This is a genomic window from Rhizobium leguminosarum bv. trifolii WSM2297, from assembly GCF_000271845.1.
This window is the reverse complement of record NZ_JH719392.1, coordinates 295,468-351,438: the sequence shown is the minus strand read 5'-3', so window position 1 is coordinate 351,438 and position 55,971 is coordinate 295,468. Positions and strand designations below refer to the sequence as shown.

The 55,971-nt window shown below is 61.4% G+C and carries 53 protein-coding genes, 1 pseudogene and 1 riboswitch (2 of these 55 cut by a window edge); of the genes and pseudogenes, 25 read left to right on the top strand and 29 right to left on the bottom strand.

Going from position 1 to position 55,971, the window contains the following annotated elements; genetic code table 11:
* A protein-coding gene (locus RLEG4DRAFT_RS01580; protein WP_003574858.1) for a GAF domain-containing sensor histidine kinase crosses the window boundary here: on the top strand, positions 1 to 1,064 show its 3' portion. Its footprint begins 175 nt before the window's first position; 1,064 of the gene's 1,239 nt are visible here — the last part of the coding sequence; the start codon falls outside the window, past its left edge; the stop codon is at positions 1,062 to 1,064.
* Between the two features lie 12 nt (positions 1,065 to 1,076).
* Positions 1,077 to 1,799 carry a response regulator transcription factor gene (locus tag RLEG4DRAFT_RS01575; protein WP_003574857.1) on the top strand — a complete coding sequence of 241 codons (723 nt, stop codon included), beginning with the start codon at positions 1,077 to 1,079 and terminating at the stop codon, positions 1,797 to 1,799.
* Between the two features lie 37 nt (positions 1,800 to 1,836).
* On the opposite strand, the gene RLEG4DRAFT_RS01570 is transcribed toward RLEG4DRAFT_RS01575, so the two are convergent.
* From RLEG4DRAFT_RS01570 to RLEG4DRAFT_RS01560, 3 genes are all read right to left on the bottom strand, one after another.
* The gene (locus RLEG4DRAFT_RS01570; protein WP_037093071.1) at positions 1,837 to 2,184 is read right to left on the bottom strand and encodes an EAL domain-containing protein; all 348 of its coding nucleotides are present in this window, start codon (positions 2,182 to 2,184) and stop codon (positions 1,837 to 1,839) included.
* A gap of 145 nt (positions 2,185 to 2,329) precedes the next feature.
* Positions 2,330 to 3,151 (bottom strand): DUF1206 domain-containing protein, encoded by an 822-nt coding sequence (locus tag RLEG4DRAFT_RS01565; RefSeq protein ID WP_037093138.1) that lies wholly within the window; start codon positions 3,149 to 3,151, stop codon positions 2,330 to 2,332.
* Between the two features lie 268 nt (positions 3,152 to 3,419).
* A complete protein-coding gene (locus RLEG4DRAFT_RS01560) occupies positions 3,420 to 3,827 on the bottom strand; it encodes a carboxymuconolactone decarboxylase family protein (RefSeq protein ID WP_003574853.1) in 408 nt (135 codons plus the stop codon).
* A gap of 320 nt (positions 3,828 to 4,147) precedes the next feature.
* On the opposite strand from RLEG4DRAFT_RS01560, the gene RLEG4DRAFT_RS01555 reads away from it, so the two are divergent.
* Positions 4,148 to 5,077: a TauD/TfdA dioxygenase family protein gene (locus tag RLEG4DRAFT_RS01555; RefSeq protein WP_003574851.1), complete on the top strand. Its 930-nt coding sequence runs from the start codon at positions 4,148 to 4,150 to the stop codon at positions 5,075 to 5,077.
* 61 nt (positions 5,078 to 5,138) lie between these two features.
* On the opposite strand, the gene aspA is transcribed toward RLEG4DRAFT_RS01555, so the two are convergent.
* The 12 genes from aspA to RLEG4DRAFT_RS01495 all read right to left on the bottom strand — a co-directional run bounded on the left by aspA (position 5,139) and on the right by RLEG4DRAFT_RS01495 (position 19,222).
* Positions 5,139 to 6,566: an aspartate ammonia-lyase gene (gene aspA / locus RLEG4DRAFT_RS01550; RefSeq protein ID WP_003574850.1), complete on the bottom strand. Its 1,428-nt coding sequence runs from the start codon at positions 6,564 to 6,566 to the stop codon at positions 5,139 to 5,141.
* Between the two features lie 97 nt (positions 6,567 to 6,663).
* Positions 6,664 to 7,767 carry an asparaginase gene (locus RLEG4DRAFT_RS01545; RefSeq protein WP_003574847.1) on the bottom strand — a complete coding sequence of 368 codons (1,104 nt, stop codon included), beginning with the start codon at positions 7,765 to 7,767 and terminating at the stop codon, positions 6,664 to 6,666.
* 67 nt (positions 7,768 to 7,834) lie between these two features.
* Positions 7,835 to 9,307 (bottom strand): amino acid permease, encoded by a 1,473-nt coding sequence (locus RLEG4DRAFT_RS01540; protein WP_003574846.1) that lies wholly within the window; start codon positions 9,305 to 9,307, stop codon positions 7,835 to 7,837.
* Positions 9,308 to 9,536: 229 nt separating this feature from the next.
* Positions 9,537 to 10,244: a FadR/GntR family transcriptional regulator gene (locus RLEG4DRAFT_RS01535; RefSeq protein WP_003574844.1), complete on the bottom strand. Its 708-nt coding sequence runs from the start codon at positions 10,242 to 10,244 to the stop codon at positions 9,537 to 9,539.
* Positions 10,245 to 10,297: 53 nt separating this feature from the next.
* Positions 10,298 to 11,017, bottom strand: a complete 720-nt coding sequence (locus tag RLEG4DRAFT_RS01530; protein ID WP_003574842.1) for a FadR/GntR family transcriptional regulator — start codon at positions 11,015 to 11,017, stop codon at positions 10,298 to 10,300.
* Positions 11,018 to 11,112: 95 nt separating this feature from the next.
* A complete protein-coding gene (locus RLEG4DRAFT_RS01525; protein ID WP_003574841.1) occupies positions 11,113 to 11,934 on the bottom strand; it encodes a bifunctional allantoicase/(S)-ureidoglycine aminohydrolase in 822 nt (273 codons plus the stop codon).
* A gap of 186 nt (positions 11,935 to 12,120) precedes the next feature.
* Positions 12,121 to 13,956, bottom strand: coding sequence for an ABC transporter ATP-binding protein (locus RLEG4DRAFT_RS01520; RefSeq protein WP_003574839.1), 1,836 nt, complete (start codon positions 13,954 to 13,956; stop codon positions 12,121 to 12,123).
* Between the two features lie 17 nt (positions 13,957 to 13,973).
* On the bottom strand, positions 13,974 to 15,170 hold the full coding sequence (locus tag RLEG4DRAFT_RS01515; RefSeq protein WP_003574837.1) for an aminotransferase class V-fold PLP-dependent enzyme: 1,197 nt from the start codon (positions 15,168 to 15,170) through the stop codon (positions 13,974 to 13,976).
* A 70-nt stretch (positions 15,171 to 15,240) separates the two neighbouring features.
* Positions 15,241 to 15,753, bottom strand: coding sequence for a RidA family protein (locus tag RLEG4DRAFT_RS01510; RefSeq protein ID WP_085061871.1), 513 nt, complete (start codon positions 15,751 to 15,753; stop codon positions 15,241 to 15,243).
* Between the two features lie 48 nt (positions 15,754 to 15,801).
* Positions 15,802 to 16,671, bottom strand: a complete 870-nt coding sequence (locus tag RLEG4DRAFT_RS01505; protein ID WP_003574833.1) for an ABC transporter permease — start codon at positions 16,669 to 16,671, stop codon at positions 15,802 to 15,804.
* A complete protein-coding gene (locus RLEG4DRAFT_RS01500; RefSeq protein ID WP_003574831.1) occupies positions 16,671 to 17,612 on the bottom strand; it encodes an ABC transporter permease in 942 nt (313 codons plus the stop codon). Before RLEG4DRAFT_RS01500 ends, RLEG4DRAFT_RS01505 begins: the two co-directional genes overlap by 1 nt.
* A gap of 83 nt (positions 17,613 to 17,695) precedes the next feature.
* Positions 17,696 to 19,222: an ABC transporter substrate-binding protein gene (locus tag RLEG4DRAFT_RS01495; RefSeq protein WP_003574829.1), complete on the bottom strand. Its 1,527-nt coding sequence runs from the start codon at positions 19,220 to 19,222 to the stop codon at positions 17,696 to 17,698.
* A 229-nt stretch (positions 19,223 to 19,451) separates the two neighbouring features.
* Between RLEG4DRAFT_RS01495 and RLEG4DRAFT_RS01490 the strand changes: the two genes are divergently transcribed.
* Positions 19,452 to 20,036, top strand: a complete 585-nt coding sequence (locus RLEG4DRAFT_RS01490) for a DUF1349 domain-containing protein (protein ID WP_003574828.1) — start codon at positions 19,452 to 19,454, stop codon at positions 20,034 to 20,036.
* 101 nt (positions 20,037 to 20,137) lie between these two features.
* A protein-coding gene (locus RLEG4DRAFT_RS01480; protein WP_088941441.1) for an IS3 family transposase occupies positions 20,138 to 21,327 on the top strand; the annotation gives its coding sequence in 2 pieces (ribosomal slippage) (positions 20,138 to 20,390 and positions 20,390 to 21,327; 1,191 coding nt in all).
* 316 nt (positions 21,328 to 21,643) lie between these two features.
* Here the strand turns inward: RLEG4DRAFT_RS01480 and RLEG4DRAFT_RS01475 are convergent.
* The 3 genes and pseudogenes from RLEG4DRAFT_RS01475 to RLEG4DRAFT_RS41215 all read right to left on the bottom strand — a co-directional run bounded on the left by RLEG4DRAFT_RS01475 (position 21,644) and on the right by RLEG4DRAFT_RS41215 (position 28,603).
* Entirely contained in the window at positions 21,644 to 21,880 is a 237-nt protein-coding gene (locus RLEG4DRAFT_RS01475) for a hypothetical protein (RefSeq protein WP_003574822.1), read from the bottom strand.
* 449 nt (positions 21,881 to 22,329) lie between these two features.
* Positions 22,330 to 27,695 (bottom strand): annotated as a pseudogene (locus RLEG4DRAFT_RS01470) (hemagglutinin repeat-containing protein); the annotation flags it as partial.
* Between the two features lie 167 nt (positions 27,696 to 27,862).
* Entirely contained in the window at positions 27,863 to 28,603 is a 741-nt protein-coding gene (locus RLEG4DRAFT_RS41215) for an SMI1/KNR4 family protein (protein WP_003574819.1), read from the bottom strand.
* A gap of 683 nt (positions 28,604 to 29,286) precedes the next feature.
* A riboswitch (TPP riboswitch) is annotated at positions 29,287 to 29,383 on the top strand.
* A gap of 50 nt (positions 29,384 to 29,433) precedes the next feature.
* On the opposite strand from RLEG4DRAFT_RS41215, the gene thiM reads away from it, so the two are divergent.
* The 10 genes from thiM to RLEG4DRAFT_RS01415 all read left to right on the top strand — a co-directional run bounded on the left by thiM (position 29,434) and on the right by RLEG4DRAFT_RS01415 (position 39,043).
* Positions 29,434 to 30,237 carry a hydroxyethylthiazole kinase gene (gene thiM / locus RLEG4DRAFT_RS01460; RefSeq protein WP_003574817.1) on the top strand — a complete coding sequence of 268 codons (804 nt, stop codon included), beginning with the start codon at positions 29,434 to 29,436 and terminating at the stop codon, positions 30,235 to 30,237.
* Positions 30,234 to 30,869: a thiamine phosphate synthase gene (thiE, locus tag RLEG4DRAFT_RS01455; protein ID WP_003574816.1), complete on the top strand. Its 636-nt coding sequence runs from the start codon at positions 30,234 to 30,236 to the stop codon at positions 30,867 to 30,869. Before thiM ends, thiE begins: the two co-directional genes overlap by 4 nt.
* Entirely contained in the window at positions 30,866 to 31,687 is an 822-nt protein-coding gene (gene thiD / locus RLEG4DRAFT_RS01450; protein ID WP_003574815.1) for a bifunctional hydroxymethylpyrimidine kinase/phosphomethylpyrimidine kinase, read from the top strand. Before thiE ends, thiD begins: the two co-directional genes overlap by 4 nt.
* 498 nt (positions 31,688 to 32,185) lie before the next feature.
* A complete protein-coding gene (locus RLEG4DRAFT_RS01445) occupies positions 32,186 to 32,665 on the top strand; it encodes a GNAT family N-acetyltransferase (RefSeq protein WP_003574814.1) in 480 nt (159 codons plus the stop codon).
* A gap of 18 nt (positions 32,666 to 32,683) precedes the next feature.
* Positions 32,684 to 33,715, top strand: a complete 1,032-nt coding sequence (locus tag RLEG4DRAFT_RS01440) for a glycoside hydrolase family 3 N-terminal domain-containing protein (RefSeq protein WP_003574813.1) — start codon at positions 32,684 to 32,686, stop codon at positions 33,713 to 33,715.
* A gap of 17 nt (positions 33,716 to 33,732) precedes the next feature.
* Positions 33,733 to 35,379 (top strand): ABC transporter substrate-binding protein, encoded by a 1,647-nt coding sequence (locus RLEG4DRAFT_RS01435; protein ID WP_003574811.1) that lies wholly within the window; start codon positions 33,733 to 33,735, stop codon positions 35,377 to 35,379.
* Between the two features lie 110 nt (positions 35,380 to 35,489).
* Entirely contained in the window at positions 35,490 to 36,467 is a 978-nt protein-coding gene (locus RLEG4DRAFT_RS01430; RefSeq protein WP_003574810.1) for an ABC transporter permease, read from the top strand.
* Between the two features lies 1 nt (position 36,468).
* Entirely contained in the window at positions 36,469 to 37,347 is an 879-nt protein-coding gene (locus RLEG4DRAFT_RS01425) for an ABC transporter permease (RefSeq protein WP_003574809.1), read from the top strand.
* On the top strand, positions 37,344 to 38,147 hold the full coding sequence (locus RLEG4DRAFT_RS01420; RefSeq protein ID WP_003574807.1) for an ABC transporter ATP-binding protein: 804 nt from the start codon (positions 37,344 to 37,346) through the stop codon (positions 38,145 to 38,147). Before RLEG4DRAFT_RS01425 ends, RLEG4DRAFT_RS01420 begins: the two co-directional genes overlap by 4 nt.
* Positions 38,144 to 39,043 carry an ABC transporter ATP-binding protein gene (locus RLEG4DRAFT_RS01415; protein ID WP_003574806.1) on the top strand — a complete coding sequence of 300 codons (900 nt, stop codon included), beginning with the start codon at positions 38,144 to 38,146 and terminating at the stop codon, positions 39,041 to 39,043. The genes RLEG4DRAFT_RS01420 and RLEG4DRAFT_RS01415 overlap by 4 nt, the downstream gene beginning before the upstream one ends.
* An 18-nt stretch (positions 39,044 to 39,061) precedes the next feature.
* On the opposite strand, the gene RLEG4DRAFT_RS01410 is transcribed toward RLEG4DRAFT_RS01415, so the two are convergent.
* The gene (locus RLEG4DRAFT_RS01410) at positions 39,062 to 39,499 is read right to left on the bottom strand and encodes a VOC family protein (RefSeq protein WP_003574804.1); all 438 of its coding nucleotides are present in this window, start codon (positions 39,497 to 39,499) and stop codon (positions 39,062 to 39,064) included.
* Between the two features lie 233 nt (positions 39,500 to 39,732).
* Between RLEG4DRAFT_RS01410 and RLEG4DRAFT_RS01405 the strand changes: the two genes are divergently transcribed.
* Complete coding sequence (locus RLEG4DRAFT_RS01405) at positions 39,733 to 40,413, top strand: spermidine synthase (RefSeq protein ID WP_003574802.1); 681 nt, start codon at positions 39,733 to 39,735, stop codon at positions 40,411 to 40,413.
* Positions 40,414 to 40,425: 12 nt separating this feature from the next.
* Here RLEG4DRAFT_RS01405 and RLEG4DRAFT_RS01400 read toward each other — a convergent pair whose 3' ends face one another.
* Together RLEG4DRAFT_RS01400 and RLEG4DRAFT_RS01395 are read right to left on the bottom strand one after the other, a co-directional pair.
* Positions 40,426 to 41,220, bottom strand: a complete 795-nt coding sequence (locus RLEG4DRAFT_RS01400; RefSeq protein WP_003574799.1) for an HpcH/HpaI aldolase family protein — start codon at positions 41,218 to 41,220, stop codon at positions 40,426 to 40,428.
* Between the two features lie 73 nt (positions 41,221 to 41,293).
* A complete protein-coding gene (locus RLEG4DRAFT_RS01395) occupies positions 41,294 to 41,494 on the bottom strand; it encodes a hypothetical protein (protein WP_003574797.1) in 201 nt (66 codons plus the stop codon).
* Positions 41,495 to 42,075: 581 nt separating this feature from the next.
* On the opposite strand from RLEG4DRAFT_RS01395, the gene RLEG4DRAFT_RS01390 reads away from it, so the two are divergent.
* Positions 42,076 to 43,008, top strand: coding sequence for a hypothetical protein (locus RLEG4DRAFT_RS01390; RefSeq protein ID WP_003574795.1), 933 nt, complete (start codon positions 42,076 to 42,078; stop codon positions 43,006 to 43,008).
* A 113-nt stretch (positions 43,009 to 43,121) separates the two neighbouring features.
* Here RLEG4DRAFT_RS01390 and RLEG4DRAFT_RS01385 read toward each other — a convergent pair whose 3' ends face one another.
* Positions 43,122 to 44,027, bottom strand: coding sequence for a choline sulfate utilization transcriptional regulator (locus tag RLEG4DRAFT_RS01385; protein WP_003574793.1), 906 nt, complete (start codon positions 44,025 to 44,027; stop codon positions 43,122 to 43,124).
* Positions 44,028 to 44,121: 94 nt separating this feature from the next.
* On the opposite strand from RLEG4DRAFT_RS01385, the gene betC reads away from it, so the two are divergent.
* Positions 44,122 to 45,636, top strand: coding sequence for a choline-sulfatase (gene betC / locus RLEG4DRAFT_RS01380; protein ID WP_003574791.1), 1,515 nt, complete (start codon positions 44,122 to 44,124; stop codon positions 45,634 to 45,636).
* A 17-nt stretch (positions 45,637 to 45,653) separates the two neighbouring features.
* Here betC and RLEG4DRAFT_RS01375 read toward each other — a convergent pair whose 3' ends face one another.
* Together RLEG4DRAFT_RS01375 and RLEG4DRAFT_RS01370 are read right to left on the bottom strand one after the other, a co-directional pair.
* Positions 45,654 to 46,514, bottom strand: a complete 861-nt coding sequence (locus tag RLEG4DRAFT_RS01375) for a sugar phosphate isomerase/epimerase family protein (RefSeq protein ID WP_003574789.1) — start codon at positions 46,512 to 46,514, stop codon at positions 45,654 to 45,656.
* A 64-nt stretch (positions 46,515 to 46,578) separates the two neighbouring features.
* Positions 46,579 to 47,949, bottom strand: a complete 1,371-nt coding sequence (locus tag RLEG4DRAFT_RS01370; RefSeq protein WP_003574787.1) for an amidase — start codon at positions 47,947 to 47,949, stop codon at positions 46,579 to 46,581.
* Positions 47,950 to 48,188: 239 nt separating this feature from the next.
* On the opposite strand from RLEG4DRAFT_RS01370, the gene RLEG4DRAFT_RS01365 reads away from it, so the two are divergent.
* Both RLEG4DRAFT_RS01365 and RLEG4DRAFT_RS01360 read left to right on the top strand, forming a co-directional pair.
* A complete protein-coding gene (locus tag RLEG4DRAFT_RS01365) occupies positions 48,189 to 48,503 on the top strand; it encodes a hypothetical protein (protein ID WP_003574785.1) in 315 nt (104 codons plus the stop codon).
* Positions 48,504 to 48,602: 99 nt separating this feature from the next.
* The gene (locus RLEG4DRAFT_RS01360) at positions 48,603 to 49,049 is read left to right on the top strand and encodes a DUF1810 domain-containing protein (RefSeq protein ID WP_003574783.1); all 447 of its coding nucleotides are present in this window, start codon (positions 48,603 to 48,605) and stop codon (positions 49,047 to 49,049) included.
* Here RLEG4DRAFT_RS01360 and RLEG4DRAFT_RS01355 read toward each other — a convergent pair.
* Positions 49,027 to 49,233 (bottom strand): hypothetical protein, encoded by a 207-nt coding sequence (locus tag RLEG4DRAFT_RS01355; protein ID WP_003574781.1) that lies wholly within the window; start codon positions 49,231 to 49,233, stop codon positions 49,027 to 49,029. The genes RLEG4DRAFT_RS01360 and RLEG4DRAFT_RS01355 overlap by 23 nt on opposite strands.
* A gap of 106 nt (positions 49,234 to 49,339) precedes the next feature.
* Positions 49,340 to 49,963, bottom strand: coding sequence for a TetR/AcrR family transcriptional regulator (locus tag RLEG4DRAFT_RS01350; RefSeq protein ID WP_003574779.1), 624 nt, complete (start codon positions 49,961 to 49,963; stop codon positions 49,340 to 49,342).
* A 124-nt stretch (positions 49,964 to 50,087) separates the two neighbouring features.
* Here RLEG4DRAFT_RS01350 and RLEG4DRAFT_RS01345 point away from each other — a divergent pair, with 124 nt between their 5' ends.
* The gene (locus tag RLEG4DRAFT_RS01345) at positions 50,088 to 50,303 is read left to right on the top strand and encodes a hypothetical protein (protein ID WP_003574777.1); all 216 of its coding nucleotides are present in this window, start codon (positions 50,088 to 50,090) and stop codon (positions 50,301 to 50,303) included.
* A gap of 146 nt (positions 50,304 to 50,449) precedes the next feature.
* Here the strand turns inward: RLEG4DRAFT_RS01345 and RLEG4DRAFT_RS01340 are convergent, their stop codons facing one another.
* On the bottom strand, positions 50,450 to 51,307 hold the full coding sequence (locus tag RLEG4DRAFT_RS01340) for an SDR family oxidoreductase (RefSeq protein WP_003574775.1): 858 nt from the start codon (positions 51,305 to 51,307) through the stop codon (positions 50,450 to 50,452).
* Positions 51,308 to 51,418: 111 nt separating this feature from the next.
* Here RLEG4DRAFT_RS01340 and RLEG4DRAFT_RS01335 point away from each other — a divergent pair, with 111 nt between their 5' ends.
* The 3 genes from RLEG4DRAFT_RS01335 (at position 51,419) to RLEG4DRAFT_RS38280 (ending at position 53,089) form a co-directional block, all read left to right on the top strand.
* Entirely contained in the window at positions 51,419 to 51,667 is a 249-nt protein-coding gene (locus RLEG4DRAFT_RS01335; protein ID WP_003574773.1) for a type II toxin-antitoxin system Phd/YefM family antitoxin, read from the top strand.
* A 274-nt stretch (positions 51,668 to 51,941) separates the two neighbouring features.
* Positions 51,942 to 52,775: an IclR family transcriptional regulator gene (locus tag RLEG4DRAFT_RS01330; protein ID WP_003574771.1), complete on the top strand. Its 834-nt coding sequence runs from the start codon at positions 51,942 to 51,944 to the stop codon at positions 52,773 to 52,775.
* A gap of 68 nt (positions 52,776 to 52,843) precedes the next feature.
* Positions 52,844 to 53,089: a FitA-like ribbon-helix-helix domain-containing protein gene (locus RLEG4DRAFT_RS38280; RefSeq protein WP_085061867.1), complete on the top strand. Its 246-nt coding sequence runs from the start codon at positions 52,844 to 52,846 to the stop codon at positions 53,087 to 53,089.
* 70 nt (positions 53,090 to 53,159) lie between these two features.
* Here the strand turns inward: RLEG4DRAFT_RS38280 and RLEG4DRAFT_RS01320 are convergent, their stop codons facing one another.
* On the bottom strand, positions 53,160 to 54,368 hold the full coding sequence (locus RLEG4DRAFT_RS01320) for an amidohydrolase/deacetylase family metallohydrolase (RefSeq protein WP_003574767.1): 1,209 nt from the start codon (positions 54,366 to 54,368) through the stop codon (positions 53,160 to 53,162).
* A gap of 257 nt (positions 54,369 to 54,625) precedes the next feature.
* Entirely contained in the window at positions 54,626 to 55,495 is an 870-nt protein-coding gene (locus RLEG4DRAFT_RS01315; protein ID WP_003574765.1) for a sigma-70 family RNA polymerase sigma factor, read from the bottom strand.
* Positions 55,496 to 55,603: 108 nt separating this feature from the next.
* Between RLEG4DRAFT_RS01315 and RLEG4DRAFT_RS01310 the strand changes: the two genes are divergently transcribed.
* A protein-coding gene (locus tag RLEG4DRAFT_RS01310; RefSeq protein ID WP_003574763.1) for a carboxymuconolactone decarboxylase family protein crosses the window boundary here: on the top strand, positions 55,604 to 55,971 show its 5' portion. The gene runs 91 nt beyond the window's last position; only the first 368 of its 459 coding nucleotides appear in the window; it begins with the start codon at positions 55,604 to 55,606; the stop codon falls past the right edge of the window.

Here is a 55,971-nt window from a genome sequence, read left to right as displayed (position 1 = left end):
CGGCCTACGAGACCGGCATCGAGACCGCCTGGGGCGATCTTGCCGGCGCGCCTGTGGTCAACAGCCCGATCCGCTCGCTGCTCCGCGGCGAGGTGGATTTTCTGCTCACCGACGACGCCATGACGGACCAGCGTTTCCACTTCGAGGGCGCGTTCAAACGGCCGATCGTCGAAGAGTCGCTGAGGAGCCGCCTGCATGTGCCGATGAAGGTGCAGGGCACGATCATCGCCGCACTTTCCTGTTCGTCGCGAACGGCGGGCGTCTATACGATGGAGGATATCGAACGCGCCCGCATCATCGCCGACCTGCTCACGCCTTATTTCTTCGCACTGCAGGCGGCCGAGCAGGCGCAACGCTCGGCCATCGTCGAGGCGGAGGCCCGTGCCCGCGAGGAGGGGCTGCGGCAAGGCGCGCTGAAGCTGACCGAGGCGCTGGAGCAGGAACGCCAGCGGATCGGCATGGACCTGCACGACCAGACACTTGCCGACCTCACGCGGCTTGCCCGCCGGATCGATCGGCTGTCGCGCAACGGCGAGGTGACGCCCGAAGCGCTGGAGCCGGTCTCCCGTTCGCTGCAGCATTGCATGCAGGATCTGCGGCAGATCATCGAACAGGCAAAACCCTCCGTGCTCCAGCTCTTCGGACTTGCTCAGGCGATCGAGCATCATCTCGACCGGTCGACGCGCGACACCGGATCGGCCATCGAATGGGGCCTTGTCGACGAGACGCACGGCGCACTGGAGCGTCTGGAACCGACCGTCAGCGTCGCGCTGTTCCGGATCGCCCAGGAGGCGATCAACAATGCGGTGCGCCACGCCGCGCCGCTTGCCGTCACGGTGCGGCTCGAGGCCGACGAGGAGCGGCTTTCGATCGAAATTTCCGACGACGGGACCGGGCTCGCCAAGGCGCGGGGACGGATCGGCGGAGGCATCGACAATATGAAGACCCGTGCGCGGCTGATCTCGGCGCGCTTTGCGACCGGGCCCGGCCACAACAATCGCGGAACCGCGGTGCGCGTCGTGCTGCCGCTTGGTCCGCACGACCCGGCGAGCGGGCCGAACTGAGGAGAAATACGCATGAAGGTTCTGATCGTCGAAGACGACCCGCTGCACCGCTCCTATCTGCATGAGGCGGTCAATGCGGCCCTGCCGGAATGCGATACGGTGATCGAGGCGGAAAACGGAACCGTCGGCGAGAAGCTCGCCCGCGACCACAAGTCGGCGCATATCGTCATGGACCTGCAGATGGCGAGCCGCAACGGCATCGAGGCGGCGCGCACCATCTGGAAGGAGCGGCCGGAGACCCGTATCCTCTTCTGGTCGAATTATTCCGACGAGGCCTATGTGCGCGGCGTCTCGCGCATCGTGCCGGATGGCGCCGCCTATGGCTATGTGCTGAAGTCCGCCTCCGACGAGCGGCTGAAGCTGGCGCTACGCTCGATCTTCATCGAGAGCCAGTGCGTCATCGACCGCGAGGTGCGAGGCCTGCAGCAGAAAAGCCTCGGCCAGACCAACGGCTTTACCGATTCCGAATACGAAATTCTCGTCGATATCGCGCTCGGTCTCACCGATCGGGCGATCGCCAAACGTCGGGGCCTGTCGCTGCGCAGCGTGCAGAACCGCCTGCAGCAGCTCTACGACAAGCTCGACGTCTACCAGAGCGCCGGCGACGAGCACGAAGACGGCCGCTTCAATCTGCGCGCCCGCGCCATAACGGTCGCTTTCCTGCGCAAGCTGCTGAACTACAGCGCTCTGGAGCGGGCCGAGGCCGAGCTGCAGGACTGGCTCGACGGAAAGTAGTCGGGAGCTCCTGAAGCCACAATTCAGTCCACGCGGGTCAGGCGATGGCTTTCAACGGAGCCCGGCTGCTCGGGGCCGCCTCGGGCTTATCGAACAGGAAACCCTGCATTTGCGCCGGATGGCTTGCATGAAGGATCGCAAGCTGCTCCCTGGTTTCGACGCCCTCGGCAATCACCGGCAGGTTGAGCGTCGAAGCCATCTCGATGACATTCTCAAACAGCGCCCTGATGGTTGGATCGGCGCCGATGCCGGCAAGGAAACGTCTATCGATCTTCAGCTTGTCGAACGGAAAATCCCGGAGGTTGGCGAGCGAGGAATAACCGGTCGCGAAATCGTCCAGGACGACGCGGATCCCTATCGCGCGCTGACCGAGTGTGGAAAGCACGGTCGCCCGATCGTGAACAGCGCTGTCTCGCTGATCTCAAGCTCCAAACGGCAACGACTCTCGCTTGCAAAGATCGTCGAGACGGGTGGCCGCAACGGCTGCTCCGCGGTTTTGGCCGAAGAAAGTCGACCTCCGACAACCGCTATCAGGCACCCGTCAGCGGAATTGAACGCTTGGCGGCTGCCAAGGACGGGCCTGATATGACGCGATATCGGGCCTCGACAAGATTGTATAGTCCGAAGGCTGCCAATCCAGCGGCAACGGCGATGTAGAGGAAGGCTCCAAACGGAAGCTGGCGGACCCATTGCAAGGCGTCTCCCATGCTGCCGGCTTGTTGGGGATCCACCCGGAAACCTGCATAGGCAAAAAGCACCCCGGTGATCGCGAACACCACGCCGCGGGCGATGAGACCGTAAACGCATATCAATGTCACGATACCCTTGCTGTCCGGTATCTTGACGTAGCGCTCGAACTTCCGGGTGATGCCCTTCGCGACCGTCACGATGCCGCCGATGACAAAGCCGGCGCCAACGGCGATCGCAAGGTAGGACCCGAACGGCTGCGACATGATCCATCCCGCCAGACCCTTCTCCCCGGAACCTTCGCTGCCGCCGCCGAGGAAGAGGGCACGGCTGAGTGCATATCCGGCAAGCCCGAGATAGGTGATGGCGCTGCCGAGGAGTGCTGACCGGATCGCCAATGCCTTTGCGTCTTTCCCGTGGCCATCGCTATCTGCCAGGGACTGGGCGAGCCTCCATGCGACAAAGCCGAGAAGTGCAAGACCAATCATTCCGACCCAGATCCGGCCGAAGGGCTGCGCAAGCAGCGTCGAGAGCGCGGACTTCGTTTCCGGCCGGCCGCCAGCGATGCCGGAGAAGAGCGCCAGTCCCGCTATCAGCAGAAAAACGATACCGCGCGCCGTGTAGCCGCCCTTGGCGAGCAGATCAAATCGAAGGCCCTTGGTCATCAGCATTTCCAACTCCGTCGCCAGTGCGCGAGATTAACGCGCCAGCCTGCCGAAAGTTTGCTGAAGGAACTCACAACCGGGCGACGCCGTGGGTTGAGGTTAGAGATGGCTATGCCAACGAGGAGTTCCATAAGACAGATTACGCCACTTTTGCATCTTAAAGTTGAATACTAATTCTTCTATAAGTTGCGCATCATTTAGGCGGGAGATTGCAGATGGGAGTGATTGCAGTGGCGGCTGCGGCATGCGCGCACCAGTCCGTTGTTTCTTATCGCACCTCAAACTCCGGATCGGGCGAAACCTGCATGGCGAGAGCGAGATGATTTGTCTGCGCGGCAAGGCCGATGATCGTCAGCAGTTCGCCGTGTTGGGCATCGCTCATGCCTCGCGCACGGGCGGCGGCGGTGTGAGATTGAACGCAGTACTGGCAAGCATTGGCCGTTGACACTGCGATGTAGATCATCTCGCGCGTCAACGGATCGATCGTGCCCTCGACCGCCATGACCGATTTGAGCGTTTCCCAGACCCGCTTGCGATTTGCCGGATCGTTTGCAAGAGCCCGCCAGAAATTGTTGATGAAATCGGTCTTGCGTGTCGCCCCGATGTCATCGAACACCGCCTGCACGGCTGGAATGGCTGCGGCCTGTTGATCCGACAGAAGTTTGACTGTTGCCATCGATCTTTCCTTTCCGGTGTGCCGATGCACGGCTTCAAGCATGATCTTTTCTTCACCCGCGGAAATTGCTCGGCGATCCGACACTGCCGGCGGAAGATACGAAGAAACGACATTGGCCACCAGCCTCCCCGCCAGCGAGGAAATCGAAGGCTGGTGTTTCAGGAAAACAGGCAAAATTAGAAAATATTGTCTACCGATTTGATAGATTATACGGTTCCATAGCCCTGTCGATTTCAGCGATGAGGTTTTGAACGCCCGATAATTGCTTCTTCGGGCGCAAATGACCTGGCGACTTCTTCCAACATCAACAGGAGATTTCCATGAGCAATCCGGTTCTCGTCGATCAGATCATTCCCGAGTCCGATGTCGTCCCGCTGACGGGCCGTGTCGGAGCCGAAATCAAGGGTATCCGCCTTGGCGGAGATCTTTCGGATGCAACGGTGGCAGCCATCAACCAGCGTCTCCTGAAACACAAGGTCATCTTCTTCCGCGATCAGGGACATCTTGAGGATTCCGAACAGGAAGCCTTCGCACGCCGGCTCGGCGACCTCGTGCCCCATCCAACCCAGGGTCCGGTCGCCGGCACGGCCTCCATCCTGAACCTCGATTCCAGCCGCGGCGGTGGCCGGGCGGACCAGTGGCACACCGACGTCACCTTCGTCGATGCCTACCCCAAATTCTCGGTCCTTCGCGGCGTCGTCATTCCGGCGGCCGGCGGCGACACGATCTGGTCCAACACCCATGCTGCATACGAAAGTCTGCCGGCGCCGCTCAAATTGCTGGCGGATAATTTATGGGCCATTCACAGCAATGCCTATGACTACGCCGCCGTGCGTCCTCGCGCCACCGCCGAAGAGAAGAAGCACTTCGAGGAGGTTTTCACCTCCACCATCTACGAGACCGAGCATCCGGTCGTGCGTGTCCATCCGGAAACCGGCGAGAGATCGCTGCTGCTCGGCAACTTCGTTCAGCGACTGGTCGGCCTGTCGAAAAGTGATTCCGCGAAACTCTACGAAGTCTTCCAGTCCTACGTCACCGCCCCGGAAAATACCGTGCGCTGGCGCTGGAGGGCCGGGGATGTCGCGATCTGGGACAATCGCGCCACCCAGCATTATGCCGTCAACGACTATGGCGACCAGCACCGGGTCGTGCGCCGCGCCACCGTTGACGGCGATGTTCCTGTCAGCATCGACGGCCGCCGCAGCATAACTCATGTCAAGGCTGCGAAGCCGCAAGCAAAGGCGGCGTGATCCCGCACAGATGAGTGTTGTCCGGCACATGAAGCGACCAAGGCTTCATGTGCCGCATGCCTTACGAGAAGGAAAGCTTCTCGCTCGGCCGAGTCAGCGTTTCCGGGCGCAGCACAGCATCGAGATGCTCCTTCTGCATCAGGCCGCGTTCGAGAAGGATTTCGTAGACTCCGCGGCCCGAATGATGCGCTTCCAGCGCGACCTCGGTGGCGTTGCGGTAGCCGATATAGGGGTTCAGCGCCGTCACGATGCCGATCGACTGCTCGACCGTCTGCCGCAGCCGGTCGCGGTTGGCGGTAATGCCTTGAATGCAATTGGCTTCGAGCGTCAGGCAGGCATTGGTGAGGTGGCTCAGGCTGCGGTAGAGGCTGTAGAAGATGATCGGCTCGAAAGCGTTCAACTGAAGCTGACCGGCCTCGGCGGCCATGGTGATCGTCACGTCATTGCCGATCACTTCGAAAGCGACCTGGTTGACGACTTCCGGGATGACCGGGTTGACCTTGCCCGGCATGATCGAGGAACCGGCCTGCCGCGCAGGCAGGTTGATCTCGTTCAGTCCGGCACGCGGCCCGGAGGACAGAAGCCGCAGGTCGTTGCAGGTTTTGGACAGCTTGACCGCCACGCGCTTGAGGACACCCGAAAGCTGCACGAAGGATCCACAATCCTGCGTCGCCTCCACCAGATCCGGTGAGGTCACCAGATCGACGCCGACGATTTCCGACAGACGCTCGCGCACCAGCGCTGCATAGTGAGGATGGGCGGTGATGCCGGTGCCGATAGCCGTTGCGCCAAGGTTGATCTCGCGGATCAACGAGACCGCTTCGGAGAGGCGCGCCTCGTCCTCGGCGAGCATCAGCGCATAGGTTCCGAATTCCTGCCCCAGCGTCATTGGCACAGCGTCCTGCAATTGGGTGCGGCCCATCTTGAGGACGTCGGCAAATTCGATCGCCTTGGCCTCGAACGACCGCCGCAGGATCGCCATGGCGTCGACGAGGCGGTGAACGCCGATCCCTGCCGCGAGCTTCAGCGCCGTCGGATAGACGTCGTTGGTGGATTGCGAGAGATTGACGTGCTCGTTCGGATGCAGATGCTGGTAATCGCCTCGGCCATATCCCATGATTTCCAGCGCCCTGTTGGCAATCACCTCGTTGGCGTTCATGTTGGTCGAGGTGCCGGCGCCACCCTGAATGAGATCAACGACAAAATGGTCGTGCAGCGCACCGTCGCGGATCTCGACACAGGCCGCGATGATGGCATCGGCTCTCTGCCGATCGAGAAGGCCGAGGGTCGTATTTGCCTGAGCCGCCGCCTGCTTGATCGCAGCGAGCGAGGCAATCAGGTCCGCCGATTCACGCAGGGTCTGCCCGGTGATCGGAAAATTCTCGACCGCGCGCAGCGTATGCACGCCATAATAGGCCGTGGCCGGCACGTCGCGATTGCCGATCAGGTCATGCTCGACGCGGATTTTCGCAATATCAGAGATAGTCATGGCTGGACTTTCGAGAAGCGGCTGCGAGCCTGAACTGCGGCGGCGGGCCGGAGAAGATGATGGGGAGACGCGGCAGAATTGCCGCATCCGGAATGCGTCATCGGCTCAAAGCTGCAGGACGAGAACCGTCCCCATCCGATTTCGATCCGCCAAGCTTGAACGGAAAGGACACGCCGCCTGTCGCGACACCCATCGTGTTCACGCGGCTGGGATGATGGAATGTCGCAAGCGGCCTGCGGCATTCCGGCGAACCGATGCCGAGCTGCTCGAGGATTTCCGTCACCACGGCGTAGAGCATTTCGATGTTGCCATCCTCGATCTTGACCGAGATGCCGAGCGCGCCCTCCGCTCCCAATCGCCTGGTATCATTGGAGGCTCGCACACCGATTGCGTAGCTGGCGTCGGCACCGAGCTTGCCGATCATGGCGCCGTCGAATGCGCGCATGAGCACCGTGCAGTAGCGCCCCTCACCCGCAACCATTTCAGGATAGCGCGCCATCGCCTGGAAAATCCGAGCCAGCGCTGCGTCTCGCGTCGACACGCCCTCTCGCCCCTCGCCCCGATCCGCCGCCGAGGCAAGCTTGGCATAGATGCGCGCCAGCCGATCCAAGGGAAAAGCGGGCGTCGGGAGATTACATCCGTCGATCCCCCATTCGACATCGTCGACGTCCAAATCGCAGAGTTCGGCAACCGTCCGCTTCACCATCACCTGCATCGGATGATCCGGCAGATGATAGCCTTCCAGGTCCGCCCCGATCGCCCGGGATCCGGCCATCATTCCGACGTGCTTTCCCGAACAATTGCTGCACACCGCTGTCGGCGTATAGTCCTGCCTGATCCAGGCGCGGTTCACCGTTTCGGAGAGGGAAGGATGACCGCCGCATCGAAGATCGGCCTCCTTGGCCTCAATCTTCGACAGCATGGTCCGCGTCCGCGCAATATGCCGCTCTTCGCTGCTATGGGAAGCGCACATCAGTGCAAGATCGGCATCATCGAACCCGTAAGGCTCGAAGCCATTCGCCTCCAGGATGGCAAGCGCTTGGGCCGGCTTGGCGGCAGACCGGGCAAGCGTCAGGCGGGTCGGGTTTCCCAGCGCATAAAGCAGCCTGCCTTTTGCATCGACGACCGCGGCATGGACGCGGTGACGGTTCTCGACGATGCCGCCACGATCGGTGACGACGAAATCCTCACTCGGGATCATTTCTCTCTCCATTCATGCGACACCCCGGCGGCTTTCGCCGCCGGGGCAAGCCTTGCTATCGAGCGGCTCAGGCCAGATCGAAACCGCCGCGATCTGCGCCCTGCTCGGCCGCAATCATGTGGATGCGCTCACGCATCAGCAGCCAGCCGACCACCAGCGCCGGAATGATCAGCAGCAGGGAGGCAACCGTGTAGGTGCCGACCGGATAATCAAGCGCCATCAGGATGACGACGACCGCAAGGAAGACCAGCGTCAGCACGCCGGTATAAGGCGCGCCGAACATCCGGAATTCGGGCCGTGCCAGCTTGCCTTGGCGCGACAGGTGCCACAGCTTGAGCTGGCACAGGATGATGACGCCCCATGCAGCGATGATGCCGAGCGCGGCGACATTCAAGCCGATCTCGAAAGCCGCTGCCGGAACGACAGCGTTCAGCACGACGCCGAAGGCGGTCACAACAGCCGTCACCGCAATGCCGCCATAGGGGACGCCGGATCGGTTCATCTTCGCCAGTGCCGCCGGCGCCGAGCCGGAAATCGCCATGGAATGGAGGATGCGGCCGGTCGAATAGAGGCCCGCATTGAGCGACGACAGGACAGCGGTCAGCACGACGAGGTTCATGACGACGTCGGCGCCCTGGATGCCGATCTTGCCGAAGAAGGTCACGAACGGGCTCTCGCCGCCCTTATAGGCGGTATAGGGCAAGAGCAGCGACAGCAGCAGGACCGAGCCGACATAAAAGACCACCAGGCGCAGCACGACCGTCCGGATCGCGCGCGGCATGACCTTGCGCGCATTTTCGGTTTCACCGGCGGCTGTGCCGATCAGCTCGATCGAGGCATAGGCGAAAACCACGCCCTGTATCACCACCAGCGCCGGCAGGATGCCGTTCGGGAACATACCGCCGAAATCGGTGATCGTATTCAGCCCAGGAACATGGCCGTCGATCGGCGTGCCGGTGACCACGAAATAAACCCCGATGATCAGGAAGACGACCAAAGCGAGAACCTTGACGAGGCTGAACCAGAATTCCAGTTCGCCGAAGACCTTCACCGACAGCAGGTTCATGGCGAGAACGAGGACGAGCGCCACCAGCGCAAATACCCACTGATCGATCATCGCGATCCAGGGGACATAGGCCTTGAAGAAATTCATGTAGAGAGCGACCGCGGTGACATCGGCGACCGCCGTCATCGCCCAGGTCAGCCAATACAGCCAGCCGACCGCGAAGGCGAGCTTTTCACCGTAAAACTCCCGGGCATAGGAAACGAACGAGCCCGAAGTCGGGCGATGCACGATCAGTTCGCCCAGAGCCCGGAGAACGAGAAATGCGAAAAAGCCGCATAAGGCATAGACCAGCACGAGCGCCGGACCAGCAGCGGCAAGCCGCCCGCCCGCGCCCAGAAACAAGCCCGTACCGATTGCTCCGCCGATGGCGATCATCTGGATCTGCCGCGGCTTCAGCGCCTTTTTGTAGCCGAGGTCCTCCTCGGCGAAAACCTGGCCATCGGCCTCGGTTCTGGTGGATTCCATCACTGTCATTTTCTCCTCCCTATCCATGGGTTCGGCAGCCTCCCGGCCGTCCCTCCGCGCAGGCCGGCAGCAAGATGTTAATCTGCTATGCGGTCTGACAGGTTGGGAAATAAAAGGAAAAGCGGGCTTCCGTCAAGCGTCTTTCGTTCGACGGCGTGCATATATGAGGGCCTAGTCAGTCGATCGGCCAGGCGCCGATGTCTGGGTGCCGGTAGCTCAGGGAAGAGTTCACCGCGTGCTAGCGCGGCTCGGCGCCGATGATGCGATTGACTGCCGCCTCGACCCTCTTGAGATGGATTTCCATCGCGGCCCGGGCTTCGACCTCCGACCCGGTGCGGATGGCCTCGACGATAGCGCGATGCTCTTCGTTCGACTCCTGACGCCGCGGCCCCAACACCGTCAGCAGCCCGGATTGCTGCGCCATCGCCTCGCGAACCTCATCGACGATGTCGCGGAAGACAGCATTCTGCGATGCCGCCGCGATCAGCCCATGAAACTCCGAATCCAGCCGCACCCAAGCCTCGGTATTTTCCTCTTGCTCCATCTGCTTGCAAAGGCTGAGCAGCCGGGACAGCTCGTCATCATTTCGGCGCAGCGCCGCCCAGCCGGCCGCCGATACCTCGACATAGGGACGCGCCTCCATCAGATCACGCGCCGAATAATCGCCGTAACTGATATCTCCGTCGCCGGCAGCCGAAAGCACGTATGTGCCGCTGCCCGTTCGTGTCTCCGTCAGCCCCAAACTCTGCAGCGAGCGCAGAGCTTCCCGCACGATCGGGCGGCTGACACCGTATTTTCCCGCCAGCTTCGCTTCTGACGGCAGCTTCGAACCCGCTGTAAACCGGCCGGAAAGGATGAGGCTGCGCAACTCCTCGAACACCAGTTCCGAGGCGCTTTTGCGACTGAGGACAGCGGAGTCGGACAGCCAGCTTTCTAGATCATTCATCGCTTTGCATCCGATCGGCGGCGCACCCGGCTATCCCGGCCGCAAATTTGAAATCATAGCTTCGACGCGGTTCGTCTTTCATCGGCAATCCCGATGATAGACCGCTTGACCTCCAGCAGGTGCTCGGCCATGGCTGCACGCGCATCCTCCTCGCTGCCAGCGGCAACGGCCAGCAGAATTCGGCGGTGCTCCGCGTTGGACGCCTTGCGCCGTCCTCGAACATGCTCGACGACTTCCGATTGCGTCGAAAGCGCGCCGCGAACATCGGCGACGACTTTCCTGAAGATCGCATTGCCAGAGGCCTCAGCGATTTCTCCATGAAACGCCGCATCCATCCGCACCCATTTCTGGACATCCGCTTCCTCGTCCATCCGGTCGCACAAGGATGTCAGCAGGGTCAGCTGTTCATGCGAACGACGCAATGCCGCCCAGCCGGCAGCCGGTATCTCGATGCAGGGGCGCGCTTCCATGAGATCGCGAGCGGAATAGGCGCCGCCGCCGAGTTGGCGCGCGGGGCTTTCCGAAACGACGAAGGTGCCCCGGCCGGTCCGGGTCTGCGTGAACCCCAGTGTCTGCAACGAGCGTAGCGCTTCACGCACGATAGCCCGGCTGATGCCGTAATGCTCGGCAAGTTGTACCTCCGAGGGAAGACGGATACCGAGAGCCAGTTTCCGATCGACAATGGCCGTGCGGATATCTTCGAAGACCGCTTCGGCAGCGTTTCTTCGGCTTATTTCCGTGTGCTCCGACAGCCATGAATCCATATCCCGCATCGAACGACGATGCGGGCAATCTACAGAGCTGTCAAGCAACCGGACAGGCACTTCCGGAGCTTGCCGACCGGATCCAACGCGCCTCGCGAAACCGCCTACCAGAGCTTCATATGACGGTTGACGTCCTTGTAGAGCAGGTAGCGGAACCGGCCGGGACCGCCGGCGTAGCAGGCCTGCGGGCAGAAGGCGCGCAGCCACATGAAGTCGCCGGCCTCGACCTCGACCCAATCCTGGTTCAGGCGGTAGACAGCCTTGCCCTCCAGTACATAGAGACCGTGCTCCATGACGTGTGTTTCCATGAAGGGGATCACCGCGCCCGGCTCCAGGGTGACGATGTTCACATGCATGTCGTAGCGCACATCGGCCGGGTCGATGAAGCGGGTCGTGCCCCAGCGGCCGTCGGTATCGGGCATGGCGCGGATCGGATGGTCGTCCTCGTGCGTGACGATCGCCGGCGGCGGCTCCAGCCCCTCGACCTCCTGAAAGGCCTTGCGGACCCAGTGGAAGATCGCCGCTGTCGAGCCATCGTTTTTCACGCGCCAGGCCAAACCGGCCGGAATGTAGACGAAGGAACCGGCGCGCAGCGCGTGGCTGACGCCTTCGAGCTCCACCGTCATGCCGCCTTCGACGACAAAGAGGACTGCCTCGGCCCGCTTGTCGGGCTCCGGCCGGTCGCTGCCGCCGCCCGGCTGAACTTCCATCACATATTGCGAGAAGGTCTCGGAGAAACCGGAGAGCGGCCGGGAGAGAACCCACGCCCGTGTCCCCGTCCAATGCGGCAGCAGGCTCGTGACGATATCGCTCATGACACCGCGGGGGATGACCGCGTAAGCCGTGGTGAAAACGGCCCGGCCGGAAAGCAGCTGGGTCTGCGGCGGCAAACCGCCGAGGTTCGAATAATACTCTGTCTTGTCCATTTGTGCGGCTTTCCAGGCAGGTGTCTCTGCATCTGCTTTATGCGCCGCTGACCCATTAGGCAACTCCCAATGGGCCAGGTCAAGCTAGAGCGGCTCAGCCTTACACGGAAGCGCAGAACCACTCTAACCTTTTGTTCTTACGCAATTCCGGACGGAAAACCGCTTCGCACTTTTCCTGGAATTGCTCTACCGATCGGCCATGACCAGGTGGCCCGCCCCGACTTCACGATAGGAGGCGTTTGGAGGCTGGTAGTCGACCGGGCGCATCGGGCTCTTGATCTCGTCATTCGCCACCATGCGCTTTTCGTGACGGCGGTCGGGATCGGGCACCGGCACAGCGGCGATGAGTTTTTTCGTATAGGGATGCTGCGGATTTTCGAAGACGGCAGCGCGCGGGCCGATCTCGACAATCTCACCGAGATACATCACCGCCACCCGGTGGCTGACTCGTTCGACCACCGCCATGTCGTGCGAGATGAACAGGAAGGCGAGGTTGAGGCTCTGCTGCAGGTCGAGCATCAGGTTAATGACCTGCGCCTTGATCGACACGTCGAGCGCCGACACACTTTCATCGGCAACGATGACCTTCGGCTGCAAGGCGAGCGCCCGGGCGATGCAGATGCGCTGGCGCTGGCCGCCGGAAAACTCATGCGGATAACGCGCGGCCATGTCCGGAGACAGGCCGACCTTGAGCAAGAGGTCGGCGACCACGTCCTTTGCCTGTTTCGAACTGCCCATCCGGTGTTCGAGATAGGGCTCGGCGATCGCCGCGCCGACCGTCATGCGCGGATTGAGGCTGGCAAAGGGATCTTGAAAAATCATCTGCACGGATTTGCGCATCTCGCGCAAATCCTTCCTGTCGAGGCCGAGCACCTCCCTGCCCTCGACCAGAACGGAACCCGCCTGCGGCTCGATCAGACGCATGATGGCGCGCCCGGTCGTCGATTTGCCGCAGCCGGATTCGCCGACGAGCGACAGCGTCTCGCCGGCATGCAGATCGAAGGAAACGTTTTCGACCGCGTGCACCCGGCTGGTCAGCCGGCCGAACAGGCCGGTATGAATGTCGAATCGCTTGGTGAGGTTTTTCACCTCAAGAACCGGCGTTGCGGCGACGGTATCGGCCGCCTCGGCCGGAATGTCCGATTCCCCTGTCGTCGTGTTGACCACCGGAAAACGCAACGGCCTCTGCCTGCCCTGCATCGAGCCGAGCACCGGCACCGCGGATAGCAGCGCCCGGGTGTAGGGATGTTTGCCGCGATGGAAAATATCGGCGGTGGCGCCGCTTTCGACCTGTTCGCCACGATACATCACCACCGTCCGGTCGGCGATTTCGGCGACGACACCCATGTCATGGGTGATGAAAAGAACGGAGGTCCCCTCCTCTTCCTGCAGTATCTTGATGAGGTCGAGGATCTGGCCCTGGATAGTCACGTCGAGCGCCGTCGTCGGCTCATCGGCGATCAACAGCTTCGGCCGGCTGGCGAGCGCCATGGCAATCATCACCCGCTGGCGCATGCCGCCGGAAAAACGATGCGGATATTCGTCGAAGCGCGAGGCGGCCGACGGGATGCGGACTTTTTCCAGCAGCCTGATCGCCTCCGCCCTGGCATCGGCCCGGCTCATATCGGAATGGCAGAGCAGCGCTTCAGAGATCTGATCGCCGATGGTGAAGAGCGGATTGAGCGATGTCATCGGCTCCTGGAAGATCATCGCCACCTCATTGCCGCGCACCTGCCGCATGGCATGTTCCGGCAGTGCCAAGAGGTCGCGGCCGCCGAGCATCACCCGGCCCTCGACGCGGCTGGTGTCCGCCTGCAGCAGCCGCATGATCGACAGCGAGGTGACGCTCTTGCCCGACCCGGATTCGCCGACGATCGCCACCGTCTCGCCGGGTGCGACGGTGAAAGCGACGTCGCGCACGACCGGTTTCCAAGCACCGTCGACCAGAAAGGAGGTGGTCAGCCTCTCGACGGAAAGAACGGTACTGGCTGTCTCGATCGATTGTGCTTGGACGCTGCCCATGTCGGTTCCTTTGCAGTTCAATCCGGCCAGCGCAGCGCGCCGTCGAAGCGGTGCTTGCTGCGGTTTTCGATCGGCGTCGCGATGATCTCGTTGGAGGCGCGCGCCTTGTCGAGTTCTTCAGCAAGACGGTTTGCGACGATTGTCTCCTGGCCCGGATGCAGGTTGCACGGGTCGAGGTAGAAATAGCGGTGCTCCACCTCATGGTCGCGCACGATGATCGGCGGGCTCCCTTTGGCAAGCGCGTCGGCCAGATCCCAGGCGGTGATATGTGCCTGCTCGGCATCGACGATCAGGCGCAGACGGTCGAGCGGATTGTTGGTCGGGTCGGGTTCGATCAGCGCGATGACGCCGGGACGGCCGTCGAGTGTCTTCTTCCACAGATCGAGATAACCGGTCTCACGTTCGCGGATGCCGGCATGATCGCGGCTTTCCCAGGCCTCGAGGGCTGCCATGACGCCGAAGATGCTCTCCTTGCCGACCTTCATGCCGCGGCCGATGCCCATATTCTGCAGGAAGGCATGACGCACCAGCTCCTTCCTTCCGGCAACGATGCCAGAGGTCGGACCACCGAGGAATTTATGGCCGGAGTAAAGGGCGATGTCGGCCCCCTGCTCCAGGAAGATCCTGAGATCATATTCCGAGGCCGCATCGACGATGACGGGAACACCCTTGGCATGGGCGATCTCGACGAATTCCTTCAGGTTCAAGAGGCCGTAGTCGACCACATGGTGGGAGACGACGTAGACGGCGGCGGCGGTCTTGTCGGTGATGGCATTTTCCATATGGAAGCGATGCGTCGAGGTCGCCTGCCCGACAAGCACGACCTTGCCGCCGGCCAGCCGGATCGCCTGGTCGACCGGAGCGCCGTAGCTGACGACATGGCCCATCTGCACCAGCACTTCGTTCTTCTCGAGCGTGGCATCCGGCAGCTTCTCGATCGTCAGCAGATTGTCGCCGGTGATGGCGCCGGCGACGGCCAGCGAAATGCCGGCCGAGCAGGAGGCGGTGACGAAGCCCGCCTCGCCGCCGGTCAGCCGGGCGATGACGGCGCTTGCCTTGCGCTGCAGGTCGTTGATCTCGACGAAGTGCGGCAGGATCGATGCCATCGCTTCGATCGCCTCGGGCACGACGATCGAGGCGCCGAGGCTGGTCATCGTGCCGGATACGTTGATGACGGGGCGAAGGCCGAGCGAAGGTCGGATATCAGTGGGCATGAAGGTCTCCAGACGTCTGGGGCGAGGAACGGGTCACGGGTGGACGCTGCTCCAAATATGAAAGCTTTCGTCAACCATGCAAGGCGACGATCGCCTCGATCTCGACGGTGATATTGCCGGGCAGCGAGCCGAAGCCGACGGCCGAGCGGGCATGTTCGCCGGCCGCGCCGAAAACCGCAATCAGCAGATCCGAGCAGCCGTTGATGACGCTCGGATGATCCTCGAACTCAGGCACGGCATTGACCATGCCGAGCAGTTTGACCACCCGCTTGACGCGGGAGAGGTCGCCGAGCGCATCATGCATGACGGCGAGCAGGTTGATGCCGGTCAGCCGGGCATGCCGGTAAGCCTCCTCGACACTGACGCCGGCGCCGACCTTGCCCGTGTGCAGGAAGCCATTCGCATCGCGCGGTCCCTGGCCGGAGAGATAGAGCATATTGCCCTCCAGCACATGCGTCACGAAATTGGCGATCGGCGGCGGCGGCGGCGGAAGCTTGATGCCGAGGGCTGATAACCGTTGGTAAGGCGAGTTCTCGACCTTGCTGGCGGCGGTGGGAAACTGATTCACGCAAACTCCTGTCATGCAATTTTCAATTTGGCGAATTTGGATTGGCCGGCGTTCGTCGGCGGCTCAAAGGTCCTTGCGAAGTCTTGGATCGAGCATGTCCCTGAGGCCGTCACCGACCATCTGCAGCGACAGCACCGAGAGGATGATCGCCACACCCGGAAACAGCGTCATCCAATCGGCCTGGCCGATATATTGGCGGCCGGCGGCAATCATCGTTCCCCAGGTCGGAATCTCCGGGCTGACCCCGAGGCCAAGGAAAGACAGGCCGGCTTCGGCAAGCATGGCACTGGCGAAGAGGAAGGTGGCCTGCACCAGGATCGGCGAGAGCAGGTTGCGCAACACGTGCCGCGTCATGATGTGAAAAGTGGAAATGCCGAGCGCCCTTGCCGCCTCGACATAGGGCAGTTCGCGAATGACCAGCGTCGATGCGCGGACGATGCGGGCAAGGCGCGGCGCATAGACGATCGACAGCGCGATGATGACCGTGGTCAAGGACGGGCCGAGGGCAGCGACGAGGGCGATCGCCAGCAGAATATCCGGAAAGGCCATCATCGCGTCGATCAGCCGGGCGATCGGCGTATCGAGCTTCTGGAAAAAGCCGGCAAGCAGGCCGAGCGTCACGCCGATGACCGCCGACAGGCTGACGACGGCGGCGCCGACCAGCAGCGACAGGCGGCCGGCAAAGATCGTGCGCGAGAAGACGTCGCGGCCGAACTCATCCGTGCCGAAGAAGAAGGTGCCGCTTGGCGGTTTCAGCCGGTTGACGATCGAAAGCTTGGAGGGCGAATAGGGCGCGACGACAGGCGCAAAGACCGCGAGCAGCACGAAGATCGCCAGGATCAGCAGGCCGAAGGCGACCGTCTTGCGCCTCAGCAGGCGGCGGACGAATTTGCTGCTTTCGCTCTCGGCTGATTTGATTGCGATATCGGCCATCAGTAGCGCACCCTCGGATCGACCAGCAGATAGAGCATGTCGATCGCAAAATTGATCAGCACGTAGAGCGCGGCGATGACGAGCAGCGCGCCCTGGATGACGGGATAGTCGCGGCGCAGCACCGCCGAGACGACGAGATTGCCGACGCCCGGCAGACCGAAGACCGTCTCGGTGACAACGGCGCCCGATATCAGCACCGCCGCGGTCAGCCCGAGGACCGTCAGGATCGGGATCAACGCGTTCTTCAACGCATGCTTGAGGATCACCTTACGCTCGATCAGCCCCTTGGCGCGCGCCGTGCGAATATAATCGTCGCCGAGCACATCGAGCATCGACGCGCGGGTGAAGCGCAGGATCAGCGCCGAGGAAACGATACCGAGCGCAAAGGCCGGCAGCGTCAGGTGATACATGCGCTCGAGAAAACTCGAGCCCGGCCCGCCATAGCCGGAGACCGGGAAGAGGTTGAACCGGACGGCGAAGAACTGCATCAGGATGAGGCCGAGCCAGAAGCTTGGAATGCTGGCGGCAAACATCGCCAGCGTCGTTGCCGCCTGGTCGACGAAGGAGCCCCGCCGATAGGCGGCATAGATGCCGATTGGCAGAGCGATGATGCTGGCAATGGCAAGCGAAAACAGCGTCAGGAAGAAGGTCGGCTCGGCGCGGTCGATGAGCGCCGAAGTCACCGGCATGTTGAGGAAGATCGACTGGCCGAGATCGCCCTTCAGCAACTGGCCGATATAATAGACATATTGCAGGCCGAGCGACTGATCGAGGCCGAGCCTGCTTCTGAGATCGGCAACATCCTGCGGCGTCGCATCCGGTCCGAGCATGACGGCCGCCGGATCGCCCGGCGTCACGCGCACGATGACGAAGACGATCGTCACGACGAGAAACATCACGACGATCATGCCGAACAGGCGCTGGAGGATGTAGCGTATCATGAATGCCGGCCTTCAAGCCCTTGCAGATGCATCAGAAAAGGTAACCGGCGCCGGCCTCGAAGGACCGGCACCGGCGGCGGTGCTTACTTCTTGATCGAAGCGTTCCAGAAATACGGCCACGGGGCCGGATCGACGCCGTCGAGCTTGACCGACTTTGCCGAGACGGCGTTGAAATCGCCGATCTTCATGAAGGGCGCGTCTGTATAGATAGCCTTCTGCACATCGGCCCAGAGCGCCACGCGCTTCTTCGGATCGACTTCCGAGGTGAAGGCATCGACGGCGGCCTTGCGAGCCGGCGTATCCCACCAGCCGGGCGAGCTGGTCGACAGCGAGCCGATCAGCGCCGGCTCCGGCAGGAAGGGGCTGTGGGTGATGTAGATATCCCAGAGCTTCGGATCGGTGCGGCGCTGCGTCAGCGTCGCCCAGTCCACCACCTGCATATCGACGGTGAAGCCGGCAAGCTTCAGATATTCGGCGGCGACCTGCGCCATCTTATAATGGAACTCATACTGGCGGCTGGTCAGGATACGGATCGGCTCACCCTTATAACCGGCCTTCTTGGCGGCAGCGGCCGCCCCTTCCGAATCGGCGACGTTATAGGCGCCCTCGACGCCGGCATCCGTCGACCAAGAAAAGGACTTCGGATAGATGGCGCCGTCGAGCGCATAAAAATCCTTGCTGCCGAAGGCCGCGGCCAGCATGTCTTCCATGCTCAGCGCCTGGCGGATCGCCTTACGGATCTCGACATTCCCAGCAACACCTTCCTTGGTGTTGAAGACGAAGACCGGATAACCGAAAGGCTTCAGCATGACCGGCTGCGAGGCGGCCGAAGCCTTCACTTTGTCGTAGGATTCGACCGCGATCGAATCGACATAATCATACTGGCCGGAGACGGCGGCTTCGACGCGGGTGTTCGCATCCGGGACCGGCACGAAGCGGATCTCATCGAGATATTGATGGCGGGCGCCGCCATAGCCGTTGCTGTCGCCTTCGCGGGATTTGTAGCCATCGAAGCGGACGAGCTGGATATACTGGTCAGCCTTACGCTCCTTCAGCATATAGGGACCGGTGCCGATGAACTCCTTCATCGGCTCGTCCTGCTTTTCGGCCGGGATGATGATCGCCGCCGAATTGTTGAAGGCAAGCAACGAGGTCAGCGGCGCATAGGGCTGCTTCAGCGTGATGGTGACGGTCGAGGGATCTGTGGCGGTGACCTTGTCGATAAAGCCGGCCACCTGCTTGCCGCGCGAGGCGATCTTCATCCAGCGGCCAAGCGAGGCGACGACATCTTCCGAGGTCATGTCGCTATTGTCGTGGAACTTGATGCCGGTCCGGAGCTTGATCGTATAGGTTTTACCGTCGGCGCTGATCTCAGGCAGGCTTTCGGCCAGAAGCGGCGTGACGTTCCAGCTTTTGTCGAACGTATAGAGCGTTTCGAAAATATGCTGGGTGACGATACCGACGAGATCGGCCGTCGACGACATCGGATCGAGCGTCGGCGGCTCACCGATCGTCGCAACATTGATGACGCCGCCCTTTTCTTGGGCAAGGAGGGTCGAAGGCAGGGCGACGAGCGCGGTGCCGAGGAGAAATGCGACAAGTGTTTTCATGTAAGGGCTCCCGGTTCAGTTCCACAATTATGTAATTCATCTTTTTGTAACAGAATAGGAGATGGATCGTTCCTGTCAAGCACGGACGACGGATTATGCAGCCGCCGATAGCGCGACATGGGAGAAACGCCCTATCTTCAGCTGCGGCTGGCGCCGTTGCTCGAAGGTTGCGTGATATAAAGGCCAGGCGATCGCGCTGCGGTCAGTTTCAGCGGAACGGGAGAAAAGGATGGGCATCGATTTCAACGAGGGAAAATGGCTGAACGAACCGGCGACCTGGCACGCGGATGAAACCGCCCTCACCCTGACGACCGATGGGAAAACCGATTTCTGGCGCGAAACCCACTACGGCTTCACCCGCGACAGCGGCCATTTCCTGGCCTTTCCCACCACCGAGACCTTTACCGCCCAGATCCGCATCCAGGGCGAATTCCAAACCCTCTACGACCAAGCCGGCCTGATGGTACGCCTCGACGAGAAACGCTGGGTAAAGACCGGCGTCGAATTCACCGACGGCGAACCCTTCCTCAGCACCGTCGTCACCGACGGCAGGTCCGACTGGTCGGTGTCTCAACCCTTCAAGCAGCTCGAAGATTTCCACATCCGCGTCACCGTCGCCAGCGGCGCCCTGCGCATCCAGGCCTCCCGCGACGGCCGCCACTGGCCGTTGCTGCGGCTAGCGCCTTTCCCGGCGGCTGACCGCTATGAGGTGGGGCCGGCTGCCTGCACGCCGGAGCGCAGCGGGTTGACGGTGCGGTTTTCGGAGTTTTCGATTGGGCCGGCGATTACGACGGGGCTGCATGATTTGAGTTAGGGAACGCTGTAATGCACACCGGACGCCGTTAGCGGTCGTGACCTGCCACTGAGAATTTCCTCCAGAATGGATTAGAGTCCGGCCTATTAAGGGACGGACGAATGAAGAAGCAGAGATTTACGGAAGAGCAGATTATCGGTGTGCTGAAGGAGCAGGAGGCTGGCGCGACGGCAGCCGACCTCTGCCGCAAGCACGGGATTTCAGAAGCAACGTTTTATAACTGGAAGGCCAAATACGGCGGCATGGAAGTCTCCGAGGCGAAGCGGCTGAAGGCGCTTGAGGACGAGAATGCCAGGCTAAAGAAGTTGCTGGCCGAGCAGATGCTGGATGCGGCCGCACTCCGCGAGCTTCTTGCAAAAAAATGGTAGGGCCTGCCGCCAAGCGTGAAGCCGTCACGCATCTGAAGGCCGTCATGGGTCTTTCGGAACGGCGGGCCTGCCAGATCGTATCCGCCGACCGCAAGACGATCCGTTATCGGTCCAATCGACCGCCGGAGGTCGATCTGCGAGCGAAGCTGCGTGACCTCGCTAATGAGCGACGGCGTTTCGGCTACCGGCGGCTATTCATCCTGCTTCGGCGAGACGGGGAGCCGTCCGGGGTCAATCGCATATACCGTCTTTATCGCGAGGAAGGGCTTTCCGTTCGCAAGCGAAAAGCCCGTCGGCGTGCTGTCGGCACGCGTGCGCCGATCCTGGTCGAAGCGAAGGCCAATGCCCGCTGGTCGCTGGATTTCGTCCACGACCAGTTTGCCTGCGGTAGACGCTTCCGGGTGCTCAATGTTGTCGACGACGTGACGCGTGAATGCCTGGCGGCAATCCCCGACACGTCGATCTCCGGTCGCCGTGTTGCTCGGGAACTGACGACGCTGATCGAACGACGCGGCAAGCCTGACATGATTGTCTCCGACAACGGCACCGAATTCACCTCGAATGCCATTCTGGCCTGGTCGAAGGATCACAAGGTCGAGTGGCACTACATCGCGCCGGGAAAGCCAATGCAGAACGGCTATGTGGAGAGTTTCAACGGTCGGATGCGCGACGAGTTGCTCAACGAGAGCCTCTTCTTCGGCCTCGATCACGCCCGCAGCGCCATCGCTGAATGGGCTGAGGACTATAACCATTTCCGGCCGCACTCATCGCTCGGATATCAGACCCCGGCAGACTATGCCGGGACCATCGCCGCAACCGGCTCCAACGCTGCGCAAGATGAAAGCTTCGCGTTTCCGCCGGTTGCTCACACCGCGCCATTTGGCGTATTCAAAGCCGCCGAGGCTCTAACCGCCGCTGGATGAAAGTTCAGTGGCAGGTCACCTTGGATGCTTTGAGATATTGGTATTAGCTTGGGATGTTGCTTTTCCCTGTACGCCACCAAGCGCTTTAGGGTCTCTATGGCATCATGCGGCGCTTCATATCTCATCTCGGTTCCTCAGGAGCCGGCATTGTTCAACTTCCGTGCAGCTGAGTGCAAACCGACACATGTCCATCAGCCCCGCCACGGTGCCCCGACCAGGTCACTTGAAAGCCGGAAGAGAGGACGAGCTGTGATCTTCTGACTACCAGAGCTCATTTGCCGATTGCTCGGGTCGCTACGCTAGCCACAATCAAGACCTACTCTTCCTCATCCCAAAAAGAGCCGACAGGACCGTATTCCCCGTCGACTACGATCGGGCACCACCCCACAGCGCGATTAAAGAAGGCCAGATCAACAATCTCGTATTTGCCCTCCTCAAGTGGCACAAGGCTTACTGTCCCAAAGCAGTAGTGCGTATATTTTCCACCTGCTCCCGCCGGCGCGCGTTCATCTATCTTTCTGTTGTCCCAATCGCTGATTTTGCCGTTTGCCATGGGAAGTGGGTCCACAAAGGCGATTTCGAATTCAAGGCCACGGATACGGCACAGGCAAGGTATTCCTTTCTGCTCGAGCAACGATCAGTCAGCAGGTTCTTTGCGATGCTAAGTTCTATTTTCATCAAGGCCCCTTAGCCTCCACCGCTCGATGTTCTCATCGCCCATGACCCTCCGGCAAACCGGAGCGGTTCAATGACCGCTACAGAAATTCGTCCGGAATATTCTTGACTTGCCCTTCAAAACTCCAGCTTTCAGGCCTTTCTTTCGGGTCAAACCATTTCATTCCGTCCGATATCCACCGCTGGCGTCTATTGCGTGCGCTTGCCGGATTGCAATCCTCATATCCGAATTCGGTTCCGCAGCACGGACATATTTCCCAGGTGGGAGAATTGCCGTCTTCACCCCATGGTGGCGCAGATAGGTGATAGCCGCATACCCGGCAGTAGTTATTTTTTCTGTGCATTGAAGTAGTCCAAGTTGGTCGGGTAGCCGTGCTCCGTAGGGTCGGGTCTAAACATTGTTCTCGGCGTCCCGTCCGCACTCTTCACCGCGAATGTGTTAGTCGTAGGATTATACAACACGGTATCGCCGTTGGAGCGTGTTATCGTGAGAGTCCCCGTCGGCGGATTTGCGACAAAATCCCTCGCACCTTGAACATACTGAAGCGAATTCTGGTACTCGGGAAATTCGGACACATGCTTGTCCCAATGGCCATATGCATTCTCTACAGCGGTCTTTGAACCGGTCGAAGACCAAAACGAACCGCCCGCGTTGTTTGTAGCGATAGCAGCCCTTTGGGCCGCGGCCATGTTATCGTAGATTGCGCCGTTCGGCCCCGCATATACAACATTGCCTTCTGGATCAAGAACACGAGAAGAACCCGCTGGAAGGCCGCTAACATCCGCCGATGCTGCACCAACGCTGGACCGAAAGGCACTGTACCCCTCGGGCACAAGAACCGTCGTTCCATCGGAGGTAACGATCGTTTTAAATACAGTGCTTTCACCGTTAAAAACTGATTTTGGAGCAGTGCTGCTCAGACCACCAGTCGCATCTAGCGCAATCAAAAATGCACTTGGCATCTTGCTCGCGGCGATGGCCGCGTAGCCAAATTCCATGGCCTGAATGTCACCCGTCTTAAAAGCTGCAACTAATACGCCGACTGCGGCGCTGACGTCTTTCGACTTGAGTATCTTCCATTGTTCGGCGCTTATTGTGCCTTGATTTGGGTCATTTGGATCAAAGTACACAACAGCCTGCGCCAGCGTCCTCATTATCATAAATTGATCGATGAGACTGATCGGATCACCGGCCGTAGAAATGCCTTCGAACATTTCGGCAGCCGCTTTTCGAACTTCGTTGCGTGCATATTTGCAGGCCTCCGTTGAACTGCCCTTGCAAGCGGCAAGAAGGGCGTCACGTGATTCGTCGAGCTCCTGTAATCGATCCAGCTGGCGGCAGGCATCTGCATCCGCGGCGGCACATTTCGCTCGCAGCTTATCTCCCATTTCTATTTCGGCGTGCTTGAGATAATTGTACTGATAATTTGCAGCACCATATTCAGCGCCACCCACAGCTCCGCCCACACCAGCCGCAAGGGTTGCGCCAATCAGCTTGGCAAGCGCGTTGCCCTCCGGCGTTCCTTCGTATTTTGTTCCCTTGAGCATGCCCTCAACGAGCTTGGCGATGGCTGGCGCCATCAAGGTTGTGGCAGCGCCGCCCAGAGCGGCTTTTATCGCGCCCTCCCAGCCGTTGACGCCACCAAGGATGCCGCCGCCGATGGCGTGCAGCAGGGCGCGCCCCCGGCCGCCTTCAGCCCAGAAGTCGCGTTCGGCCTGAGTCGTCGACTGCTTGTACAACTCGGAAGCAATGTCGCCGACCAACCCCGCCATCGTCTTCTGCGCTTCCTGCAGATCGGCCTGCGTCTTGTATTGATCGCGCAAAATGTTCTGCAAGTCCGGCAGGCCGCGCAACGAGGTGTTGGTGTTGTCAGTATCGCGGCGGATCGTGCCGATGTCCTGGGTCTGGTGCTCCGGATCGGTGATGGTGATGTCGATGTTCCCGCCGACGGCCGAATAGGCCTTGCCGGTTGCGCTCTCCCCATCCTTGACCGACGCGAGGCTCAGGCCGCCGGAGCCGATCGAGGCACCGTAGGTGTCGGCCTTCCAGCGCGAATGGGTATCGATGTCGGCAACATCGAGCGTGCCGGTTTCGAGATGGTTCAGTTCCGCCGGCGCCTGGCCGGTGAGCAAGCCACCCACGAGTGTCGTTTTTTTGTCGACGATCAGCTCGAGACCTGCGGAGCCGGCATGGATGCCGGATTGCTCGGCGACCACGGCGGCGTCGCCCGTCGCCTTCTGGGTCGAGCCGGAAGCGCTGAAGCCGTCGGAGCCGATCGAGCCTGAGAGATTGAGCTGGCGAGCCTCCGCAGTCGCTGTGTCGACCAAGCTTTCGACCGTGAGATTGCGGACGGCGGCGGTCACGGAATTTCCGGTGACGGTGGCGCCTCTCAAGGTGAGGTCGTTAGTAAGAATGGTGACGTCGCCGGTGCCGTTTACATGACTATTGTAATAAGTAAGCCCCGTCGTGCCGTCATTGCCCTTGCCGTAAGAGCCGGTGACGTTGACGCCAGGCGTGCCGCAGCCAACCTTCGTGCCGCACTTCCAGCCGACGCCAACACCAAAGCTGTAGGATGAGTTCTGGCTAGATGTCTCCGATGTGCCGGTCGCCGCATTGAGGTTGATATTGCCGTTCTGCGCCAACAGGACGATATCGCCGGCCAGCGGATCGTCGGAGATCGTCGGCAGACCGAACTTGTCGTAGCCAGCGGCGATCTGGGCGCCATCACTGGTAATCGAACCATCCTGCGCCTTTAGGGTGGTCGAGCGGCCAGCGCGGATGTCGGTGACGACAGGCGTCGAGGACGAGGAAGACGAGCTGTTTTCCTGATGGTTGACGCCGGCCGACAGCGAGATCGAGAAGTTGAGTCCTTCCGCTTTAGGATCGGCGCTCGTCAGCTGCTGATAGGCTTCCTTCAGGCCCTTGTAGCCCTGATAGAAGCCGAGAGCGGCGATGGTGGTGTTGGTGACCGCGTTGACGCGAGTGTCGCCGGTCAAGCGCTCGGCCGAATTCATGATGCTCTGGGCAGCACTTCCCAACTGGCTGGAAACGCTGAGCGTCACGCCGGCAAAGGTCTTTTCGTGGATCTCCTCGTAATTGGTCTTGTCCGCGGCTGAGAGAAGATTGATGTCCTTGGTGGCGAAAAGGATGACGTCGCGCTCCGCCGAGGCCCCTGCGGCCTGCAGATTGAGATTGTTGCCGGCCGAGATGTTGAGATCGCGGCCGGCGGACAGTGTCGAAGCCGCATTGGTGTCGGATTGTTGTGCCGAGTTGTCCTTGCTCGTCTGCGCGCCGATGCCGACCGAGAAGCCGCCGCCGCTCGAACCGAAGGAAATACCGAAACCGGATTTCTTCTCCTGCTCTGACTGCGAGAAACTTTCCGCGCCGGGGGTGATGTTGACGTCGCGCTTGGCCGACAGGTTGATGTCGCGCTCAGCGTCGACGGACGAACCCATGATATTCAGGTCGGTTGCCCGCGCTGTCAGGTTGACATCCGTTCCGGCGGAAAGTGCCGAGCCGACATTCAGCGTCGAGGCCTGGGCGCCCTTGTTCTGCTGGCTGCCGTAGATCGAAATAAACCCGCCACCGCCGCCGACACCGAAGCCGGACTTCTTGCGCTGCTCCTCGAATTCATGCGTCTCCTGCGCCCCGATGATCGAAACGCTGTCGGCCGCGACGTTGATCGAGCCGTCGGCATCGACCTTTGAACCGGCGATGACTGCTGCCTTGCCTGCGTCGAGATTGATGTCACCGCTGGCGCTCAACTGCGAGCCGACCGTCGTCTCGTCGTAGCTCTTGTGGTTGGACGAGCCCTTGGACAGGAAGCCGCTGCGCGAGCCCTTGTCGTCCTTGGCACTGGTGTCCATTCCGGAGGCGATGATGAGGTCGCCCTTGGTGGTGATGTTCAGGTCTGCCGGGTCGGTGCCATCGGCCTTGCCGGCCTCGATCTTCGAGGCCGAGATGACCGTGTCCGTGCCCGAGGTGATATCGACACCGCCGCCGCCTGATATGGCGGAGCCGACGGCTGTCGTCGTTTCCAGATGGGTGGTCGTCTTCTCGCTCTTGCCGAGGAAACCGCCCTTGATGCTGAGTTTGGTGTCGAGGGTGGCAGTGTCGGTGGCTTCGGCGATCGTCACGTCGCCGTCGGCCTTGAGAGCGAGCTTGCCGTCGGCGGCGAGCTTGCTGCCGACGATGTTGAGGTCGTGATCGCCGCTGCCGCTGCCTGCCGTCACCGAGAGGTCGCCGCCGGCCGATATCCCCGAACCGAGATGGGTGATCGATGAGGCGGACTTCTTGCCGAAGGTGGATGCGGAATGCTCCTGCGCGGCTGTGATGTTGATATCGTCGCCGGCGCTGAGCGCGACATTGCCGTCGGCCTTGACGGAGGAGCCGGAGAGCAGGATGTCGTCGTCGGCCTTGATCGTCGCATTGGTGCCGGCGGAAAGCTGCGATTGCTGCTGGTCGGTGGAGAGGGTCCTGGTGTAGCCGGATTGGTTGTTGCGGGCGACATCGGTCGACACCACCGCCACCGAGCCCTTGTCGGCGGTCACATCGAGCGTCGTTCCCGCCTTGGCGGAGCTGCCGATGACGTTGACATTGTCGGCGGCTTTGATCGTTAAGGCCTTGCCGCTGGCGACCTGGCTGCCGGTGGCATTTTCAGCGTGACCGCCTGCGGTCATCGCGGGCTGGCCTGCATTGTCGACCTTGGCGGCATCCAGCGTCACGTTTTTGCCGGAGAGCGTGGCGTCGCCTGTGGCATTGGCCTTAACGCCCTTGAGCGCGAGATCGCCGCTGCCGCCGGCAAGCTGCAGAGCGCCGCCTGCCGTCACGCCGGCATTGGTGTTGACGACATTCTGGCCGCCGATCGTCATCGTCTGGGCGGCGAGCGTAATGCCGTTGGTGGCATTGAGCGCCGTGTCACCGCGCGACAGGAACGTGCCGCTGCCCTGGATGGAGCTGCCGGAGACGGTCAGGCCGCCGGCGGATGCGATCAGGCCGGAATTGTCGAGATTGCCGACATTCATATTGACCGAGCCGCCCGCCATGGCCGCACCGGCGCCGGAAAGCTTCTGCCGGTCAGCGGCGGCGACATAAACGACAGGAGCAAGCACCTGCACGCCGTTGACGGTCTGCCACTGGTAGAGGACGATCGAGTCGGTGAGAGCTGCCGCCTGCTCAGGCGTGAGGCCTTGCCCGACGGCCAAGTGGTGCTTCATGGCATAATCGGCACCGTTGTCGAGCAAAGTCTTCATCTGCGCGATTGCATTACCGCCGGCGATAAAGGTGCTTCTGCCGAGCCCTTCGCCGACGAGTTGCCGCAACTGCGTGTCGATCAGTTGGTTCTCGAAATAGGCGTCGCCGAGGAAAGGAACCGTGACGTCCGGCTGATAGCCGATTTTGTCCATGAAATAGCCGGAGCCATAGAAGGTGCCGACATCGAGGTAAGCTGCGCGGGTTTCGAACAGGAAGGTCTGGTTGGTTATCTTGCCGCCGAAGCCGCCGGAGTTCGGTTTGGCCGGGGCGCAAGGGCGGCACCACCGAGGCCCGAATTGACGTTGAACAGCGCGCCGCCCGCCGTCAGGCCGGAGAGCGCCGACAGCGGATCGCCGGGATTGCTTGCGGCGGCCACGCTGGCGCCGCCGGCCATCGAGCCGGCTGCGGAGGTATTGTTGACGTTGCCGAAATCGCGGCGCCGAAAACCCGCTACCTTACTATGCTTATTTCTGCATACCCTCATCCTGCCGAACGCAGGTAATTTAGAAGAGTTAACTGCGTTCGAGACGAATGAGATCCTATAATCGCCGAAACCTGGTTTGCGGAATCGTTCCCAGTCACATCAGCCGGTTCGGTGGTCCGTAATCACTCTGGAATATGCGCCTTGATCCGCTTGCAGAGGAATTCAAAGAAATTTGCTGAGTACAAAACCTCGTCGCCTGACGGGAGTCTCAAATATACGGGGCACTCCGTATCTGAACGAGATAAGTAATTGAAAAAATAAATTTCTCCATAATCGGTCTCGCTGACAACGATCTTACCCTCAGGCAGAAGTCCATTCCTTTGCCCGACTATATATTGATATACAATATCTCCACCGTTTGCCGTGTCAAAATCGAGCCCATATATGCTGTATATTTCTTCTCCACCTATTTCACCTCCGCAATATCTGTTTAGAAACCATTTATACGAAGCGCTAAATGGAAATCCCAACCGCTGTTCTGCCCTCTCAATCCAATCGTCACCAACCGAATCAACTTCGCTGCCGAATTTGACGATTTCGGGATACGAGGCAACTAGCTCTTCGACTTGCTCAGCAGTCACACCACTCATAATCAGTGCCCATATGTTGTTGCACGGCTTGACTTGCGCGATCTGTGCGACTTCGCAGGCTTCAGTGCCTGCCGAACCGGTGCAGCGATAATACCAGTCGTCGAATTTCTGCGATTTTACCGCCGGCGCCGATTGGGCTGCCGTTTGCACCTGCTCCGGTGTCTCGGCGCCGGGAGATTGCGAAAAAGATGGGGTCGCACAGGCGATCGATATCAGAATGGGGGCGATCGTCCGGAGGCCCCGCTTCTTGCCGCTTTTCAAAAATTTCTTCATTTAAAATGCAACTTCAGGAAGATTTTATTCTCATGCAAAGTCATATCGCTACAATCCGCCAATCGGTCAACCTTAACGTGTCAGCACGGTAAAGTTTGCGTTAGGTATTTGCTTCGCGTTCTGGGAGATTACGTTCGGTTTGTCCGAGACCCAACCCACAACAAAATCGCCAATGGATTCCAAAATTCGAATGAAACCGATTGGCGATGACCATGAGACGACGCGCAACTTACGCGAAGCTGGCCAATAGCTCGTTCTCATTGAAAATCAGGCGCATAGGTGGATGGGATGAATAATTCCGCGCGATCGGAAATCCACAGAAGTTTGCGGAAGATGAGCCGCACTCATTTTGAAGAAGAGACACTGCAAGGTGTTTGCATCATTTCCGATGCCGCTCACAAATACAGAGATGTATTTTAGAAGTTCATTGCACCCCCGGTTGCTATTGTTGTTCCTTCGCAAAAAGAGAGCACAACCGAATGGCGAAATGGCAGCAGCCGGCGCCGCCCGGAACGGAATCCGCAGATAGACCGTCGCGAAAAACCATGTCCACCTCGAATCGGCAATGATCTTTCCTCGCTCGTGAAAGGCGGGACAGCCGGCACCGGCTTTCATGCGCCGCGCAGTCGCAGGACTGTCATTTTCGAGATGACATCCGCCCCGTTCTCTGCGAAAAAGATCGTGATGAGAGACAGGGGCGTTCGTCGATAGACGGGCTGAGAAGCACCCTTCGAACCTGAACCGGATAATGCCGGCGGAGGGAGTCGCTCGGGGCCGCGGCTTCGCCCGCACGACTTGCCCCGTGCCCGCCCCCGCCTGAAAGGGGCCACATGCAGACCAGGACCACACCAGGAACAATGCTGAAGGCGATGCGCGAGAAGCCGCCGCTGGTTCAGTGCATCACCAATTACGTCGCCATGAATATCGCCGCCAATGTTCTGCTTGCCTCGGGCGCTTCGCCGGCCATGGTGCATGCGGCTGAGGAAGCCGGCGAATTTGCCGGCATCGCCAACGCACTGACGGTCAATATCGGCACGCTGTCGACGCAATGGATCGACGGCATGCAGGCGGCTGCGAGGGCGGCGACCTCGGCCGGCAAACCCTGGGTGCTCGATCCGGTCGCCCATTATGCCACCGCCTTCCGCCGCGATGCGGTCGCCGGCCTGCTGGCGCTCAAGCCGTCGATCATCCGCGGCAACGCCTCCGAGATCATTGCCCTTGCCGGCGGCGAGAGCCGCGGCCAGGGCGTCGACAGCCGCGACCCGGTCGAACAGGCGGAGGGATCGGCGCGATGGCTGGCGCAGCGGCAACGGGCCGTGGTCGCCGTGACCGGCGCTGTCGATTTCGTCACCGACGGTGAGCAAGCGGTGCGTATTACAGGCGGCTCGGTTTTGATGCCTGAGGTCACCGCCCTTGGCTGCTCGCTCACCTGCCTCGTCGGCGCCTTCGCCGCGACCGCACCCGACGATCTGTTCGGGGCGACGATCGCAGCGCTTGCAACTTTTGCCATCGCCGGCGAGGAGGCAGCGCTCGGTGCGGCCGGTCCCGGCTCCTTCGCCTGGCGCTTCCTCGATGCGCTGCACGCGCTCGACGCCGAAACGCTGGATGCCAGGGCAAGGATATCGGCCGCATGAAGCATTTCGATCTTTCGCTCTATCTCGTCCTCGACCCCGATCTCTGCGCCGGGATCGGCATGGTCGAGACCGCGCGCCTTGCCGTTGCCGGCGGCGCGACGATGGTGCAACTGCGTAATAAACAGGCCGGCACCGCCGCGATGATTGAGATCGGCCGCGCCTTGAAACAGGCGCTCGATGGGACCGGCGCCCTGCTGATCGTCAATGACGATGTCGCGGCGGCAATCGCCATCGGCGCCGACGGCCTGCATATCGGCCAGGAGGACATGGATGCGGTGACGGCGCGGCGGATGATCGGCCCCGAGATGATCCTCGGCCTGTCGGTCGAGACCGCAGCGCTTGCCGCTGCCGTCGATCCCGGCCTCGTCGATTATACCGGCGTCGGACCGGTGTTTGCGACGCCGACCAAGGCCGACCACAAGCAGCCGATCGGTTTTGACGGTCTGGCGAGGCTGGTGAAGGCCTCGCCGGTGCCGTCGGTGGCGATCGGCGGCCTCAAGGCGGAGCATGTGGCCGAAGTATTTGCCGCCGGCGCCAAGGGGCTTGCCGTCGTCTCGGCGATCGCCGGCACGCCGGACCCTGAAGCAGCGACGCGCCGCATCGCCGCCGAAATCCGAAAGGTCCGCCGATGATCCGCAATGTTTTATCCATCGCCGGCTCCGATCCCTCGGGCGGCGCCGGCATCCAGGCCGATCTCAAGGCCTTTTCCGCCCGCGGCGTCTACGGCATGGCGGTGGTGACGGCGCTGACGGCGCAGAACACCCAAGGTGTCAGCGGCGTGCATCTGGTGCCGCCGCAATTCGTCGCCGACCAGATCAACGCGGTGTTTGCCGATGTGCGTGTCGATGCCGTCAAGATCGGCATGATCGCCAATGCCGGCATCGCCGAGGCCGTCGCCGCCGCCCTTTCCGCAGCACCGGCCGACCGCCGCGCCATCCCCATCGTCATCGACCCGGTGATGATCGCCAAGGGCGGCGCCGCCCTGCTCGCGCCCGAAGCGGTCGACGTGCTGACCCGCCGGCTGTTGCCGCTTGCCACCCTTCTGACCCCGAACCTGCCGGAGGCCGCCGCCCTGCTGCATCAACCGGTCGCGACCAACCGCGCCGAGATGGCGGCGCAGGCCGAGCAGCTGCGTGCGCTTGGGCCCGGCGCGGTGCTGGTCAAGGGCGGCCATCTCGACAGCGACGAGAGCCCCGACGTGCTGGCCACGGCCGACGGTCTGCACTGGTTCGAAGCCAGCCGCGTGCCAACCAAAAACACCCACGGCACCGGCTGCACATTGTCCAGCGCACTGGCGGCCGAACTCGCCAAGGGCGCCGCGGTGCAAGAGGCGGTCGCCATCGCCAAGGAATACCTCGCCGGTGCGGTCGCCGCCGCCGGAAACCTCAGCGTCGGCTCCGGCCACGGTCCAGTGCAGCATTTTCATGCGCTTTGGAAACACGGCGACTGAAGGTGCGTGCCGTGAAGGGCAGGAACCTCATCGTCAATGGTGGCCTGATTTTAACGGTGATCGCGTAAAGCAGGCATTGCCAGGCAAGAAGATCACATTCGGCATCTGAGATTGCTGATGCCCGCCCCTCATCCGGCTGCCGCCACCTTCTCCCCGCTCGCGGGGCGAACGGAATATGCCGCACCCTCTCGGTTCCCCACCAACCTCTCGCAGGGCACGTCCCCTCGCCCCGTTTTTACGGGGGTCCGAAGGACGGGCCGAGACGAGTGGCTCGGCCCCGGTCAGGTTAGGGTGAGGGGCGGCCGCTGGCGGGAACCGGACTTTTTCAGCGGCTTGAAACGTTCGGCGCCCGCCCTGCGTTGGAACCCGCGTCACCGCAGCAGGCGGTTCCTAGCTCGAATTCAAAAATCCCTGTTGACAAGCCCGGTGAGATAACCAAGTCTATACCATTAAAAGGGGATATGTTCCGCAATAATGGAATAAACGGAGGAATGACAGGTGCCAGACCTGCTTGTGAGTCTATATTCCACTAAGCTCGCCGACCTGCAGCAAAAAGCCGACCGCGTCGGCGTCTCCATTCGTCCGGCCCTCCCCCCGGAACTGCATCTCGTCGTTGACTGGGTTCGTGAAGGCTTCAGCGAGAACTGGGCAAGCGAGGTCAGCGTCGCGTTCTCCCGTCAGCCTGTTGCCTGCCTGATCGCCGTCGAAGGCGGCAAGCTTTTGGGCTTTGCCTGCTACGACACGACGGCGCGCGGCTTCTTCGGCCCGACCGGCGTCGACCCTGAAGCGCGCGGCAAGGGCATTGGCCTCGCGCTGTTTTCCGCCTGCCTGCGGACGATGAAGACGCTTGGCCATGCCTATGCCTTCATCGGCGATGCCGGCCCGGTCGATTTTTACGCCAAGACATCAGGCGCAACCACCATCCCCGCCCCCGATAAGGGCATTTACGAAGGCATGCTGAGAAGCGCGCCGAAATGAGATCCCGGAGTTACCGAATTGTCCTCGACCCCCCTCGCCCTTTTCGTCGGCCTTCCGAACCCCACCATTTTGGACGATGAATTCGCCCTGTTTCGCGAGACCAATCCGCTCGGCCTCTTCGTCGGCCGGCGCAATCAGCGCCAGCCGGAGCAGACGAAGCGCCTGATCGAACGCTTCCGCGAAGCCGTCGGGCGCGACGACGCGCCTGTCTTCACCGACCAGGAAGGCGGCCGCGTTCAGCATCTCGATGCCGGCCCCTGGCCGCTCTTTCGCAGCTTCGGCCAGTTTGCCGAACTTGCGCGCCGTGACTTCGATCTCGGCAAAAAAGCACTGCGCCTTTCCTCCCAGGCCATGGGCGCGATGATGACGGAACTCGGCCTTTCGAGCGGCTGCTCACCCGTTCTCGACCTCGTCTTCGAGACGACGAGCGCGGTCATCGGCGCCCGCTCCTTCGGCCCGGATCCCGACGTCATCGCTGCCCTCGGCCGCGAGGTCGTCGACGGCCTGCTCGAGACCGGCAACATGCCTGTGATCAAGCACATTCCCGGCCATGGCCGCGCGACACTCGACTCCCACAAGGAGCGCCCGGTCGTCGATGCCAGCCGCGAGACGCTCACCGCCACCGATTTCAAGCCCTTCGTCGCATTGAAGGACACGCCCTGGGCGATGGTCGCCCACGTCGTCTACTCGGCCTATGACGCGGAACTGCCGGCGTCGATCTCGCCTGTCATGCACGACGTGATCCGCAACGACATGGCTTACGAGGGCGTGCTGATCTCCGACTGCATCTTCATGGAGTCGCTCTCCGGCACGCTGCCGGAACGCGTCAGACAGGTGCTCGACGCCGGCTTCGACATCGCCCTCCACAGCCACGGCGACATTCCCGAAAGCGAAGCCGCCGCTAAGGCGGCCCTGCCGCTGACGGAAGCTGCCCTGAGGCGCATCGCCGCCGGCAAGGCTCGCCTCGGCAATCTCAAGATCGACGTTCGCGCCGCCCATGCCGAAGTCGAAGCCATGTTTGCAAGCGCGCAGATTATTTTCACCGCATAAGAAAAGGGGAATAAAACATGAAAAAATATCTTCTTGCCGCCGCAGCCCTGACACTGCTTTCGGGCTCCGCCCTGGCGCAGACGGTCCTGACAGCGAATATCGAACCAGCGACGACCTGGGTTCGCAACTTCAACCCGTTCAACCAGACCTCTTCGCGCCAGTCGACGCTCGACTTCATCTACGAGCCGCTTGTCATTTTCAATCGCTTCGACAGCAACAAGCCGGTCTACCGCCTGGCCGAAAGCTTAAAACTCTCCGACGACCTGAAGAGCATTGATTTCAAGCTGCGGCCGAACCTGAAATGGTCCGACGGCAAGCCGCTGACGTCAGCCGACGTCAAGTTCACTTATGATTACCTGAAGAAGTTCCCGGCGCTCGACTTCGTCAGCATCTGGACCTTCATCACCGACGTCAAAGCCGTCGACGGCCAGACGGTGCGCTTCACGCTCGCCAATCCAAGCTCGCTCGCCGCCGAGCAGATCTCGCAGCTTCCGATCGTTCCGGAACATGTCTGGAAGGACGTCGCCGATCCCGTCACCTTCGCCAACGAGACGCCCGTCGGCAGCGGCCCGCTGACGGAGGTTCCGCGCTTCACCGGCCAGACCTACGATCAGTGCCGCAACCCGAACTACTGGGACAACGAGCACCTGAAGGTCGATTGCATGCGCTTCCCGCAGCTTGCCGACAACAACCAGATGCTGACGGCAACGGCCGACGGCACGCTCGACTGGGGCGTCTCCTTCATTCCCGATATCGACAATGTCTATGTTTCCAAGGACCCGGCGCATTTCCACTATTGGTATTCGCCGAGCAGCATGGTCGCCTTCCTGTTCAACCTGGAAACGGCGAGCGAAAACAACAAGAAGGCCTTCAACGACCTGAAATTCCGCCGCGCAGTCTCGATGGCGCTCGACCGCAAGACGATGATCGACGTCGCCGGCTACGGGTATCCGACGCTGAACGAAGACCCCGGCCTGATGGGCGAGCTTTACAAGAGCTGGGCGGACCCGTCTGTTAAGGCCGACTTCGGCAAGTTCGCAACCTATGACGCCGACGCCGCCAAGGCGCTGCTCGACGAGGCCGGCTATAGGGACAAGGATGGCGACGGCTTCCGCGACAATCCCGACGGCAGCAAGATCTCCTTCTCGATTATCGTTCCGAGCGCCTGGACGGACTGGATCGACACCGTCAACCTTGCCGTCGAAGGCATGCAGGCGGTCGGCATCGACGCCAAGATCGAAACGCCTGAGGAAGCCGTCTGGACCGGCAACCTCATCAACGGCACCTTCGATGCGGCAATCAACAGCCTGCCGGCCTCGGCCTCGCCCTATTACCCCTACAAGCGCGCCTTCAGCGCTTCCGACAAGGGCAAGACCCGCTTCACCGCGCAGCGCTGGTTCAACCCGGAGGTCGAGAAACTCGTCACCGAGTTCACCCAGACCGCCGACCTTGCCAAGCAGAAGGACGCGATGAACAAGGCGCAGCGCATCGTTGCTGAAAACATGCCGATGATTCCGGTGTTCAACAATCCGAACTGGTATCAGTACAACACCAAGCGCTTCACCGGCTGGTCGACCAAGGAAAACCCCTTCGTCAATCCGTCGATCTCGCGGACCAATCCGGCACGCCTCTTGAACCTGCTGGCTCTCCAACCGGTCAAGTAAGCATCACGATACCGGGAGCGGCGTCAGAGCATGATGCCGAACAGTGTAAGCGGTTTTCGGATGACATCATGCTCATCCAGAAGCGCCGTTCCCGTCACGACGGAGTTCCCATGGCTTTCCTGCTTCGCCGCCTCGTTTTCTACATGGCGGCCTTCATCGCGGCAGCGACGATCAATTTCTTCCTGCCCCGTCTGATGCCGGGCGATCCCGTGCAGATCATGTTCTCGAGCGCCGGCACCGAGTTGCCGCCGGAAAGCCTGCAGGCGCTGAAGCTCACCTTCGGTTTCGTCGACGGTCCGCTTTGGCAGCAATATCTCACCTATCTCGGCAGCATCTTCACCGGCGATCTCGGCCGTTCGATCAAGTATTTCCCGCTGCCGGTCACCTCGGTTCTCGGCCATGCGCTCGTTTGGACCGTCGGCCTGATGGGCACGGCGACGATCGTCAGCTTCGCGCTCGGCACCCTCCTCGGCATCGTCGCCGCCTGGCGCCGCGGCAGCCAGTTCGACGTCATCGTCTCCGTCGGCGCGATCTTCGCGACCTCGGTGCCGGCCGTCGTCACCTCGCTGATCGTGCTCTTCATCTTCGGCTTCACGCTCGGCTGGTTTCCGAACGGCTATGCCGCCGACCCGTCGCTCGATCCGGCCTTCAGCCTGCAATATCTCGGCAGCGTCGCCTATCACGGCATATTGCCGATGGTCACTCTCTGCACGGTGTTGATCGGCGGCTTCACCGTCACCATGCGCAACAACATGATCAACCTACTCGGCGAAGACTATATCGTCATGGCCCGCGCCAAGGGCCTTTCCGACCGGCATGTGATGCTCTGGTATGCGGCGCGTAACGCCCTGCTGCCGACCGTCTCCAGCCTTGCCATCGCCATCGGCACCATCCTCGGCGGCTCGCTGGTAACCGAGGTGGTCTATAACTACCCCGGTCTCGGCAACATTCTCTACCAGGCGATCCTCGCCCGCGATTACCCCGTCATCCAGGGCCAGCTCCTGATCATGACCGCGACCATGCTGATCGCCAATTTCATCGTCGACATCAGTTATATCTTGCTCGACCCGCGGCTGAAGGGAGCGTGAGATGAAGACCCTGCTTCGAAACCGCAAGGCGCTCATCGGCCTCGTCATCATCGCCGTCATCATTATCGTGGCGATTGCAGCACCACTGCTGACGCAATATGATCCCGCCGCCCGCACCGGGCGGCCGCACCAGCCGCCGTCGCTCGACCACATCCTCGGCACCACCCGCCTCGGCCAGGATGTCTTTGCACGTTTGATCTACGGCGCCCGAACCTCGCTCGCCGTCGGCTTCGGTGCCGGCCTGTTGATCACCTTCGTCGGCACCGCGCTCGGCATCATCTCCGGCTATCGCGGCGGCAAGACGGACGAGATCATCAGCTTCTTCACCAACATGGTGCTGGTCGTTCCCAACCTGCCGCTGCTGCTGGTGCTTGCCGCCTTCATCGGCCAGGCAAGCCCTATCATCATCGCGCTGATCCTGGGGGCCACCTCCTGGGCCTGGGGTGCTCGCGTCACCCGTGCCGAAACGCTCTCCGTCAAGCACAAGGATTTCGTCAAATCGGCCGAGATGATGGGCGAGCCGCAATGGCGCATCATGACCTTCGAGATCTTCCCCAACGTGATTTCGATCGTCGGCATCAATTTCATCGGCAGCGTCATCTTCGCTATTATCACCGAGGCGACGCTTGAGTTTCTCGGCCTCGGCGATCCCCGGGCGATCTCCTGGGGCACCATGCTCTACAATGCGCAGAAGGCCTCGGCGCTTTCGGTCGGCGCCTGGTGGGATATTCTCACCCCCTGCTTCGCGCTGGCCTTTCTCGGCATCGGCATGTCGCTCCTGAACTTCGCCGTCGACGAGATCGCCAATCCGCGGCTGCGCACCGGCAATCATCTGAAGCGCTGGTCGCTGCTCGTCCGTTCCGGGGAGGGCCGCCTGTGACGCAGCCGCTGCTTTCGGTAAGGAACCTCACCATCGATTATATCGGCGAGGAGAAGGATTTCCGCGCCGTCGACGATGTCAGCTTCGATGTGGCGCCTGGCGAGGTCTTCGGCCTTGCCGGCGAATCAGGCTGCGGCAAGAGCACGATCGCCTTCGCCATCAGCCGCCTGCACAGGCCGCCGGCGCTGATCCGCAAGGAGAGCCGCATCCTGCTCGACGGCCGTGATGTGCTCGGCCTCGACCGGCAGGCGCTCAGCGCGTTCCGCTGGCGCGAAGTCGCCATGGTCTTCCAGAGCGCCATGAATTCGCTGAACCCGGTGCTGCGCATCGAGACGCAATTCTACGACATGCTGCGCACCCATAAGGGCATGAGCCGTGCCGCGGCCCGCGAACGCACCGCCGAAATGCTGACGCTCGTCGACATCGCGCCGGATCGCATGCGAGATTATCCGCACCAGTTTTCCGGCGGCATGCGCCAACGCATCGTCATCGCCATCTGCATGGCGCTCGATCCGAAACTCGTCGTCATGGACGAGCCGACGACGGCGCTTGACGTCGTCGTCCAGCGCGAAATCCTGCAGCGCATCAACGAGCTGCGCCGTAACTTCGGCTTTTCCGTGCTGTTCATCACCCATGATCTCGGGCTGATGGTGCAGTTCTGCGACCGCATCGGCATCATGCTGTCAGGTCAGCTGGTGGAGCAGAACGCCGCCGAGGCGATCTACAGGACGCCTGAGCACGACTATACGAAAAAACTCTGGGCCTCCTTCCCGTCGCTGCATGGAGGAGTGCTGCTATGACCGACGCCATCCTCGCACTCGACGCGGTGACCAAGACCTTCGGCCATGGATCCGGGGCCGTGCATGCGGCCCGCGCCATTTCCTTTTCGCTGCATGCCGGCCGGGCGCTGGCGCTCGTCGGCGAATCCGGCAGCGGCAAGACCACTTGCGCCCGCATGGCGATGCGCGAATATCTGCCGACATCGGGCCGGATCCTCTACAAGGGCCGGCCGGTCGAAGCGGCGAAATCGGCCGAGATCGCCCGCTACCGCCGCTCGGTGCAGATGATCTTCCAGGACCCCTTCGCTTCGCTGAACCCTGCCCACACCATCGCCCACCACCTGCGGCGGCCGCTGCAACTGCACCGGCCGGAGATCAGGGGCACCGCGATCGACGTGACGGTGCGCGAACTGCTTCAGCGCGTCAGGCTCGATCCGGACCTCGTCGCGCCAAAATATCCGCATGAACTCTCCGGCGGCCAGCGCCAGCGCGTCAACATCGCCCGCGCGCTCGCCGTCAAGCCGGAGGTGATCGTCGCGGACGAACCGACCTCGATGCTCGACGTCTCGGTGCGCCTCGGCGTGCTGAACCTGCTGAACGAGATGAAGCAGGAGATGAATCTCGGCCTGCTCTACATTACCCATGACATCGCCACCGCCCGGTATGTCGCCGAGGATATTGCCGTGATGTATGCCGGCCAGATCGTCGAATGGGGCAGCGTCGCCAGGGTGATCGACAATCCGCAGCATCCCTATACCAGGCTGCTGCTCTCGGCCGTACCCGATCCGGATGTCCGCTTCGAGGATCCGAAGTCCCGGCTGAGGCCCGACGAGGTCGAGGATATCCGCCGCCGTTCGGCCGCGCCGCGGGACGAGATCGTCGAACTGGAGCGCGATCATTTCATGCGGATGATTTGAGAGCCGTTTGCCTGCGCCTCAGCTGAGTTCCTGGGCGAGCCCGAGGAGAAGCCCTTCGGGCCCTCTTATATAGCAGAGCCGATATGTGTCTCCATACTGGACGACTTCGCCTACGAGCTGCGCGCCCCGCGCGCGAAGCCTTTCGAGCGTGTCGTCGATGTCATCGACGGTGAACATGACGCGGAGATAGCCGAGCGCGTTGACGGGAGCGTTGCGGTGATCTGCGACGACATCAGGCATGAGGAAGCGGGAGAGTTCGAGCCGGCTGTGGCCATCAGGTGTGCGCATCATGGCAATCTCGACACGCTGATCGCCCAGTCCAGTGATACGTCCGGCCCATTCTCCTTCGATCATGGCCCGTCCTTCGAGTTCGAGGCCGAGTTCGCCAAAGAAATCAATCGCTGTTGCGAGGTCTTCGACGACGATGCCTACATTGTCCATCCGCTTGAGCGCCATGTTTCCAATCTCCAAAGTGTCGTTGCAATCTACGAGGTGGCGCCTCGTCCAACCAAGGACGTTTGAGGAGCCCGAACACCGACAGCCGTCCAAACCAATTCGCTGCTGTCCACATCGGAAGCTTGAACCGCCTCAAACCAGCGTCCCGTTTTCACACGGTGACGCCTGCTGACTGGCCCCGCTCATAACCCTATGCTAGGGGACGGTTCCTTTTCATGCGAGGCGAAACCGTCATGCTGCCCTGGATCCAGCTCGATTCCGCGACCATTCCCGGCGAAGGCGGCGAACTCAGGCTGAAGCAGCGCGGCAGCGAGTTCTCGATCATGCTCGGCGCCAACGAGCTGATGAACAGCCGCCTGAGTGGCTCGGAGGAAGCGCTGGCGACGCTGTCCTGGGAGCGGATCAGGACGCATCCGAAGCCGAGGGTGCTGATCGGCGGGCTCGGCATGGGCTTTACCCTGCGCGCCGCTCTCGCCGTGCTTCCTGAAGATGCCGGCGTCACCGTCGCCGAACTGGTTCCTGCCGTCGTCACCTGGGCGCGCGGGCCGATGGCCGAGGTCTTCAAGGGCTGTCTCGACGATCGGCGCGTCGCCATCCATCAGGGCGATGTTGGCGAGGCGATCCGCGCCGGCAAGGGCGCATATGACGCGATCCTGCTCGATGTCGACAACGGCCCGGACGGACTGACCCGCAAATCCAACGACCGGCTCTACGATTTCGCCGGCCTTCGCGCCGCCCGCGACGCTTTGCGCCCCGGCGGCGTGCTCGCCGTCTGGTCATCCGGTCCAGACCCGGATTTCACCCGACGTCTCAAGGACTGTGGCTTCTCCGTCGAAGCCGTCAACACCCGCGCCAACGGCAAACGCGGCGGCGCCCGCCACGTCATCTGGCTGGCGGTGAAGCCGGCCGGCTGACGAAAATCGGGATCAACTGGCCGAAGCGATTCTCCGCGCGGCGTTGATGGCGCGGCGAGCGCCGGCGCGCAGTTGCGTGGTCTCGGCGCCGGCAATGACCAGATCGAAGCCGAACTTCAGCAATTCGCCGGCCCGCTCGCCGTCGGCGGCATAGGCACAGGCGAATTTTCCATGGGCGCGGCAGCGCGCAACCGCGTGCTGCATGGCGCTGTCGATTTCGGCGGCGTTCGGCGCCACCTGATCGCCATTCGACAGTGCGATCGAAAGGTCGGACGGACCGATGAAAATGCCGTCGATGCCGGCAACGCCGAGAATGGCATCGATCGAGTCGAGTGCTGCCCGGGTCTCGACCATGGCGATGGCAACGGTCAGCGCGTTGGCGTTCTTCAGATAGTCGTCGGCCGACAGGCCCATATGATTGAGCGCCAGCGACGGTCCCCAGCTGCGCTCGCCGAGAGGCGGATACTTCGTGGTCTTGACGAAGGCTTGCGCGTCTTCGGCCGAATTGATCATCGGCGCGATAATGCCGGAAGCGCCGGCATCGAGCAGGCGCGAGGCGGAGGCGAAATCGCCGACCGGAATGCGCGCGATCGCCGGCTTGCCGGCAAGACGCACCTGCCCGACGGCGTTCGCCGCCGACGGCATGTCCCACATCCCATGCTGCATATCGAGCACGATGGCGTCGAAAGCCTCCTGCGCCAGATGGTTGGCGAGGGTGGCATCGGGAATGCCGATCCAGGCGGAGATCATGCCCCCTTGATGGCCCCTGATCCGGGCCGCAAAACCATCGATTTCAGCTGCACTCATGCCATTCTCCTCATTCGCCGGCCTGCCGAGACCAGAGTCGCCTTCGACGCCGGATGCTGCAAGTAGCAGCGTTTCACCCCCGCCGCAGCCGCGAGATGATAAACAGTACGACAACCCCGGCTCCGGCCAGGATGACGCCCCAAAGCACCCAGATCGTTTGGGCGATCATGAAGCTCGAGGCCGGATAGGGAAAATAGCCGCTTCCCTGTCCGATCCAGATCAACCCGAGGAGGACCATAAGCAGTCCGATGATGTATCCGATGGTTCGCCGCATGCTGCCCCCCGCTTTCGTTATGGATTCGCTCCACAATGGCGACCGGCGTCGTTCATGACAAGGCTTCTCCTGGGCACAAACGTCGGCGTTTGAGGCATGGTGAGCCGCAAGCCTGCTGCTAGCCACCCAGATCGGCGGGCATCCATGTGGCGCTTTTGAAATCCCGATATAGACCAGGAGAACGAGATACACCCGCCAACTTACCGAATGCCCTTTCTATTACTCACGTTGCATAGATCGCTAGCAAGCCACGATCTAGAACGGGAGAAGAACTCCATCGAATCTCGCAAATCCGAAGGAATCACAACTCGCTGAAATCACTCAATTTTTTTAGGCAGCCTCTCATGCGCTTCAGCAACCCAGCCATGGTCATAGTGATTATTGCTGTACGCCCAATGATTGACTTTAGATTCGTGAAAATATCAATCACTATGAGCCGCGTACAACCCCAACTAACGAGTCCAAGGCCGAACCATATTGCTTGGCTTATCTTTGGTCTCTGATGATGTTGAACGCGAATTCTGCTGGGTAGAGCACGCCGGACATTGCCGTGCTGGAGTTTCGATGAAAAAGGTGGCGCCATGACCCATATTGCACTTCGCTCCCTAGCCAAGGGACTGGGTTCCTTTGTCCTTCCGCAACTGCGAAATACGCACGTAGAAGGGGGCACTGCTTCTGCGCGCCACTGTTATGACCTCTTCTTTCGCCACTACGGTCACCTAGCGCCTTGGCTGAACGGCAAAAGACCTGAAGTATTGGTCGAGGTCGGCCCCGGAAGTTCGCTTGGCGTTGGGCTTGCTGCACTGCTTGCGGGCGTCGACACGTACATCGGGCTGGATTTGCAAGACCACCGGAGCATCGAGCACGATCTTGAAGTCCTCAACGGTTTGATTGAACTCTTCGGCGAGCGGGCCGCATTTTGGGATAACACCGTATCGGGCGACATCTTTTTTCCGCCGTCACCGACAAACTTCGCCTGGGATCGGATAGATGGGATCGTGCAACAGCGCCTCAGTGCGGAGGCAATCGACGCGCTGAAGGCGGACCTCGTGAATGGCAGCGAGCGATTAAAGTTCGTCGCACCATGGACCGATTTCAACGTACTGCAGGCGGGTGTGGCCGACTGGCTGATGACGCATTCAGTCATGGAGCACGTGGACAACCTCGTTGATACCTATAACGCTATTGCCCGGTGGCTGAAGCCAGGAGGGTTTGCGACGCACCTGATCGACTTCCAATCTCACGGTCTGTCAAGCGACTGGAATGGGCACTGGGTTTTGAGCGCGCCCACGTGGACGATGATGCGTGGACGACGACCCTACCTGATAAATCGGAAGTGGCGCAGCCATCACATCAATCTGATGCAGGAGAGCGGCTTCGAAATCCTTGCGGAACTCCAGTACATCCGTACGGACGGACTGGGACGGAAGGAATTTCGAGCGCCGTTCACGTCAATGCCAAATGGTGACGACAAAGTTGCGATGAGTTTCTTTGTGACGAGAAAAATCGGCTAAGAGTCGGCAACTATATCCATATCTTGCGAGGCGTCTGGTGAGCATGCGGATGTGGCGATGGTTATCCGGGATAACCGCCGTCAGAGCCTTTCCGTTATGCGGCGCGGCTCGAGCTAGCCGACCTTCCCCGCCTCGTTCATCAGCCAGGTGCCGAGCCTTTCGCTATTTGCGCTTGGAGACCGCGGCGGCACCAGCCAGTAACCGCGGTCAGGCGCTTCCAGCGGCGGGCCGGCTTCGACAAGCATATGCGCAGAAAGTAGCGTATCGACGAGCCCCATCCAGCCGATCGCCACGCCCTGCGCGCTCAGCGCCGCCTGAATGACCAGCGAATATGTATTGAAGCTGATATCGCCGCGGCCGGCATGGATATCGCGCAGCACCGCGAATTCGGTCAAATAACTGCGCCAATCGAACCAAGGCGATGGCATCGGCGTGTCGAGATGGATCAGAACCGCCTTGGCAAGCTGCCTCGGATCGTCGAACGGGCCGTTGCGATCGAGAAATCCCCGCGTGCAGACCGGCACGACCTTTTCCTGTAGCAGAAGCGTCCCGATGGCGCCGAATTCCGCCCGCGTGCCGAAAACGACCGCGACATCCGCCTCGTCGCGAAAACCGGCGGCAAACCTCTGGGTTGCGACGATCTGCATGTCCGTGTCCGGATGAAGAAGCCGAAAGCCGTCCATCCGCGGAATCAGCCAAAGCGATGAAAAAGCATAGTCGGTTCTGAGCCTGGCCACCGGTCTTTGGGCTTCGGCACGGAAACTGCGGGCGAGTGCGTCGATGTCACCGACCGCCTTGGCGGCCACCCCAAGAAGCCGCTCGCCTTCCCCGGTCAGCGCCACGCCGCGATGCTGGCGGTGCAGCAGGCTGACGCCGAACTGCTCTTCCAGCCGGCGGATCTGATAGCTGACGGCAGGCTGGGTCAGTCCGAGCAGCGTTGCGGCCGCCGAAAAACTCCCAAGTCTTGCGACCTCGACGAAGATGCGCATCCATCCAAGCTCCAGCGGGTGCTCTGGCATAAAAATTCCTTTTGTCAGCCATCGAAAAATGCCGGCTTTACAGCGGCAGTTATAGGCGCTTCAATAAAATCATCAAATAGCATAGGAGAACCAGATGGCGCGCCCGAATATTCTCATCCTGATGGTGGATCAGTTGAATGGGACGTTCTTTCCCGACGGGCCTGCCGATTTTCTTCATGCGCCACATCTGAAATCATTGGCTGAGCGTTCCGTGCGCTTCGCCAACACCTATACGGCAAGCCCGCTCTGCGCACCGGCGCGGGCGTCGTTCATGTCCGGACAACTGCCGAGCCGGACGCGGGTCTACGATAATGCCGCGGAATTCGCCTCCGACATTCCGACCTATGCCCATCATCTGCGCGCCGCCGGTTACCAGACGGCACTTTCCGGCAAGATGCATTTCGTCGGTCCCGACCAGCTGCATGGCTTCGAGGAGCGCCTGACGACGGACATCTATCCCGCCGATTTCGGCTGGACGCCGGACTATACCAAGCCCGGTGAACGCATAGACTGGTGGTATCACAATCTCGGCTCGGTGACCGGCGCCGGCGTTGCCGAAATCACCAACCAGATGGAATATGACGACGAGGTGGCCTACCACGCCGCGCGCAAGCTCCATGATCTCGCGCGCGGTCGTGATGAACGCCCCTGGTGCCTGACCGTCAGCTTCACCCATCCGCACGACCCCTATGTCGCGCGCCGCAAATTCTGGGACCTCTATGAGGACTGCCCGGCCCTTGACCCGGCTGTGGCGCCGATTGCCTTCGAGCGGCAGGATCCGCACTCGCAGCGGCTGATGAAGGCCTGCGACCACGATGCCTTCGACATCAGCCCGGACGAGATCCGGCGGGCAAGGCGGGGCTACTTCGCCAATATCTCCTATGTCGACGACAAGATCGGCGACATTCTCGGTGTCCTGGAACGGACCCGCATGGCCGAGAATACCATCATCCTTTTCGTTTCCGACCATGGCGACATGCTCGGCGACCGCGGCCTCTGGTTCAAGATGAACTTCTTCGAAGGATCGGCGCGTGTCCCGCTGATGATGTCGGTGCCCGGCTGGGGCCCCAAACGCATCGATCAGCCCGTCTCCACGCTCGACGTGACGCCGACGCTCGCCGGTCTTGCCGGGATCGATATCGCCTCGTTGAAACCCTGGACCGAGGGCGAAGATCTCGCAGCGCTTGCCGCCGGCACCGGCAGCCGCAGCCCGGTGCCAATGGAATATGCCGCGGAGGGTTCGGAAGCGCCACTCGTCTGCATCAGGGACGGGCGATACAAGCTCTCGCTCTGCGACAAGGATCCGCCGCTGCTGTTCGACCTCGAGGCCGATCCCCAGGAACTCGACAATTTGGCAGGAAAGCCGGCGCACGCCGACACCCTGGCAAGGCTTATCGACCAGGCCGGGCGGCGCTGGAACCTTGCCGATTTCGACGCCGCCGTGCGCGAAAGCCAGGCGCGGCGCTGGGTGGTCTACGCGGCACTGCGCAACGGCGCCTATTATCCCTGGGACTATCAGCCGCTGCAGAAAGCCTCGGAGCGCTATATGCGCAACCACATGGATCTGAACGTGCTGGAGGAAAGCCAGAGGTTTCCGCGCCAGGAATAGCGCGGCAAGCAGTCCGGTTATGCCGTCCTGCGCGCCGGCGCCTCGCGCAGAAAATCTTCGATGAACTGCTTTTGCAGCAGGATGCCGTCCCATTCGTCGGGGAAAAACGGCGAATCGTAGATCAGCGTGAAGGGACCGGCGTAACCGGCCCTTTCGCACATTTCCAGGCACTTGCGGTAATCCTGCGCGTCGATGCCGGCAACGCCATAATCGGCCTTGGCATGGCAGATTTCCGCCCGGCGCATGATATCGGCCAGACCTTCATATTTGTCCGGCGCCGCCCAGTTGCCGAGGTCGCCGTTGAGCCCGACCTTGCCGTCCAGTTGGTCGAGCAGCCAATTCATCTCGACGGGAGACGGCAGCAGGTCGAACCAGTTCTCGACGACGACACGCACACCGCTGCCGTCCGCTTGTTCGCCCAACCACCTGAGGTGACGGGCGGCGCGGGTCAGGTTTTCCTCGGTCGGCTTCTGCTTGCCGGCGATAACGCGCATCCTCTGCGCCCCGAGCGCGGCGGCGATATCGATCCACTCCGCCATCCACCTGACGTCGCGTTCGGCCGTCTCGGCATGGCTCGGATCGCCGTCCTCGACGAGCAGCGTCTGGAAAAGCACGTTCGATGCAGTCATCGCATCGCGCAGCTCGCTTATATAGGCTGCATCAAGGCTCGGCAGATGGAATGAACAGACCTCCAGCCGGTTGATACCGCGCGCCGCCAGCGGCGCCGGCATATCGATCAGTTCAGCGGTGCCCCGACCATAGGGTTCTTTGGCTGCCGCACTTTTCTCCGGATCGGGGCTATAGGCATAAACGGCGCCGAGCAGCCGATGCAGCGACCATGTCGAAACCGCGAAACGTCCGTTTTGCAAAATCTGCACGTGCCGTCCTCCATTCGCCTCATGCCATCAATGGCAATAAACGTCCGGCGGTTCAATTGCCAATTCAGGCAAAATCCCCACGGATGACCGGCTCGGCGGCAAGAGCTGTCCCGAGCAGCGCCTCGTCGCGATGGGCTGTCGCCGAAAGCAACAGGCCGACCGGCATCCCGGCCTCACCCGTGCCGCAAGGAATGGAAACGCCGCACCAGTCGAGGAAATTGCCGAGCGCGGTATTGCGCAAGGTCTTGTTGTTCGTCGCAAAAAACAGGTCATCATTCTGTTCCAACGGTGCGATCGGCGGTGCGACATGGGCGACGGTGGGAAAAGCGATCAGCCGGTCGCCGACCAGGCGCTCGACCTCGTCGATCAGGCGGCCGCGCGCTTCGAGGATCGCCAGATAATCGGCCAGCGTCGTCTTGGCGCCGAGGCGTGTGCGCATGACGACTCGGTGGTCCATCCTGTCTGCGTTCGATCCGGCCAAGCGATCACGGTGAAGCGCGAAAGCCTCCGCCGTCACCAGCGGACCATATCTCGTCATCAGATCGAAAATCTCGCCGAAGGCGGGAATGACGGTGCGGGAAACGCGGGCGCCGGCCCGTTGAAGCCGTTCCAAAGCCGTTTCGAAGGCGGCAATCACGCCCGGTTCGGCGCCGTCAAAGACGATATTTTCAGGCACGAGCAATTCCAGCCCGTGCAGCGGACGTTCGACGACGTCAGGCGCCGTCAGGCCGCGCATCGCCGCATCGATCCAGACCGCATCCCTCACGCTGCGGCAGAGCGGCCCCAGCGAATCGAGGCTCTTGGCCAGCGGATAGACGCCTTCCATCGCATGACGCCCGCGTGTCGCCTTGTAGCCGACGATGCCATTGAAGGCGGCGGGAATCCGTACCGAGCCGCCGGTATCCGTGCCCATCGCGACCGGCACCAGTCCGGCTGCAACGGCGACACCGGCACCCGAAGACGAACCGCCGGGGATGCGCGGCAGATCGGCGCCGCGCGGATTGACCGGCGTGCCGTAATGCGGATTGATGCCCAGGCCGGAAAAGGCGAATTCGCTCATATTGGTGCGGCCGACGGCGATCATGCCCGCCTGCCGGAGGAGGCCGACGACGGCAGCATCGTGCCTGGCCGGCGCCTCGCCGGCGAGGACGACCGAGCCCGCCGTCGTTGGCAGTCCTTCGATATCGAAAAGATCCTTCCAGGCGATCGGAATGCCGTCCAGCAATCCGAGCGAGCGCCCGTCCCGCAAGCGCTTCGAGGCGGCACGCGCCTCCTCTAGCGCTCGGCCTTCCAGCAGTGTCGTGAAGACGGCCTTGTCGGCGTAGGTCGCAATGGTTTCGAAGACCGCCTCGGCTACGTCGACCGGATCGGCGGCGCCGCCTTGGATGAGAACGGAAAGCTGGGCGACCGACATTGCGCCGAAGGATTTGCTCATGGGACGATCCTGAAGAAAGAAGATGCTCCCGATTATCCCGTATCGTTCCAGCGAGCCAGAGCTTCACGATATTTTGCATTTATTAGGACGATTTTTTGAACACTGAGTTTGCAAATCGCCCCTTCAATTCCTGCGATTAAAGACACACATGCTGCACGCATGCGGGAGTCGGTCCGCCATGAGGGTTGAGAATTTATTCTTGAGAGGCCGACATCGCATGTGTTGCAGGAGTAATTAAAATGACAGATTGTGAAACATTGACTCGTCACCAGGATACGGTGACCCTCCATGTGAAAGAGGACGAAACCGCGGGTTTGGGTGAACGCGACTACGTCGAACATGTCAGCGCCCAGAAACTTTCGGGTTTCGAACGTGTTATCGTGGTCGCTGCGCTGGCTCTCTTGAGCTTTGTCGGTTTTGCCGCATATTCTTCCAGCGAGACGGACCCGGTGACGACATCGGCCATTGCGGCCCCCGCCGGCGATAACACGACGCACCATCAGCCTTACGGCCATTGCCGTGAGAGCAGCCCTTACGCAGAAAGGGTTTGCTGAGGGCGAGCCCAGGCAGAACCAGTTCGCCCGGGCAAACAACTCCGCCGGGCATGGAGACCTTGGACCAGGCTGCATCGACAGCAAGAAAGGGAAAGGACCATGGCCGGCGGTGATATCGACTACAATCTCGACCGCTTCGTCGACGCTCAGAATGGCATCTACGAAAAGGCGCTCTCTGAGCTGAAAGCCGGGCGCAAGACATCCCACTGGATGTGGTTCATTTTCCCGCAGATCGCTGGTCTCGGCAGTTCGCCGATGGCGGAAAAATTTGCGATCCGCTCGGCCGAGGAAGCTGCCGCCTATCTAGCCGATCCCATTCTCTCCAGCCGGCTGTTGCGCTGCGTCGAGGCTATTTTGTCGGTCGACGGCCGATCGGCGCACCAAATTCTCGGCTCGCCCGATGACCTGAAGCTGCGCTCGTCAATGACCTTGTTCGCGGCGATCAGCGACCATGGTTCGCCGTTCCACCGGGTGATCGAGCATTTCTATGAAGGGAAATTCGACGATCGGACGATGGAGATCCTCAGCGCCGGTAGCTACCGCTAGCGGCGGGCCGGCTTTCCAGCGCGTCAATTTCATCGGAAATTTCGCTCAGCCGCTGACGCAGATCGCTGTCGGTGCCGTCATCGACCTCTTCCTCGCCGAAACAATAGCGCGCATCGTGTAGCTCCAGCTTGGCTTCGAGCTCGGCGCGTTTGTCATACAGGCGCTTGAGATAGACGTAATTCATCTCCGGTCTCCACATCGCCTCCGGTGAGGAAAAAACGGTATGGAAGCGGTAAGGTTCCCCGACGGCTCTTTACTCGGCCGGAAAAACGCGATGCTGTAGACGGCGGTCAGGCGAAAGAAGCGATTGCCGCGTTGCAGGCCTTGGCGAAATGACCGCAGCAGCCGGCAGCGCCCATGGCCTGGCGACTGACGCGGGCGCCCTCGAGCAGTAGCGTTAACGTATCGGCAAGAAGCTCAGGCTCGCGCGAGCCGGCCGCCGAACAGAGCGCGGCGAGGCGGTCACGCTGTTCGGCCTTGTGCCGCTCGATCATTTCGTGGGCAGGGTGGCCCTCGCCCTTCAGCTCAATAGCGGCATTGGCGAGATCGCATCCGGCGGGCTCGCCATTCAGACATTGCGCCCGCGTCTCCACCCAGGCGTAGAGCTGAGCGCGCGGATTGCCGGGATAGGCAGCCTCCAGCTCGCGCCAGATGGCACCTGCTTTTTCGGAGGCGCGGCGCAGCGTCTCGCAGACGAGTTCGTCCTTCGAGCCAAAATGCCGGTAGAGCGTCATCTTGTTGGTCAAGGCCGCGTCGGCGATGGCATCGACGCCGATGCCGCGGATGCCGCGCTCGCGAAAAAGCTCCGATGCGGTCGAGACGATACGTTCCCTGGGCGGGATGCGCTCCTCTGAACCGGCTGCGGAGATTTCATTCGAAGTTTCTGATTTTTTTGCGGACGTAGTCCTTGACATCAATGTGACCGATCGGTAACAAATGCATTGTTACTTACCGGTAACACCACGAAACGCGAAAGTCAACGAGAACACGGCAGCGCAAAGTGGAACACGGGCAACCGCCCACGAAAGGAGGACAACCATGAGAAAGACCAGAGAAGACCTGACGATATCCGAAGCCCTTCGCGACCCCCTGATCGCCATGGTGTTGCGCGCTGACGGCGTGAAGCTTGAAGATTTCAAGCAACTCCTGGAGACGGCCGCCGGTAAACGCGAACCGCGCCCGACATCGGTGGGTAATGTGATCGGAGCGCTCGCAAGCCGCGCCAATTTGCCTGCGATGCCCTGCTTCGGCTGAATACGCCGCCTGAACATTTCGGGGGATCTCTCCCTGCCCCCGGCAAGGGCCGCCGTCATAACGAGACGGCGGCCCTTGCCGTTTGTAATGGACAGAAAGCGCCCAAGGCGTCGCGGCCAAGGCCGATGTCGAAGGCGGGCGACGCATCAGAGGATCGGCTTGCCGCCGGTGACCGCGATTGTCGCGCCGGAGACATAGCTCGATAAGGGGTCGGCCAGCATTACATAGGCCGTTGCAAGCTCGGCCGGCTGGCCCGGCCGTTTCATCGGCACCTGCTTGCCGAAATTGCTGACGCTGTCTTCGGGAAGCGTCGAAGGGATAAGCGGTGTCCAGATCGGACCTGGCGCCACGGCATTGGCGCGGATGCCTTTCTCGGCCAGAAGCTGGGCGAGGCCGGCGGTGAAATTCTGGATCGCGCCCTTGGTCGTCGCATAGGCCAGCAGTGTCGGGTTCGGATTGTCTGAATTGATCGACGCGGTGTTGATGATTGAACTGCCTGGCTTCATGTGGGCGACAGCTGCCTTGGTCAGGTAGAACATTGCATGGATATTGACCTTGAAGGTCAGTTCCCACTCTTCATCGCTGATCTCGTCGATGCTTTTGAAGCTTGCCTGATGGGCGGCATTGTTGACCAGAATGTCGATGCCGCCGAGCTCCTTAACCGCCGTTTCGACGATCTGCCGGCACTGGGCTGGATCCTGGATATCGCCGCTGACGAGCACCGCCTTGCGCCCGGCCAGCTCCACCAGCCGCTTCGTCTCGTCGGCATCCTCATCCTCGTCGAGATAGGAGATCACCAGATCAGCGCCTTCCCGGGCATAGGCAATTGCCACCGCCCGGCCGATGCCACTATCGCCTCCGGTAATGATCGCCCGCTTGCCCTTAAGCCGTTCGGAACCGCGATAGCTCTCCTCGCCGTGATCGGGAATGGGATCCATCTGCGCGGTAAAACCGGGCATTGGCTGCTTCTGCGATGGAAAAGGGGGCGTCGGATACTTTGTCATCTTGTCCTCCTGGGTTCAGGGGGCAACTCGGGCTGTGGCTTGTTGTTCCAAACGGGATTACGACGGAACTGGTTTCAGATCAGGATGACGGGAATTGATCGAGGATGCATCGTGGCACGTGTCGACCTGGCGGAAGCCGAGGCTCATCTCAGCGAATTGCTCAGGCGCGTTGAAGCCGGCGAGACTGTCGAGATATTGCGGCATGGCAAGCCGGTGGCGCAACTCGTCCCCGTGAAGACGCCTAAAAAACCGATCGATGTCGAGCGCCTGAGAACCTTGACCGCCTCGATGGAGCCTCCGGCCGAACCGGTCGATTCCGAAACCTTCAATCGCGATATGCGTGACACCGATCGGTATTGATAATACTTCGGCACATCAGTTCTTGGTCGCCGCAGCCTCGACAATCGAAGCCGCACGGAGGACGAGCAAGAATGGCTGGCCGAGTTTGCCGTCGAAGGGATGGCGTTATGAAGGCGAAGGCAGCGTGACGGATGGATGCTTGAAATCGCACTCTCCAGGATTCCCCCGCCGCCGCATCCGCCCAGACCATCGACCTACAAGATGTTGCGATTTGCCACGACGACCGCCATGCCATAGTAATGTAACATGACTGCAGTTTTCATGAGGTGCGGAATTGGACGGCAAGACATCACCCGCAGTTTACACCGAAGACGAGACCCATGCCGACGAAGTGGCCGCCAAGGGTGCGCGCCGCGCGCGCGTCAGCGGCATTGACCGCGCGCTTCAGGTGATCGATCATCTCTATGAGACCGGATCGCCGGCCGGCGTCTATGCCATCGCCAAGGCGGTGAAGGCGCCGCTGTCGACGGTTTATGTCATCGTCGACGATCTGGTCGAGAAGAACATGCTGACGCGCCAGGCTGATGGTTCGATATGGCTCGGCGCCCGGCTCTACCATTACGGCCTCGCCTATGCCCGGTCGCTGGACTTTATGAGCATCGCCACCCACGAAATGCACGATCTCTGTCGCCAGGCCGGTGAAACCGTGCAGGTCTGCGGCCGCGACGGCGATTATATGCTTGTGCTTGCAATGGCCGACGGCCCGAGCCACTTCCAGGTGGCGTCGCGCGTTGGCACCCGGGTGCCGCTGAACTGGACGGCGTCTGGCCGCCTGCTCGTCGGTCACCTGGCCGAGGCGGAGCGGATCGAACTGTTCAAGCGCTGCGCCCGCTCGTCACCGACCGGCCGCGCCGAGATCGATCCGGGCACGCTGTCGGAATCGGCCGGCAAGGCGTTTGAGGCGCGGCTGTCGATCCAGGCTGGAGAATCGGATTATGCGGTTGCCTGTATCGCCTCGCCGATCTGCGACCGTGACGGCCAGTGCGTTGCCACCATTTCCATCGTACTGCCGGAACAAAAGGCTTTTTCCGACGAGAACCACTATACCGCGCATGTGCGCAGTTCGGCGGAGCGGATCGAAAAGCTAATGGGCTGGCGCAACCGCTGAGCGCTCAACCGTCGGATCTGACTGCGTGATGGCTAAATTGCTATCATTGCCGTCTGAGGATTCTGAATATCGCCGTTCTGACAGTTCGAAATGTTCCTGATGAAGTGCATCGCGCATTGCGTCTGCGCGCGGCAATGAACGGCCGCAGCATCGAAGCGGAAGTTCGTGAAATCCTGGAAGATATGGTGAAGCCCGAACAGCGCATCCGCATGGGGGATGCGCTGGCGACGCTCGGTCGGCAGTTGGAGCTGACCCATAATGATTTCGCCGCGTTTGGCCACCGACGGGCACCGGCGGAACCATTGAAGCTTTGATGGTCGTCCGTGAGCCCCTTTCAGGCGGCAGGACTTACTGTCTAACTCCCTGCCCGCCTCGCGGCTGATCCTACCGGTATGAATAACCGTGGCTGTGGCGCACGAGCTTGCGTGCCCGCGGCACATAGCGGCTGGCGGCGAAGGCATCGGCTCCGATCACCGCGTAGCGGGGCTCGAACAGCTTGTGGAGGACCGATACCTCACCGTTGGAATCCGTCGCCTCGAGCTCTGAATCGACGAGGTCGAAAATCGTGAATTCCGCCTGTGCACCGACCGAAAGCCGGTTCTCCATCGACAGCTTGATGACGGATGCCGGCGCATGGGTGACGGCCTCCACCACCTTGTCGAAGGGCATGCTGACGCTGAGCAGCTTCGACATCGTCGTCGCCAGATCCCAGACCGGGAAGTTCATCGAATGGCCGTGCAGGTCGGTCGAGATCGAGAACGGCAGCAGCCCGCGCGCGATCGCAGCTTCGGCGACCTTGAAAGAGAACGAGGCGCCGCCATGGCCGATGTCGAGGCGAATGCCCTCGGAGGCGCAGCGTTCGGCAAGATTGAAGAGGTCCTCGTCCTCCATGATGCTCGAGCCGGCCTTGCCGTTGAAGCAATGGGTGACGACGTCGCCGGGGCCAAGGATCTCCAGCACTTCGTCATAGAGCGCCGGCGGCTCGCCGACATGCACCATCATCGGCACTTTGAGGATCTTGGCGATCTTCTTGCCGAGCTTGACGGGCGTCACGCCCCACGAACCGGTGATGACATGGCTGGCGCGCACCTTGATGCCGACGATATGGTCGCTGTTTTCACCGTAGACTTCGAGGATGCGATCTAGATCGATATCTCTGATATCCCTGAGTTCGGCGACGCGGTTGCAGGCGACGAGACCGATCGAGCCGAGGTTCAGGAACGCCTTGATGCGCTCGCGCGAGGGTTCGATGATATATTCGCGGAAGCCATGGAAATTCGCCTCACCGGCCGAACCGGCATCGACCAGGGTGGTGACGCCGCGCTCGACACCGCACTCGGACGGGCGGATGGAAATGTCCGTACCGCCGTGCCAGATATGCACATGCAAATCGACCCAGCCGGGCGAGACGAAGGCGCCCTTGCCGTCGATGCGGGTCACGTCCTGCGAGACGGCTAGCGAAGGACCGATCTCCGCAATCCGGCCGTCACCATTGACGAGAATGTCCAGCGCCCCGGCCGGCGCGCCGGCGCCGAAAGCCATGGGTCTGACATTGGTCAGCAGGAGTGGTTTTTTCGGCTGGTCCCCGGACATGATCTGCATTCCCTTCGAAGTCTGGATCGTTCGGCACCCGGTGCCGATCCGTCTACTGGTCACTATGGAAAGGACCACGGAAACGTATCACGCTCCATAGATTCCATAATTATGATATATAAATCTTTATAATAGAATATCGGCGCCGACACCTCTGTCAAGGAAAATGACACGGTCTTTACTGCCGCGAGAACGCCGGTGGCGCGCCGCTTTCGAAGCGCGCCCTTCTCGAACAGCTGAAAAATTGGTGTTTGTTTTCAGTCGGAAAGGAGTGAATACTCAACCTGTTCGAGATGATCCGGATCGGCAAAGGCGTCGATCGCGACGATCACGCCGTCGGCAATCGTAAGCGCCACGACGACGCGAACCTCGCCCTCGATGCGAACGACGAATCCGACGTCGCCGTCGACCATGGCGGCTTCCGCCGCCTGAGCCCGGCCCTTGAACAGTTCGGCGACCGCTGGAGCGCCGCGAATTTCGCCGACAGTTCCAAATCGGGCCGCCGTCGCATCCGGCCGGAAAGCGACATCGGGGGCGAGCACCGCAATCAATGCCTCGAGATCGCCGTTGCGCGATGCGGCAAGAAAGGCCTCGGCGATCGTGCGTTTGCGGCCGAGATCGACGTCCGGCGCCTCATCCATGCCTTGCACCCGTCGGCGGGCGCGGCTTGCGAGCTGCCTCGTGGCGGCGGACGAACGGCCGATGATCGGCGCGATCTCGTCGAAGGGTAGATCGAACATGTCGTGCAGCACGAAGGCGACACGCTCGGCGGGCGCCAGCGTCTGCAGCACGACGAGCAACGCCACGCCGACCGATTCGGCGAAGGCTGCATCGCGCTCGGGATCCGTTGCCGGATCGGCGATTGCGGCATGGACCGGTATCTCCAGCGGCTCCTCGCGCCGGGTCTTGCGCGCACGCAGCATATCGAGACAGATGCGCGCCACGACGGTCGTCAACCAGCCGCCGAGATTACCGACATCTGATGTATCGGTACGGTTCAGGCGCAGCCAGGCCTCCTGAACCGCGTCATCAGCTTCGCTGCGCGAGCCGAGCATGCGATAGGCGGCCGCCTTCAGATGCGCCCTGTTCGCTTCGAATTGATCGGCCAGCCATTTTTTCTCGTCCATCCGTCACATTCCTCCGCTGCGTTCCGTCAAGACCATGACGAACGAAACCCGGCCGATGTGACAACGCCGGCGGATCGTCAAATCGTAAACCCATCAAGGAGACATACCATGCAGGAGAGAATGGGTAATCCCGCCCTCGTCCTTCCCGATGCGATGCAAGCACTGGCTGCCCTCAGCAAGGTCCCGACCGAGACCGGCCTCTCACCAAAGCTGCTCGAACTGGTCAATCTGCGCGCCAGCCAGATCAACGGCTGCAGCGTCTGCGTCGACGGTCATCCCCGCATCGCCAAGAAGCTCGGCGAGACCGACGAACGGCTCTTTGCCGTCGGCGCCTGGCGCGACTCGCCCTATTTCAGCGATGCCGAACGCGCAGCTCTTGCACTGACCGAGGCGGTGACCCGCGTCAGCGACCGCGCCGATCCGGTGCCCGACGATATCTGGGACGAGGCGACCCGGCACTACGACGGCAGGAGCCT

Bases quoted from the DNA above. Each gene is read 5' to 3' on its own strand.
- RLEG4DRAFT_RS01535 (WP_003574844.1), bottom strand. From the start codon at position 10,244: ATGAATGATCTAGAAAGCTGGCTGTCCGACTCCGCTGTCCTCAGTCGC.
- RLEG4DRAFT_RS01395 (WP_003574797.1), bottom strand. From the start codon at position 41,494: ATGCGGCGAACCATCGGATACATCATCGGACTGCTTATGGTCCTCCTC.
- RLEG4DRAFT_RS01425 (WP_003574809.1), top strand. From the start codon at position 36,469: ATGAAGACCCTGCTTCGAAACCGCAAGGCGCTCATCGGCCTCGTCATC.
- RLEG4DRAFT_RS01525 (WP_003574841.1), bottom strand. From the start codon at position 11,934: ATGGACAAGACAGAGTATTATTCGAACCTCGGCGGTTTGCCGCCGCAG.
- RLEG4DRAFT_RS01390 (WP_003574795.1), top strand. From the start codon at position 42,076: ATGACCCATATTGCACTTCGCTCCCTAGCCAAGGGACTGGGTTCCTTT.
- thiD (WP_003574815.1), top strand. From the start codon at position 30,866: ATGATCCGCAATGTTTTATCCATCGCCGGCTCCGATCCCTCGGGCGGC.
- RLEG4DRAFT_RS01400 (WP_003574799.1), bottom strand. From the start codon at position 41,220: ATGAGTGCAGCTGAAATCGATGGTTTTGCGGCCCGGATCAGGGGCCAT.
- RLEG4DRAFT_RS01510 (WP_085061871.1), bottom strand. From the start codon at position 15,753: ATGACAGGAGTTTGCGTGAATCAGTTTCCCACCGCCGCCAGCAAGGTC.
- RLEG4DRAFT_RS01545 (WP_003574847.1), bottom strand. From the start codon at position 7,767: ATGATCCCGAGTGAGGATTTCGTCGTCACCGATCGTGGCGGCATCGTC.
- RLEG4DRAFT_RS01340 (WP_003574775.1), bottom strand. From the start codon at position 51,307: ATGACAAAGTATCCGACGCCCCCTTTTCCATCGCAGAAGCAGCCAATG.
- thiE (WP_003574816.1), top strand. From the start codon at position 30,234: ATGAAGCATTTCGATCTTTCGCTCTATCTCGTCCTCGACCCCGATCTC.
- RLEG4DRAFT_RS01435 (WP_003574811.1), top strand. From the start codon at position 33,733: ATGAAAAAATATCTTCTTGCCGCCGCAGCCCTGACACTGCTTTCGGGC.
- aspA (WP_003574850.1), bottom strand. From the start codon at position 6,566: ATGACTATCTCTGATATTGCGAAAATCCGCGTCGAGCATGACCTGATC.
- RLEG4DRAFT_RS01575 (WP_003574857.1), top strand. From the start codon at position 1,077: ATGAAGGTTCTGATCGTCGAAGACGACCCGCTGCACCGCTCCTATCTG.
- RLEG4DRAFT_RS01500 (WP_003574831.1), bottom strand. From the start codon at position 17,612: ATGATACGCTACATCCTCCAGCGCCTGTTCGGCATGATCGTCGTGATG.
- RLEG4DRAFT_RS01355 (WP_003574781.1), bottom strand. From the start codon at position 49,233: ATGAATTACGTCTATCTCAAGCGCCTGTATGACAAACGCGCCGAGCTC.
- RLEG4DRAFT_RS01530 (WP_003574842.1), bottom strand. From the start codon at position 11,017: ATGCGGGATATGGATTCATGGCTGTCGGAGCACACGGAAATAAGCCGA.
- betC (WP_003574791.1), top strand. From the start codon at position 44,122: ATGGCGCGCCCGAATATTCTCATCCTGATGGTGGATCAGTTGAATGGG.
- RLEG4DRAFT_RS41215 (WP_003574819.1), bottom strand. From the start codon at position 28,603: ATGAAGAAATTTTTGAAAAGCGGCAAGAAGCGGGGCCTCCGGACGATC.
- RLEG4DRAFT_RS01320 (WP_003574767.1), bottom strand. From the start codon at position 54,368: ATGTCCGGGGACCAGCCGAAAAAACCACTCCTGCTGACCAATGTCAGA.
- RLEG4DRAFT_RS01405 (WP_003574802.1), top strand. From the start codon at position 39,733: ATGCTGCCCTGGATCCAGCTCGATTCCGCGACCATTCCCGGCGAAGGC.
- RLEG4DRAFT_RS01520 (WP_003574839.1), bottom strand. From the start codon at position 13,956: ATGGGCAGCGTCCAAGCACAATCGATCGAGACAGCCAGTACCGTTCTT.
- RLEG4DRAFT_RS01430 (WP_003574810.1), top strand. From the start codon at position 35,490: ATGGCTTTCCTGCTTCGCCGCCTCGTTTTCTACATGGCGGCCTTCATC.
- thiM (WP_003574817.1), top strand. From the start codon at position 29,434: ATGCAGACCAGGACCACACCAGGAACAATGCTGAAGGCGATGCGCGAG.
- RLEG4DRAFT_RS01360 (WP_003574783.1), top strand. From the start codon at position 48,603: ATGGCCGGCGGTGATATCGACTACAATCTCGACCGCTTCGTCGACGCT.
- RLEG4DRAFT_RS01345 (WP_003574777.1), top strand. From the start codon at position 50,088: ATGAGAAAGACCAGAGAAGACCTGACGATATCCGAAGCCCTTCGCGAC.
- RLEG4DRAFT_RS01555 (WP_003574851.1), top strand. From the start codon at position 4,148: ATGAGCAATCCGGTTCTCGTCGATCAGATCATTCCCGAGTCCGATGTC.
- RLEG4DRAFT_RS01350 (WP_003574779.1), bottom strand. From the start codon at position 49,963: ATGTCAAGGACTACGTCCGCAAAAAAATCAGAAACTTCGAATGAAATC.
- RLEG4DRAFT_RS01385 (WP_003574793.1), bottom strand. From the start codon at position 44,027: ATGCCAGAGCACCCGCTGGAGCTTGGATGGATGCGCATCTTCGTCGAG.
- RLEG4DRAFT_RS01370 (WP_003574787.1), bottom strand. From the start codon at position 47,949: ATGAGCAAATCCTTCGGCGCAATGTCGGTCGCCCAGCTTTCCGTTCTC.
- RLEG4DRAFT_RS01495 (WP_003574829.1), bottom strand. From the start codon at position 19,222: ATGAAAACACTTGTCGCATTTCTCCTCGGCACCGCGCTCGTCGCCCTG.
- RLEG4DRAFT_RS01505 (WP_003574833.1), bottom strand. From the start codon at position 16,671: ATGGCCGATATCGCAATCAAATCAGCCGAGAGCGAAAGCAGCAAATTC.
- RLEG4DRAFT_RS01490 (WP_003574828.1), top strand. From the start codon at position 19,452: ATGGGCATCGATTTCAACGAGGGAAAATGGCTGAACGAACCGGCGACC.
- RLEG4DRAFT_RS01560 (WP_003574853.1), bottom strand. From the start codon at position 3,827: ATGGCAACAGTCAAACTTCTGTCGGATCAACAGGCCGCAGCCATTCCA.
- RLEG4DRAFT_RS01565 (WP_037093138.1), bottom strand. From the start codon at position 3,151: ATGACCAAGGGCCTTCGATTTGATCTGCTCGCCAAGGGCGGCTACACG.
- RLEG4DRAFT_RS01315 (WP_003574765.1), bottom strand. From the start codon at position 55,495: ATGGACGAGAAAAAATGGCTGGCCGATCAATTCGAAGCGAACAGGGCG.
- RLEG4DRAFT_RS01410 (WP_003574804.1), bottom strand. From the start codon at position 39,499: ATGGCGCTCAAGCGGATGGACAATGTAGGCATCGTCGTCGAAGACCTC.
- RLEG4DRAFT_RS01515 (WP_003574837.1), bottom strand. From the start codon at position 15,170: ATGCCCACTGATATCCGACCTTCGCTCGGCCTTCGCCCCGTCATCAAC.
- RLEG4DRAFT_RS01540 (WP_003574846.1), bottom strand. From the start codon at position 9,307: ATGACAGTGATGGAATCCACCAGAACCGAGGCCGATGGCCAGGTTTTC.
- RLEG4DRAFT_RS01365 (WP_003574785.1), top strand. From the start codon at position 48,189: ATGACAGATTGTGAAACATTGACTCGTCACCAGGATACGGTGACCCTC.
- RLEG4DRAFT_RS01415 (WP_003574806.1), top strand. From the start codon at position 38,144: ATGACCGACGCCATCCTCGCACTCGACGCGGTGACCAAGACCTTCGGC.
- RLEG4DRAFT_RS01475 (WP_003574822.1), bottom strand. From the start codon at position 21,880: ATGGCAAACGGCAAAATCAGCGATTGGGACAACAGAAAGATAGATGAA.